We start from the raw sequence: 57057 nt of genomic DNA, 5'->3' as shown, positions 1-57057 counted from the left end.
CCCTCGCACAGCCGGCCGGCGAGGACGTCGCGGGTCTCGCCGAGGATGTCGGTGACCGCGGGATGGCTGCCGGCCGCGCCGCGGACCAGCGCGAGATGGATCTGCCGGTGTTCCAGGACGTAGTCGACGAAGCCGGTGATGAAGGCCCGCATCCAGGGGACCGGTTGGAGTGCCGGGTCGGGGTCGGTGGCGTCGGTGAAGTGGGCGCAGGCGGTGCGGACGACGGCGCGGTAGAAGTCGCGCTTGGAGTCGAAGTAGTGGAAGAGCAGGCCGCGGGAGATGCCGGCGCGGCGGGCCACTTCGTCGGTGGACAGTTCGTCCAGGGAGCGGTCGGCGAGCATCTCCAGACCGATGCCGACCAGTTGCTCGCGCCGCTGGTCGGGGGTGAGGCGGGTGACGCGCTTGCCGGACATGCCCGCAGTGTACGGCGGGCCGTGCGGGCCGGGGCGGGCGCGCCGTACCCCGGCCCGCGGCGGGTCAGTTGTAGCGGCCGAGATGCTCGACGATCGCCGGATTGACCTGGTCGGGGACCTCTTCGGGCAGCCAGTGGCTGACGCCTTCGAGCACCTCGAAGTGGTACGGCCCGTCCACCCACTCCCCCGTGGCCTCGGCGGCGGCACGGCCCAGCGCGATGTCCTCGCTGCCCCACATGTAGAGGGTGGGCACGGAGATCCGTCCGGCCGGCACCGCGAGGGTCTTGCCGGGCGCCCGGTACCAGTTGAGGGTGGCGGTCAGGGCGCCGGGCTCGGAGAGCCTGCGGATGTTGGCGTCGACCAGCGGGGCGGGCACCTTGCCGCCGTAGGCCGCGCGCAGCCAGGCGGCGCCGTCGGCGAGCAGGGTCTGTTCGGCCACGTCGCCGGGGGTGCGGAAGAGGCGGATGTACTCCTGCCGGTTGTACTGGTCGGTGCCCTTGGCCGCCTCGTGGCCGAGGGCTGCGGGGTGCGGGGTGGCCAGTACGGTCAGCGACTTCAGCCGGGCGGGGTGGGCGGCGGCCAGCGCCCAGGCGACCATGCCGCCCCAGTCGTGGGAGACGAGGTGGAAGCGGCCGGCGCCCTGGGAGTCGGCGAACGCGAGCGCGTCGGCGACGAGTTCGGGCACGGCGTAGTCGGTGACCTGTGCCGGGCGGGCGCCGGGCGAGTAGCCGCGCTGGTCGACGGCGACGGCGCGGTAGCCGGCCGCCGCCAGGGCGGGGAGTACCTCGGACCAGGAGTCGGCGAACTCCGGCCAGCCGTGCAGCAGCAGGACGAATTCACCGTCGGCGGGCCCGGCGGCCAGGGCGTCGTAGGTGTACGGGCCGACCCGGATCTCCAGGCGCTCGAAGGGGTGCGGCGACGTATCCGTGGCCATGGCGGCACTCTCCTCTTGTTGACAGCTGCTCAACAGGACCGTAACAAGGTGACGCCCGATGCTCAACGACCCCTGGCCGCAGGCCCGTCCGGCGCCTGCCGCACGGCGCGCCGCCCCGCAACGCCCGACGCCCGTGCCGCCGCTCCGGGGGTTCCGGAGGAGCGGCACGGGCGTCGGGCACGGCCGGGCGGCTCACAGGGCACGCAGGCCGTCGATCACCTCACGCAGGACCTTCTCGTCGGGCAGTTCGGCGGGCGGCACGGGACGGCTGACGTGCACCAGATCGCCGTCCAGCAGGTCACCGATGAGCACCCTGACGACCCCGACAGGCAGGTCGAGTTCGGCCGCCAGCTCGGCGACCGACAGCGGAGCCTGACGGCACAGCTCGACGATGTCGACGTGTTCGGGCGACAGGGTCTGGTCGCCGACCGAGCCGTCCGCCCGGCTCTCGGCGATCACCAGCGCGATCAGGTCGAGCCGCCCCTCGGCCGCCGTACGGGTGCGGCCGCGGGTCATCGCGTACGGGCGGACGACGGGCCCCGCCTCGTCGTCGAACCAACGGGCCGTTCCGCCACGGGGCACGGCCCGGTCGTCCTGGTCGCTCATGCGCTCACCGTCGTCACCCGCTGGTGGGCAGACCGCTCCGGGGCACCGTGCCCAGGTGCGTACCCACGCGCTTGACCAGCAGCGTCATCTCATAGGCGATCAGGCCGACATCGGACTCCGCGTCGGCCAGGACCGCCAGGCAGCTGCCGTCGCCCGCCGCGCTGACGAACAGGAACGCGTCGTCCAGCTCGACGAGGGTCTGCCGGACCCGGCCCGCGTCGAAGTGCCGTCCGACACCCTTGGCCAGGCTGTGGAAGCCGGAGGCCACGGCGGCCAGGTGCTCGCCGTCCTCGCGGGTGAGGTCCTTGGACGCGCCGGTGGCCAGTCCGTCGCTGGAGAGGATGAGTGCCTTGCGGATGCTGCCGACCCGTTCGACCAGCTCGTCGAGGAGCCAGTTCAGCTCCCCCGATGCCTGCGAGGCCGATGCGCTGGTGGCTGCTGCCTTCGGTGCGGTCATGGGCCGTCCCCTCCCGGTGTGGTTCCTGGTGCTGTGGTGCCCCCGCCGTCGCCTTCGCGTGCGGCACTGCCGTCCGCGCCGCCGTCCTGGGGGGCGTTGCCGTCCGCGCTGCCGTCACCGGCCTCGGACTCTTCGTTGTCACGGCGGCCGCGCTGCCAGCCGCGCTGGAGCGAGGCCATTCTGGCGCGCACCGCCTCGGCGTCCCGGTCGTCGTCGGCCTGCGCCGCCCGCCGTTCGTCCTCGGCCTGCTGTGCAGGGTCGGTCTTGAGCTGTGGGGCGAGGCTGGCCTGCCGCACCCGGCGGGGCAGCCCGCCCGGTGTGGTGGCCGGGGGCTGCTGCCGGGGCGGGGGCGGGCCCGCGGGCCCGCCCTGCACCGGCCCGTCCGATGTCCGCCCATCGCCGCTCTCGTCGGCCGCGCGCGGGGCGCTTTCGGGCTCGGGGTCCGGGCGCGCGGGGCCGCCCGCCCGCGCCCGGGTCTCGCCGTCCTCGACCGTTCGGCCGTGGTCGGAGACCAGCACCGGCGGGCGCGGGCGGCGGCGCGGCAGCGGGGCGGGGTCGCTGCCCGGCGTCCGGTCGCCGGCCTGCTGGTGCTGTTCGGCGGCGGCGAGCCTGGGTACCGGTGCGATGCCGGGCGAGTGCGTGGGCCCGGTGGGCGCCGACGCGCCGCGGCGGCCGCGTCCCCGTGCCCTGCCGCGGAAGAGGCCGTCCTCGTCGTCGAGCCGGTCCAGTTCGTCGGCGCCGAGCGGCGGCTCCAGTTCGACGGGCCCGTCCAGGGCGGCGGGGACGCGGCTCGCGCGCCGTCCCACCGCCTGTGACGGGCCGCCGAGCTGTCCCATGACCGGCTCCAGTGCGGGCAGTTCCGGGCCGTCCGCCGACTCCACGCGGGCCGCCTCGCGCTCCCCGCGGCCGCCCGCGGCGGACTCGGTGAGGATGGTGCCCGGGATGAAGACCACGGCGGTGGTGCCGCCGTACGGCGAGGGCTGGAGGGAGACGCGTACGGCCTGCCGCTGGGCGAGCCTGCTGACCACGAACAGGCCCAGCCGGTCGGTGTCGGACAGTTCGAACTCGGGGGTCTCGGCGAGCCGGAGGTTGGCGTCGAGCAGGAGGTCGGGAGCGATGCCGAGGCCGCGGTCGTGGATCTCCAGGGTGAAGCCGTTGGCGACCCGTTCGCCGACGACCTGGACGGCGGTGTGCGGCGGCGAGAACACCGTGGCGTTCTCCAGGAGTTCGGCGATCAGGTGGGTGAGGTCGGAGACCGCGGGCCCGTCGACCGCGAGCCGGGGCAGCCGGCGCACCTCGATCCGCTCGTAGTCCTCCACCTCGGCGACGGCCGCCCGCACCACGTCCATCAGCTGGACGGGCTTGCGCCACTGCCGGGAGGGCGCCGCTCCGGAGAGGATCACCAGGCCCTCCGCGTGCCGGCGCATGCGCGTGGTCATGTGGTCGAGGCGGAAGAGGTCGGCGAGTTCGTCGGTGTCCTCGGTGCGTCGCTCCATGGCGTCCAGGAGGGTGAGCTGGCGGTGCAGCAGCACCTGGCTGCGGCGGGCGAGGTTGACGAACACCTCGGAGACACCGCGGCGCATGTCGGCCTGCTTGACCGCGGCCTCGATGGCGGCCCGCTGGAGGGTGTTGAGGGCCTGACCGACCTGTCCCGTTTCGTCCTGGCCGAATTCCAGCCGGGGCGCCTCGGTCTCCACATCGACCTGTTCGCCGGCCGCGAGCCGCCGCATGACGCTGGGCAGCCGGACGCCGGAGACCTCGTGCGCGGCCTTGCGCAGCCGGGTGAGGTCCTTGACGTGCCGGCGGCCGATGCGGAAGGAGACGATGAGCGAGACGAGCAGGGCGACGAAGCCGAGCACGCCGGCGAGCACCGCCTTGGCCACGACGGCCAGCGCGACCGGCCTGACCCGGCCCTGGTAGCGCTCGCCTGCTTCCTCGCCCATCCGCTGGAGGTCGTCGAGCACCCTGCTCGCCCCGGTGTCCCACCGTTCGGCGTTGAGCGCGTGCGGCGCGGCGGCCGCGCCCGCGGCGACGGCGGCGTTCTCGAACCCTTCGAGTTCGCCCGCCGTGGCCGCGTGCCAGTAGTCCTCGTAGAGGCCGCGGTCGCGGGCGGGCAGGGTGGGCAGGCTGGTGCGGTACAGGACCCGGCGCTCGGCGACCTCGTCGGAGAAGGTGCGCAGGTCACTCTTGCTCATGCTGCCGGAGGCGAGGGCCGCCGACATCAGCGCGTCCTCACGGGAGAGCGACTCGCGGGCGCGGGTGAGGGTGACGAGGGCGCGGCCCTGCTTGTCCAGCTCGACGTTCTCCAGCGCGTGCAGCGCGACGATGAAGTCGTAGTGCGGGTCGACCATCGCGTTGTAGGCGGCGAACGCCTCGTCGCGCGAGACGGTGTTGTTCTCGATCTGCCCGCGCAGGGAGGGGAGTTCGGACAGCGCCCGGACGGCGGCGCGCAGGGTGGCGCCCGCGGCGCCGCCGAGATCGTCGCGTACGTCGGGGTCTTCGGCTCCGGCGCGCAGCCGGGCGATGGACTCGTCGGTGGCGCGGGTCTGCTGCCGCAGTTGCGGGAGCGCGTCCGCGTCGCGCCGGTCGGCGAGGTACATCAGACTCTGCCTGCGCTCGCGCTGGAGGTCCTGTACGACGTCTTCGGCCGGACTGCCCAGCCGGTGGATGACGTGGCCGACGGTGAGCAGCTGGTTGGCATCGCGGCCGGTGACATACGTCGCGAACGCCCACATGACCGTCAGGGACACCAGCGGCACGAGCAGCAACGCCACGATCTTCCGACGGATCGACTTCCCGCGAAAGCGCATGGCCTCCCCTAGTCAACCCCGGCTCCCGGGGGTGGTGTTCCGTCAACAAACGGCGTGAGCCTACTACTGCCGACCGGCCAACCCGAAGACTTGGCCGGAGGTCGGCCGCGGGCACCGGCGGGATCGTCACGGCTTGTCCGTCGATTCCCGGACAAGCCACCCGTGCATCGGACCACCGCAGGCCCACCACTATCCGGCCGACGGCCGGGCGGCTGGCCGGTTTTCCTCCACCCCGGGTAACACGGCGGCGCCCCCTTGGGCGACGATGGCGGCGGACCCCGGGGCGGCCGGCAGGACGAGGCGCGGCTCCGGGCGTGCGCCGGGCGCGAGCCGGGCGCGGACCCAGGGTCCTGACAGGCGCGACGGTACGGGGAGTGTGACGCGTTGAGGGAATCCGGCAACCACCCGCTGTGGCAGGAGGAACCGGCGGCCCGGCGCCGGATGGCCGATCCGGTGCGTACGGCCGCGGTGCGCGCGGTGATCATCGTGGCGCTCACCCTGATCCAGGCGATGGTGGCGTTCCTGAGTGCGCTGGCCGGTTCCTGGCTGGCGTTTCCCGCGGTGATCAGCACGGTCGCCAGCACGGTGGTCGCGACCTGGGGGGTGCTGGACGTCTGGGTGACCCGGCAGGTGTGGGTGCAGCGCTACGGCGTGCAGTCGCAGCCGAGCAGTACGGCACGGCAGTTGCGCCGCGAGCGCCGGCAGGCCCGGAAGGAGGCCCGCCGGCGGGCCCGCAGGGAGCCGGGGGACGGCCCGCCGCAGGTCGACCGCGCGGCCGCCTGACCGCTCGCCCTCTCAGGCCACCGCCTCTTCGCGCACCGCAGGCCGCACGTGGACCATGCCGTCCAGGACGGTGACGTCGTGCGTGCGCACCGGGCGGCGGGCCGGCAGGCAGCTCGGCGCCCCGGTGCGCAGGTCGAACAGGGCGGCGTGCAGCGGGCATTCGACGTAGCAGCCTTCCACGAAGCCGTCGGAGAGCGAGGCGTCCTGGTGGCTGCACAGGTCGTCGACGGCGTAGAAGCCGCCGTCCTCGGCGTGGAAGACGGCAATCGCCGGTGTGTGGTCGTCGACGGTGATCCGCAGGGACTCGCCCACGGGCAGATCTTCGATACGGCAGACGGGAATCATCTGGCCCCCCTCGCGCTGATCGGTATCATGGCGTTTTGAATAACGCATCGCAGAGCGCGATGCGCAACAGAATCCAAGCCGGGGAGCGGGCCGTCAAGAGCCTCCCGGCAGATGCCCTCAGACGTGCCCCTCAGGGGCCACCGGGTGGTGACACGAAGACCCATGTCGAACACGAGCGAAACCGCAGACGACCGGTCCGACGAGCGGCGCGGAGGGGCGGGATCCGTCCAGTCCGTGGACCGCGCGGTGAGCGTGCTGGAGATCCTCGCCCGCCTCGGCGAGGCCGGAGTGACCGAGCTGTCCGAGGAGTTGGGCGTCCACAAGTCGACGGCCTTCCGGATCCTGGGAGTGCTGGAGAACCGCGGCCTGGTGGAGCAGGAGAAGGAGCGCGGGAAGTACTTCCTGGGCGCCGGCGTACTGCGCCTGGCGGGCGCCGCGGCCATCCGGCTCGACATCTCCCAGGAGGGCCAGCCGGTGTGCCGGGCGCTCGCCGACGACACCGGGGAGACCGCCAACATCGCGGTCCTGGACGGCGATGCGGCGGTGAACATCATGCAGGCCAGGGGCGCGGCCGCGGTCACCGCGTACAACTGGCTGGGCCGGCGTACGCCGTTGCACGCCACCGCGAGCGGCAAGGTGCTGCTCGCGCATCTGCCGCGGGAGCGCAGGGAGAGCCTGGTGGCGCGCAAGCTGCCGCGGTTCACCGAGTACACGCTCACCACGGCGGCCGGTCTGCGCGAGCAGCTGACCGGTGCGTTCGATGACGGATTCGCCTGCTCCACCGAGGAGTTGGAGATCGGCCTCAACGCGGTGGCGGCGCCGGTGCGGGCGCACGACGGCGCGGTGATCGGCGCGATCGGCGTCTCGGGGCCCGCCTACCGGATGGAGCGGCCACTGCTGCCGGAGCTGGCGGAACGATCCGCCAAGGCGGCGGCCGATCTCTCCCGGCGGATGGGCTACGCGGGTTGACGGCGTGTCGGACCACGCCGGGAAAAGTCACCTCTTGACGGATCGGTGACGGACTTCCAGCATGTCTCCCATGGCGCAACATAACGCGTCATGGGCAACACCGAGGGTGGGCGGAGAGTCGCCCGCCGCTGCCCGTTCTCTTTGCAGCGCACCACTCCAACCCCTCACAGGCACCTGTGCCGACTCCACGCGCGCATCCGCCCTGCCCTGCCGCAGGCGCTGTTTAGGAGTGAGACATGCCGCACGAAGCCCGCGCCGTCATCGCCGTCAAAAAGGGCGCACCCGTCGAGGTGCTGCCGATCCTCGTGCCCGACCCCGGTCCCGGCGAAGTGCTCGTGGCCGTCCAGGCATGCGGGGTGTGCCACACCGACCTGCACTACCGCGACGGCGCGATCGGCGACGACTTCCCCTACCTGCTCGGCCACGAAGCGGCCGGCGTCATCGAGGCCGTCGGGCCCGGTGTCGCGGACCTCGCGCCCGGCGACTATGTGGTGCTCGCCTGGCGGGCGCCCTGCGGCCAGTGCCGCTCCTGCCGCCGCGGCCGCCCCTGGTACTGCTTCGACTCCCGCAACGCCACCCAGCCGATGACCCTGCTGGACGGCACCGAACTGACCCCCGCCCTGGGCATCGGGGCGTTCGCCGAGAAGACCCTGGTGGCCGCGGGGCAGGCCGTGAAGGTCGACCCGGCGGCGCGCCCCGAAGCCGCGGGCCTGATCGGCTGCGGGGTGATGGCCGGCTACGGCGCGGCCGTGCACACCGGGGGCGTCGGCAGCGGGGACACCGTCGCCGTGATCGGCTGCGGCGGGGTCGGCAACGCCGCCATCGCCGGCGCCTCACGGGCCGGCGCCCGCCGGGTGATCGCGGTCGACATCGACGGCGGGAAGCTGGACGCCGCCGAGCACTTCGGCGCCACCGACACCGTCAACTCCCGTGGCACCGACCCCGTCGAGGCGGTCCGCGCGCTCACCTCGGGGCACGGCGCGGACGTCGTGATCGACGCGGTCGGGCGGCCGGAGACCTACCGGCAGGCGTTCTACATGCGCGACCTGGCGGGCACCCTGGTCCAAGTAGGCGTCCCGGACCCGGACATGCGGGTCGAACTCCCGCTGATCGACCTCTTCGGGCGCGGCGGCGCCCTCAAGTCGTCCTGGTACGGCGACTGTCTGCCCAGCCGCGACTTCCCCGTCCTGATCGACCTGCACCTCAGCGGCAAGCTCAACCTGGAGCGGTTCGTCTCGGAGACCATCGGCCTCGCGGACCTCGAATCGGCCTTCGCCAAGATGCGCCGCGGCGAAGTGCTCCGCTCGGTCGTCGTCCTGTGAGACCTGCGGGCCGGGCGGCACCCACGGCGCGCACGTCCGTGGTGGCGGCCCGGCCTGGTCAGCGTCCGGCGTCCCCCCGGCCCGGGTCGGCGGCCGACGGATCCGGCTGCTCCTGCGGCTCTTCCGGGCGGCGGTACATCCGGGTCGCGGTGATCTGGCCGTGCACCGCCTCCTCGGCCGGATCCTGCTGCGGCAGGCCGGGCCGCAGGTGCTCCTCGACGCTGATGTACTTCAGGCCCGCCCGCAGGTCGGCGTCGTTGCGCAGCCGGATGACCAGCGGGAACTCGGCGAGCGCGGTGGTGTCGAAGAGGCCGGTGGTGTAGAGCAGCTGGACGCCGAGCGCGTCCGCGACGGCCCGCTGGAGCTCCAGCAGGTACGTGGCGTTGGCGCGGCCGATGGGGTTGTCGAGGAACAGGGTGCCGGCGTGCCGCTGCTTGTCGCGGCCCCGGTCGTTGCTGCGCAGCGCGGCCATCGTGCAGTACAGGGCGATGGCCGCGGTCAGCAGCTGCCCGCCGGAGAAGACGTCGCCCATCTGCCCGACCGGCACCCGCTCGGCGCGCAGCACCGCGTCCGGCTTGAGGATCTCCACTGCCACGCCGCGCGGCTGGAGCGCCGCGCCGACCCCGCGCAGCAGCAGGGACATGCCGTCCCTGCGCAGGTCACTGTTCTTCTTCACGGCCGCGCGGGTGGCCTCGTCGATGACCTCGCCGAGACGCTCGGTGAGCGTGGCCTGGTCCGGATCCTCGAAGCGGATCCGGAGGAACTCCTGGCCCGACCACTCGCCGAGGCCCTCGGGGAGCCGGGAGAGCCGCTGGGCGGAGCGCAGCGTCGTCAGCGAGGACTCCACCAGACCGCGCAGCCGGTCGACGATGCTGTCGCGGTTGCGCTCCAGCTGCTCCAGCTCGTCGGTGAGCACCCGCAGCCGGGGCGCGAACGCCTCCGCCCACTTGGCCGCGTGGTCGGGCAGCGCGGCCGCCGGCAGCTCGCGGATCTGCTGGCGCGCGGGGGTGCGGACCTGTTCGTAGCGGGTGGAGTTGGCGTGCCGTACGAGGATGTCGCTCGCCTCGCGGACCGCGGCGTCGGCGGACGAGAGGTCGGCGGCGCAGCCGCGCAGCGAGCGGCGGGACTCGGCGGCGGCGCGGCGGCCCTCCTCCAGCCGTCCGGCGTACGGCTCGGGTCGCTCGGCCGCCGGGTCGTCCGCGGCCTGCTGATCACGCAGCAGGTCGCGCAGCAGCGCCGCGGTCTCCTCGAAGCCGCCGGCCGCGTCCTCGGCGGCGCGGTGGCCGTGCAGCAGTTCGTCGTGCCGGGCGCGGGCGGCCTCCAACGCCTCGGTGGCGGTGGCCAGTTCGCCGCCCGCCGTGCGCAGCAGCTCCTTGGCGCGCTCCGCGTCGGCGGGGACCATGCCGTCGGGGAGTTCGGTGTGCGCCTCGCCGTCGGCGGGCGCCAGCCGCTCGGCCTCGCCGCGCAGCCTGCCCAGTTGCTCGCTGGCCGCGGACGCCCGGGTCTCCAGCATCTGGACGAGGGACTCGGCGCGGGCCGCGGCGGCCTGCCGGGACGGCCCGTCGGCCGCGTCCGGACTCTCCAGGAGCGTCTCGGCGCGGGTGCGGACCTTGTTGGTGAGGCGGTTCAGCTCGGCGAGTGCGGCGCTCTCGTCGCCCTCGGCGCGGGCCTGTTCGGCGCGCAGGTCGGCGCCGACCCCCACCTTTTCGTAGAGCTGGGACGCGGCGCGGTACGCCTCGCGCAGCGCCGGGAGCGACGCGCTCGCGCCCTCGGGTGCCTCGCCGAGATCGTCCGGCACTCCGGCGATCTCGGCGCGCTCGGAGCGCAGCGCGCGGGCGGTGCGGCGGGCGTCGTCGGCGGCGCGCTGGGCGGCCCTGCGGTCCTCGTCGGCGGCACGGGCGCGGTCCACGCACTCCTCGGCGCGGCCCTCGAACTCGGCCGCTTCGTCGGCGAGTTCGCGGAGCCTGGACTGCCATCCGGCGCGTTCGCGCAGCCGGTGGGCGAGGCCGGCCAGGATGTCGGCGGCACGGCGGGCGCGCTGCGCGGTCTCCTGGCGTGCGTCGCGGACCCGGACGGCCTCGGCTGCGGCCTCGTCGGCCACGGTGCGCGCGGCACGGGCCTCGGCCAGCTCGGCGGCCGCCTCGCCGGCCGCGGTACGGGTCCGTTCGGCGGCGGCGGCCAGTTCGGCGAGGTGGCCGGCCGGGCAGCCGCTGCGCCAGGAGCCGAGCCGGGCGGCCAGCGCGCGGTCCCCGGCCAGCCGCGCGGCGAGCGCGCGGATCTCGTCGTCCCGCTCGACGGCGCGGGCGCGCAGGGCCTGGCGTTCCTCGTCGGCCGCGGATTCGTCGTGCATCGCCGGGTTCGGCGGGACCAGGAAGACGCCGGTGTCCTGGCCGTCCGGTGCGGGGGTGGGGGCGAGCAGCGCCGCCGAGGTGCCGACGGCGACGGCGGAGCGGGGCAGCAGCGCGGCCTGGGCGAGGATCTCGCGGGCCCGTGCGTGGGTGGCGGGGTCGGTGATGATGACGCCGTCGACCAGTTCGGGGCGGGCGGCGAGCACCCTGGCGTGGTCGGCGGGGTCGACGGACTGGGCGAGGTAGCGCCAGCCGGGCAGCGCGGGGACGCCGTGCTCGCCGAGGTATTCCACGGCCGCCAGGACGTCGGGCCCCGGGGGCAGCAGGCCGCCGTCGCCGAGCGCGCCCAGGATCCGGGAGTCGTCGGCGGCCGCGGTGCGCAGGTCGAACAGCTGCCGCTCGGCGGCGCCGACGCCCCCTTCGAGGAGTTCGTGCAGCGCGTCGGCGTTGCGGTCCAGCTCCTCGGCGGTCAGCGGTCCGGTTCCGGCCTCCGAAGCGGGGGCGGACGCCGTACGGGCCGGGCCGCCGTCGTCGGCCGCCGGGGTGCGCGGGCCCGGTACACCCGCGCGGGCCTGCGGCAGGCCGAGGAGTTCGGCGAGGCGCGGTGCGGCGCCGATCGCCTCGGCGGCGGCCCGCTCGGCGTCGTGGGCACGGCCGGCGGCCTGGGCCGCGTCATCGGCGCGGGCGGCGGCGAGTTCGGCCGCGGCGTGCCGGGCGGCGGCCTCGCGGGCCCGGTCGGTGTTCTGCCGGGCCGTCTCGCGGGCGGTGTCCCAGGCGGCGACCGCGCTCTTCTCGGCGTCGGACGCGGCGAGCGCGGCACGGGCCGGGTCGGCGTCCGGCGCGCTGTCGTCCAGCCAGCCGGCCTGCACCGCCTCTGCGGTCTCCTGGGCGACCTCGGCGAGCCGCTGCTTGAGGTGGTCGGCCTCGCTGCGGGCGCGCTGGGCGTGGGTGGCGGCGGCGGTGGCGTCGCGGTGCGCGGCCTCGCCGGCCTCCTGGAGTGCGGCGGAGCGCTCCTCCTCTTCGTTGGCGAGCTGTTCGCCTGCTTCGGCCGCGGGGGGCAGCGCGCGGACGAGGTCGGCGGCGGCGGTGGCGCGGGCGGCCAGGGCCGGCGCGGCGTCCCGCTCGGCCTCGCGGATGGCGACGGCGACGCGGGCGGAGCGGTCGGCGGCCGCGCGGTGGCGCAGCGCGGTCTCGGCGGCCTGCCAGGCGCTGTGGAGGGTGCGGGCGTCGTTCAGTTCGCGGCGCTGGGCCGCCGCGCCCTTCTCGGCGGCCGCGAGCGCCAGCGAGGCGTGGCGGTAGGCGATTTCGGCGGAGACCAGGGAGCGGCGCTCGCGGGTGCGTTCGGCTTCGGTGACGCGGTGGGCGGCGGTGGCGACCTGCTCGGCCAGTTCGGCGGCGCGGCCGCGCTCCTCGGTGCCGCGGGCGTGCAGCTGCTGGGCGAGGGTACGGGTGCGCCGCTCGGCCCCGGCGTGCACCTGGCGGGCGTGCTCGCGCAGTTCGGCGGCTTCCGCGATCCTGGAGAGGAGGTCGAGGGAGCCCGCGGTGAACTCCCGCTCGGCGGTGAGCTCGGCGCGCCTGCCGAGCTTGTGCGCGAAGCCGTGGACGAGGTCGGCGAGGCCGTCGGTGTCCCGGGTGTCGGTGACGGCGCGCAGCAGCAGGTCGGTGAAGTCGGAGTCGTTCTTGACCGCGAAGAGTCCCGCGGCCTCGCCCTCGTCGGCGTTCATCTCCCGCTGGTAGCGGAAGAGTTCGGGGTCCAGGCCGAGGTCGCCGAGGTGTTCGTTCCAGCGTTCATGCACCTCTTCCCAGACGACGTCGAGGTTGGGGTAGTTCTTGCCGGCCTCGGTCAGGACGTCGCGGAAGCCCTTCATCGTGCGGCGGCGGCCCTGGGCGCCCGATGAGCCCTCGCCGTTCGCCTGCCGGGGCCGGACGACGGTGGCCTCGGCGACGGGCAGGGAGTCCAGGCTCATGCCGGGCCCCGGGCGGAAGCTGTACCAGGCTTCGGCGAACTTGCGCGGGTCGTTGGAGACCTGCCGGCCGCGCCACTCGCTGGCCTTGCCGACCACGACGCTCTCGCCGGTGAGGGTGTGCTGCCATTCCAGGGCGACGTGTCCGCAGTCGTCGGCGAGCAGGAATTTGCGCAGTACGCCGGAGCTGGCGCCGCCGAGGGTGTTGCGGTGGCCCGGCAGCATGACCGAGAAGATCAGCTTGAGCAGGACGGACTTGCCGCCGCCGTTCTCCAGGAAGAGGACGCCTGCCGGGGCCGGGCGGCGCGGCGGGCCGACCGGTTCGTCCTCGAAGAAGTCCGCCTGCGCCGGGGCTGGTTGCGGCACGGGCGCGCCGACGCCGCGCAGGTCGAGCACGGTGTCGGCGTAGCGCGCGCCGGCGGGTCCGATGGAGTAGAGGCGGACCCTGGACAGCTCGTACATGGCGGACTCTCGTTGTCGTGAGCGGGCGGGAAATCGGGCGGATGGTGACGGGCGGCGCCGGTCAGGGCGCGTGGAAGGGCAGTCCGGCGTCGGCCACCAGGTCGAGTGCGTCGGTGTCTTCGCCGGGCAGCAGGGAGGCGCTGCCGTCGGCCACGGGGACGACACCCAGCTCCAGGAGTTCGGTCATGGCGGCGCCGCCCGCCATGTCGCGGACCTGGAGTTGGTAGCGGGCGGTGGTGCGGTAGGCGCCGCCGGCGTCGTCGCCGGTGCGCTGGAGGAAGCCGGAGTCGACGAGGAACGCGACGGCCTTGGCGATGATGCCGGTGGTGGAACCCGCCAGCCGGCGGGCGTCCTTGGTGGCGCCGGTGGCGCTGCGCCGCGCGTAGATCCGCCAGGCGGCTTCGAGTCCTGGGGCATCGCTCGCCGGGTCGCTGTTCTCGCCGTCCTGCGCGGCGCGTTCCTCCAGGCGGCGGCATGCCTGGCGGACGAAGGCGTCGACGCCGTTGACGGTGATCCGGCCGATGTAGCCGTCGTCGGCGAGGTCTTCGGGGCGTGGGAAGGCGAGGGCGGCGACGGCGAGGTGGGCCAGGCCGTGCAGGAAGCGGTCGGCGGAGTCGGACGAGGCGCGGCGGGCGTAGTCGCCCATGCGGACGGCGAAGACGGAGTCCTCGGCAGCGGCGACGGCCATGCCGGCGCGGGTGGAGACCTCCAGGACGATCAGTCCGAGGCCGGCCGCGACGGCGTCGGCGAGCCGGGCGAAGGCGGGCTCGTCGCGGTGCCTGCGCAGCAGTTCGGCGTATCCGGCGTCCCGGGCAGGCACCAGTTTGGGCTGGAGGCCGAAGGCGACCAGTCGCGCGGCGTCCGCGGCGTCGGCCGGGGTGACGGGGGCGGGCGCGACCGCTTCGGTACCGGCGGCGGGCACGCTCCGGCCCGCCGCGCCGGCCGCGGACCCCAGGTCCTGCTGCGGCACCTCGTCGGCGTCGTACTGGGTCACGGCACAAGCTCCTTGCGGGGGACGGTCTCGGGGTACTTCTCCTGCGGCGTGAGGGCGCGCGGGCCGGTCCTGCGCCGCCGGGCGGGCGGGCCCTGCGGCCTGTCGTACGCGCCGGGCATCAGGCCACCTCCGAGCGGTCGGCCGCCATACCGGCCGCGTCCAGCAGGGCCGTGCCGACGATGAGGTCGGCGCCGCCGAACTCGGGGTCGGTCAGCTCCGTGCCGTCGTCGACGGCGAACAGCAGCTGCTGCTCGCCCTGGCGGTAGGCCGTACCGACCGGAGGGCTGGCGGCGTGCACGGCCAACAGGGCGACGAGGTAGGGGAGTTCGGGGTCGCTGCGGCGGGCGTCGGCGAGCAGTCCGGACAGGCGGCGCGGGGCGTCGGCCGGCAGGTCGAGCAGCGCCATGGCGGCGTCGAGCTGTTCCTCGCTGAAGCGGCTGTCGTCGGGCGTGGCCACCAGGTCGGGCTCGGGCATCTCGGCGCCGAGGTGCTCGCGCTCCAGGGGCGGGGTGAGCAGGACATCGACGAGGTCGCCGACGCGGACGGCCGTGGGGGTGCGCAGGCCCGTGCCGCGGGCGAAGAAGGCGTCGGTGACGCGGATGGCCTGCTCGACGGGGAGCGGCAGCAGCGGGGCGACCAGCTGGCCGTAGAGGTCGAGTCCGGAGCGGGCGGCGGGGGTGGCGAACGCCTGCCGGTCCTGTTCGGCGCGGAAGAGCGGGCCGGCCTCCAGGAGGCGGGACTGGAGCTGGGTGTGGCGGCGGATGCAGTCCTTGACGATGTCGACCAGTTCGGCGGCGCGGCGCTTGTGCTCGCCCCTCTTGTCGTCGGCGGCCTCGGTTTCGTCGCGGGCCTTGCGGATGTTGGTGAGGATGGCGTTTTCGTGGCGGTAGCGGTCGGCGACGTGGTCGAGGGCTTCGGCGATCATGTCGGGGACGGTCTGCAGCCAGTCGACGGCGCGGACGTTGCGCCGGGTGGCGTCGAGGGTCCTGCGCAGCGTCTCGGCGTACTGCACCGTGCGGTAGCGGGCCTGTTCGGCGGCGAGCTGGGCGTCGGCCAGGCGGCCGCGGTCGACCAGCACCTCCAGCTTGACCTCGGCGGCGATCTGGGCGCTGGTGACGTCGGTGTCGAGGGCACCGACCAGGACGTTGACGGCCTCGTCCGTGGCGCGCAGGAAGACGCTGCCGCCGGCGCCCGGCACCTCTTCGATGAGCTTGAAGTCGTAGTCGCGGCGTACGTACTCGCCCTCGGTGCTGAAGGTGCCGTAGACGGCGCGGAAGCCGCGGTCCACGCTGCCGACGTTGACGAGGTTCTCCAGCACCCAGCGGGCGACCCGCTCGTGCTCGCCCGAGGGGCGGTGCGGGGCCTGCGCGGCGATCCGGGGCAGCACCCTGGCCACTATCTCGTCGTGGTCGGCTCCGGTGTCGAAGTCCATGTGGAGGGTGACGAGGTCGATGACGGCGAGCGCCACCTCTGCCATGGCGTAGCCGCCGTACTCGCCCGCGAGATTGGCCTTGCGCACGTCGAGGTCGTGCAGCGGCGCGGTGCACGCGAGGGCGCGCAGCCTGCGGGCCAGGCCCTCGTCGGCGGCCGGTCCCGGTGCGGGCCGGTGCGGCCCGGCTGGCTGGGGCGCGGCGGCCCTCGGGGCAGGAAAAGTCACGTCGCACAGAGTAAGCGCTCGCACTGACAACGGACGAAACGGCTCGGATCAGGCCCTGCCTGACCTGCTCTTGTGCCGGTCGTCAGTCTACGGCGTGCCGCCCACCGTCCGTGACGGCGGGCCCGCCGCCCCCGGCGTCGTCAATGAGTCGCCCCGCCCGCAATGCGCAGATCCTCCCGGGTGCCGGCCGCGGCCACCGCGATCTCCCGCAGCGCCTGCGCGACGGAGGTGACCGGAAGCGAAGGCTGGGCGCGGCCGACGACCTGCTCCGGTGCGTACGGGACGTGCACGAAGCCGCCGCGTACGCCGGGGAGTTCGGTGGCGATGAGGTGGGCGAGCGCGTAGAAGACGTGGTTGCAGACGAAGGTGCCCGCGGTGTTGGAGACGGACGCGGGCAGCCCCGCGGCACGGACGGCCGCCACGCACGCCTTGACCGGCAGGGTGGAGAAGTACGCGGCGGGGCCGCCGGGCACGATCGCCTCGTCGATCGGTTCGGCGCCCGCGCCGTCGGGGATGCGGGCGTCGTCGACGTTGACGGCGACGCGTTCGACGGTGATGTCGGGCCGGCCGCCCGCCTGGCCGACGCAGATCACGAGGTCGGGCCCGCACTCCTGGACGGCGGCGCGCAGGGCGGTGCGCGATTCTCCGTAGACGCAGGGCAGTTCGGCGGTGAACAGCTCAAGACCTGCGGGCGGTTCGGCGGCCGCGGCGCGTACCGCCTGCCAGGAGGGGTTGGTGGATTCTCCGTCGAACGGTTCGAATCCGGTCAGCAGTACCCGGGTCATACGGTCATCCTCGACGGTGGTGGGGCGGCGGGCCGTCCGCTGCGGCAACGGGACGGCCCCGGGGGTCAGAAGGCGAACAGGGCCATGATCACGATGTTGCAGCCGAGCAGCACACCCGCGGTGGGCAGCTGCGCCTTGATGGGCCCGTACTGGTCCTTCAGTTCCAGCAGGGCGGCCGGAACGATGTTGAAGTTGGCGGCCATCGGGGTCACGAGGGTGCCGCAGAATCCGGCGAGCATGCCCAGGGCCAGCACGGCCGGTGCGTTGCCGTGGAAGTGACCGACGAGGACGGGCCAGCCGACGGCCGCCGTCATCACCGGGAAGGCGGCGAAGGCGTTGCCCATGACCAGGGTGAACAGGAACATGCCGACGCAGTAGACGACGATCGCGATGTAGAGGGAGTTGTCGGGCAGCACCGCGGTGGTGATCTTGCCGACCTGGGCGCCGACGCCGGAGACCTGGAAGATGGTGCCCAGCGTGGCCAGCATCTGCGGCAGCAGCATCGCCCAGCCCATGGATTCCAGCATCGAGCGGCCGGACTCCACGGGCACCGCTATCCGCTTCTCGCGCAGCATGACCATGGCGACGACGAGCGCCGCGATCGAGCCGATGCCGAGGCCCAGGATGGTCTCGCTGCCCTCCTGGAGCAGCGGTTCACCCCCGATGGACAGCTCCTTGACGCCGACGGCGCAGATCATGGCGACGACGGGGATGGTGAGCGCGGGGATGAACAGCCGGCTGCCGAACTTGGCGGCGCTGGCGGTGCGTTGCTCGGGTGTGCTGGTGCGCGGGGTGCCGCGGCCGGTGAAGCCGAAGCCGGCCAGCACCGCCATGACGAGCACCGCGACGCCCAGCGGCTCGGCGGGCGCCTGCTTGTTCACCACCCAGCTGCTGTAGATGAAGCCGGCGCCGATCAGGCCCCAGAAGGCGGCGGTGCCGAAGCGCTTGGGGTTGCTGCGGTCGGTGAACATCTGGGCGGCCATCACCAGGAAGCTGAGGCCGACCAGCCAGTAGAACCACTCTGCCTTGATCACTTGGCGGCCTCCGCTGCGGTGGTGTCGGGTGCGGCGTCGGCGGCGCGCAGTTCGCGCTCCAGTTGGCGGTCGAGACGCAGCAGCCGCCAGCCGTGGAAGACGAACGCGCACACGGCGGTGGGGATCGCCCAGAGCGCGAGGTGCAGCGGTTCGAGGTGGGTGCCGTACGTGGTGTTGACGAAGCCGGTGATCAGCAGGATCGAGCCGACCGCGAGGAAGACGTCCTCGCCGAAGAACCGGCCGACGTTGTCCGCACTGGCCGCGAGCGACCTGATGCGCTCGCGCGCCTTCTGCGGCAGCGCGCCGTACTTCCGCTCGGCTGCGCCCTCGGCCATGGGGGCGGCCAGCGGGCGGACGGTCTGGGCGTGCCCGAAGACGTCGGTCAGACCGAGTGCCGCGCCGATCTGGCGCATGCCGAGGTAGAGGGCGAGGAACCGCCCGGTGGTGAGCTTGCCGAATCGCGCGATCAGGTTGCGGGCCTGTTCCTGGAGGCCGTAGCGCTCCAGGAGGCCGATCACCGGGAGGGTGATGGCGAAGATCGTCACCGCCCGGCTGTCGGCGAAGCCCTGGCCGAAGGCGGCGAGCACCTTGCCGGGGCTCAGCCCGCCGAGGAGGCCGGTGGCGATGCCGGCCACCCCCACGACCAGGAGGGGATTGCGTTTCGTGGCGAAGCCGATCACGACCACGAGCACGCCGAGGAGCACGATCATGGGTCCGCCTTCCGCGTACAGGACCCCACGCGGACCGTGAGGACGATGAATGGATTGCAGCGGAGGTTAGGCGATTGTTCAACGATCCGACAAGGGGTCGTCACCAGTGACTCTTCTCCCGCCCCTCACCCGCCGATCGCCCACCGATCCACCGGGCTCCCACGACGGTCTCGCCGCTGCCCCCGCTACCCCTCCGCGATCCGCTGGGCGTACGCCCCCGACAGCTGGCTGCGCGAATCCTCCAGGTAGGACCGCAGCAGCCGTTCCGCGTCGGCCGTGTCCCCGGCCTGCAGCGCCTCGACGATCTGCCGGTTGCGGGTCAGATACGGCGCGTGGAAGCGCCGCGGATCGTCCATCACGTGGAAGACCAGCCGCAGTTCGGCCAGCACCCCGCGCATCAGCTCGTCGGTGCGCGGGCTGCCGGCAAGCGCCGCAATCGCCTGGTGGAAGCGGATGTTGGCGGTGGACAGGTCCTGCCAGGCGCGGCCGTCCGACGCCGTCTCGCCGGACCGCACCGCCGCCTCGATCAGGCCGATCGCCTCTTGCACCCCGGCGTCATGGGGCCCCTCCCCCAGGCCGCGGACGGCCGCGCATTCGACGATCAGGCGCACCCGGTAGATGTCGTCCAGATCCTCGACCGTCACGACCCGGACGAACACCCCGCGGTTGAGTTCGTGCACCAGCAGCCGCTCGTGCGTGAGCAGCCGGAACGCCTCGCGCAGGGTGTTGCGCGAGACGCCGAGCGCGCCGCCGATGCTCTCCTCCGAGAGCCGGGCGCCGGGCGGGAAATAGCCTTCCGTGATGCGGTCGCGGAGGATGTCCGCGACCCGTTCGGCCGTGCTGGAACGCCCCAGCAGGGCCCGGTCCGACTCCAGCCCCGCGACCTCCGCCAGCCGCCGCTGATCGCTCTTCGCCACTCCGCCGGCCATCCCGCTCCCCGCTCGTCGTCCGTGGTGGACGGCGCGCCGCCGGGCGCCGTCCGGGAGGTGTCCCGGCCGCAGTCAATCCCAGAAGCCGACTCCGAACAACACACCTCTTGTCGGATCGTTCAACGATCGCTTACCTTGGCCGCAACGCCGGTCGGCCCGAGTGCCCTCTGGGGAGAGTCACTACGGATACGGGCCGGCCGGCCCTGCTCTCCCCCCGCCCCGTCGGCCGACGGGCCACCGCGCGCCGCGCACACCGACCATCGAGCACCTCTGGAGCGGACACACATGAGCGACGCGGTGAGCCCTCCCGTCATCGACCTCAACGCCGACCTCGGGGAAGGCTTCGGACGCTGGCAGCTCACCGACGACGACGCCCTGCTGTCCGTCGTCACCAGCGCCAACGTCGCCTGCGGCTTCCACGCGGGCGACCCCGCCACGATGTGGCGGGTCTGCGAACTGGCCGCCGCGCACGGCGTCGTCATCGGCGCCCAGGTCTCCTACCGCGACCTGGCCGGCTTCGGCCGCCGCGCGATGGACGTGCCCCCGGACGAGCTGGCCGACGAAATCACCTACCAGATCGGCGCGTTGGACGTCTTCGCGCGCGCCGCCGGAGCCCGCGTCGGCTACGTCAAGCCGCACGGCGCGCTCTACAACCGCTGCGTCCACGACACCGAACAGGCCGCCGCCGTCATCGCCGGCATCCGTACCGCGGGCGGCGCCCTGCCGGTCCTTGGCCTGCCGGGATCCGCGCTGCACGCCGCGGCCCTGGAGGCGGAACTCCCGGTCGTCGGCGAGGCGTTCGCCGACCGCGCCTACACCGACGAGGGCACCCTGGTGTCGCGCCGGGAGGCGGGCGCAGTGATCCACGACGGCGACGAGGTCGTCACCCGCGCCCTGGGCATGGCCCGCGACCACACCGTCACCTCCCGCGACGGCCGCCCCGTCGCGGTCCCCGCCCGCTCCCTGTGCCTGCACGGCGACACCCCGGGCGCCGCCGAACTCGCCCGCCGCGTACGGTCCGAACTGACCGGCGCCGGCGTGCGGATACGGAGCTTCGTATGAGGCCGCTGCCGGTCGGTGCGCACGGCCTGCTGATCGAACTGGACACCGCCGACGAGGTGGAGGCGCTGCACGCGGAACTGCTGCGGCGCGTCGCCGACGGCACGCTGCCGCAGGTCACCGAGATCGTCCCGGCCGCCCGCACGGTGCTGCTCGACGGGCTCGCCGACCCCCCCGGCCTGATCGCCGAACTGGCCGGCCGGCACATCCCGCCGCTGGACGCGAGCGACCGGCCGAGCGTGGAGATCCCGGTCCGCTACGACGGGCCCGACCTCGCCGACGTGGCGGCCCTGTGGGGCGTCACCCCCGACGAGGTGGTGCGGATCCACTCCGGCACCGCATTCCACGTCGCCTTCTGCGGCTTCGCCCCGGGCTTCGGCTACCTCACCGGGCTGCCCGAACCCCTGCACGTACCGCGCCGGGCCACCCCGCGCACCCGCGTCCCGGTCGGCTCCCTCGCGCTGGCGGGGCCGTACACCGGTGTCTACCCACGCTCCTCCCCCGGCGGCTGGCAGCTGATCGGCACCACCGACACCGTGCTGTGGGATCCGCAGCGGGAACCGGCAGCCCTGCTCTCCCCCGGCACCCGGGTCCGCTTCGTCCCCCAGGACGGCCCCGGCCCGGCCGCCGCGCACATCCAGGAGGCCGCCCGATGACCGACCATGCCTTCTGCGTGGCGCGGGCCGGTGCGCTCACCACCGTCCAGGACCTCGGCAGGCCCGGCCACGCCCACCTCGGGGTGCCGCGCGCGGGCGCCGTCGACGCACCGGCGCACCGCCTGGCCAACCGCCTGGTGGGCAACCCGGAATCCGCCGCGACCCTGGAGACCACGCTCACCGGCTGCGCCGTACGGGTCCGCCGGGACACCGTCGCCGCGGTGACCGGCGCGCCCTGCCCGGTAACCGTCGACGGCCGCCCCGCCCCCTGGGGCGCCGCGGTCCGCGTCCCGGCCGGCGCGGTGCTCGACGCCGGGCCCGCCACCCACGGCCTGCGCAGCCACCTCGCGTTCGCCGGCGGCATCGACACCGAACCCCAACTCGGCAGCCGCGCCACCGACCTGCTCTCGGGACTGGGCACCGATCCGCTGACGGACGGCGCGGTGCTGCCGCTCGGGCGGCCGTACGGCCCCCCGCCGGCCGCGGACGCGGTGCCGCAGCCCGGCCCGCCGGGCGAACTCCTGCTGCCGTTCCTGCCGGGCCCGCGCGACGACTGGTTCACCGGCCGGGGACTGCACACCCTGGCCACCGGCAGGTTCCGGGTCTCGGCGGCGAGCAACCGCATCGGCCTGCGCACCGAAGGCCCGCCGCTGGAGCGCGCCCGCACCGGCGAACTGCCCAGCGAAGGCATGCCGTTGGGCGCCCTCCAGGTCCCGCCGGACGGCCTGCCGGTGCTGTTCCTGCACGACCACCCCACCACCGGCGGCTATCCGGTGATCGGCGTGGTCCCCGAACGCCATCTGGCCGCGGCGGCACAGGCGATACCGGGCACGCCGATCCGCTTCCTCCCGCTGCGGAGCGGCCCGGCCACCTCCTGACGGCGCGGCGGCTCAGCCCTTTTCCGGCTCGCCGTACCCGCCGCCGCCCGGCGTCCGGATCACCAGGACGTCGTCCACGCCGACCTCGGCCGCGTCGCAGCCCGCCAGCTGCTCCTCGCTGCCGTCGGCGCGCCGCAGGCTGTTGGCCCCCAGCGCTCCCGGTGCGCCGCCTGCCATCCCGTACGGCGGGATCCTGCGGTGCCCGGTGAGGAGGGCGATGGTCATCGGTTCCAGGAAGCGCAGCCGCCGCTCGACGCCGCAGCCGCCGGGCCAGCGGCCGGCCCCGCCGCTCCCGGACCGTACGGCGAAGGCGTCCACCCGCACCGGGTAGCGCCACTCCAGCACCTCGGGGTCGGTCAGCCGCGAGTTGGTCATGTGGGTCTGCACGGCGTCGGTGCCGGCGAAGCCGTCGCCCGCGCCCGAGCCGCTGGCCACCGTCTCGTAGTACTGCACCCGGTCGTTGCCGAAGGTGAGGTTGTTCATCGTGCCCGAGCCCTCGGCCTGGACGCCCAGCGCGGCGTAGAGCGCGCCGGTGACCGACTGGGACGTCTCGACGTTCCCCGCGACCGTCGCGGCCGGATGCACGGGCGCCAGCATGCAGCCGTCCGGTACGCGCACCTCGACGGGCTTGAGGCAGCCGCTGTTGAGCGGGATGTCCTCGGCGATCAGGGTGCGGAAGACGTAGAGCACCGCGGCCATCACCACCGAGCGGGGCGCGTTGGTGTTGCCCGGCTGCTGCGGCGAGGTGCCGGCGAAGTCCAGTACGGCGCTGCGGGCGGCGCGGTCGACGGTCAGCGCCACCTTGATGTGCGCCCCGCCGTCGGTCTCGTAGTCGCAGCTGCCGTCCGAGAGCCCGGCGATGATCCGGCGCACCGACTCCTCGGCGTTGTCCTGGACGTGCCGCATGTACGCGCGCACCACGTCCAGGCCGAACTGCCCCGTCATTCGGCGCAGTTCCTCGATGCCCTTCTCGTTGGCGGCGATCTGGGCGCGCAGGTCGGCGATGTTGACGTCCGGCGCGCGCGACGGATACGGGCCGGACCCGAGCAGCTCGCGGGTCTCGCGTTCGCGCAGCTCGCCGTCGCGGACCAGCAGCCAGTTGTCGAAGAGGATGCCCTCCTCGCCGATGGTGCGGCTGAAGGCCGGCATCGAGCCCGGGGTGATCCCGCCGATCTCCGCGTGGTGGCCGCGGGAGGCCACCACGAAGAGCAGTTCGCGGCCCGCGTCGTCGAAGACCGGCGTGACGACAGTGACGTCCGGCAGGTGGGTGCCACCGTGGTACGGGTCGTTGACCGCGTACACATCGCCGGGCCGCATCCCGTCCCCGCGGCGCCGCAGCACCTCCTTGATGGACTCGCCCATCGAGCCCAGGTGCACGGGAATGTGCGGGGCGTTGGCGATCAGATTGCCCTCGGCGTCGAAGAGGGCGCACGAGAAGTCGAGCCGCTCCTTGATGTTGACGGAGTGCGCGGTGTTCTCCAGGCGCACCCCCATCTGCTCGGCGATGGCCATGAAGAGGCTGTTGAAGACCTCCAGCATCACCGGGTCGGCGCCGGTGCCGACGGCGGCCGTGCCGGGGCGCGGTGCGCTGCGGCGCAGCAGGAGGTGCCCGCGGTCGCCGACGGTCGCCCGCCAGCCCGGTTCGACGACCGTGGTCGCGTCGTCCTCGGCGATCAGCGCGGGTCCGTCGAGGGTGTCCCCTGCGGCCAGTGCGGCACGCAAGTGGAGCGCGGTGTCCCGCCAGGCGCCCTGTGCGTACATCCGCACCGTCGCCGCAGGCCGTAGTTCCCCGGTGCGCGCGGCAGGGCGCACGTCACGCCGCTGCGCGCCCCCGGCGGCGCCGATCGCCTCGACCGACACCGCCTCGGCCACCAGCGGCTTGTCCATCGTGAAGGCGTAGCGGGCCCGGTGCGTGCGGACGAATTCCGCGGCCATCTCGGCGGCGCCTGCGAGCGGGACGCCGATGGCCGCGTCCGTGCCGGCGTAGCGGATGAGGACCCGGGCGCGGGTGGTGATGCTCTCCTCGGGCACGCCGTCGTCGAGGAGTTCGCGCCGGGTCTGCCGGGCGAGGTCGTCGCAGACCGCGCGCACCCGGCCGGCCGCCGCTTCGCCGGTGAGTTCCGTCTCGACGGCCCGCTCGCGCATCGCGGTGGCGTCCGCGACGCCGATGCCGTACGCGGAGAGCACACCGGCGAGCGGCGGGACGAGCACGGCGGAGATGCCGAGCGCGTCGGCGACCGCGCAGGCGTGCTGGCCGCCCGCGCCGCCGAAGCTGGTGAGCGTGTAGCGGGTGATGTCGTGGCCGCGCTGGACGGAGATCTTCTTGACCGCGTTGGCCATGTTGAGCACGGCGATGTCCAGGAAGCCGGCCGCGACGTCCTCGGGCCCGCGGTCGTCGCCCACGGCATCGGCGGCCCGCGCGGCCAGCTCGGCGAACCGGTCCCGTACGGCCTGGGCGTCCAGCGGCTGATCGCCCCCGGGTCCGAAGACCGCGGGGAAGTGGTCCGGCTGTACCCGGCCGAGCATGACGTTGGCGTCGGTGACGGTCAGCGGCCCGCCCCTGCGGTAACAGGCGGGCCCGGGGACCGCGCCCGCCGAGTCGGGGCCTACGCGGTAACGGCGGCCGTCGAAGTGCAGCACCGATCCGCCGCCGGCCGCGACGGTGTGGATGTTCATCATCGGCGCCCGCATCCGCACCCCGGCCACCTCGCTGCCGAAGACCCGCTCGAACTCGCCCGCGTAGTGCGAGACATCGGTCGACGTACCGCCCATGTCGAAGCCGATCACCCGGTCGTGGCCCGGCCCCGCCTCGGCGGCCGAGCGGACCATCCCGACCACGCCGCCGGCCGGTCCCGACAGCACCGCGTCCTTGCCGCGGAAGTGCTCCGCCTGCCGCAGCCCGCCGTTGGACTGCATGAACATCAGCCGGATGCCGGGCAGTTGGGCCGCCACCTCGTCGACGTAGCGTCCCAGGATCGGGGAGAGGTAGGCGTCGACGACGGTGGTGTCGCCACGGGGCACCAGCTTCATCAGCGGGCTGACCTCGTGCGAGCAGCTGACCTGCGTGAACCCGGCCCGCCTCGCGAGATCGGCGACGACCTTCTCATGAGCGGCGTAACGGTAGCCGTGCATCAGGACGACGGCCGCGCTGCGCAGCCCGTCGGCGCGGGCCCGCAGCAGCGCCGCGCGGACCGCCGCCACGTCCAGCGGCCGGACCAATCCGCCGTGTGCGTCCACCCGTTCGGGGACCTCGATGACCCGCTCGTACAGCGCGTCGGGCAGCACGATGTGCCGGTCGAAGATCCGCGGCCGGTTCTGGTAGGCGATGCGCAGCGCGTCCCGGAAGCCTTCGGTGGTGAGCAGGACGGTGGGCTCGCCGGTGCGCTCCAGAAGGGCGTTGGTGGCGACGGTGGTGCCCATCTTGACGACGGACACCTGCGCGGCGGGCACCGGTTCGTCCGGGCCGAGGCCCAGCATCATCCGGATACCGGCCACCGCGGCGTCGCGGTAGCGCTCCGGGTGGTGCGAGAGCAGTTTCCCGGTGACCAGCTGCCCGTCCGGCCGTCTGCCGACGACGTCCGTGAAGGTGCCACCGCGGTCGATCCAGAACTCCCAGCGTCCGGTCATCCGGCCATTGTGGCAGCGGACGCCGGACGCGCCAGGGGGCGCCGCCGTGCGCCCCCGCGTCGTACGCGGCTCAGACCGCCGAGGCGTCCGGGCCGAATCTGCTGCGGACCGCGGTCTGTACCTCGGCCTCCTCCGCCGGGTCGGCGGCGAGCCTGCGGAGCTGTTCGACGACCCGGTCGTCGCCGGTCGCGGCGTGCCGGGCGGCCAGCTCCCTGGTGGTCTCCTCGCAGTCCCAGAGGCATTCGACGGCGAAGCCCGCGGCGAAGCCGGGATCGGTGGCGGCGAGCGCCCCGGCCGCCCGCCCGCGCAGGTGGGATGAGGACGTCTCGCGGTAGACGTGCCGCAGGACGGGGGCGGCGCAGGCCACGCCGAGGCGGCCGACGCCGTCGACCAGTTCCCACAGCCCGTCCGCGTCCGGGCCCTCGGTGCACACCGTGCGGCGCAGCGCGGCCAGCACCGCATCGGCGTCCCGTGCGGCGCCCCGGCGGGCGAGCACGGCGGCGGCCGCTGCGCCGAGCCGGTCGTCACTCCGGGCCCAGACGCGGGCCCGTCCGACGGCGGCGGCACTGCGCATCCGCGCGAACGCGGCCAGGGCGGCGGCGACCAGCTGTGCACTCGCGGTGGGGTCGCAGGCCGCGGCCCCGATCAGGTCGAGGGCGTCGGGATCGCCGCGGTCGGCGAGGTGGTGGTGTACGGCGGCACGGGCCGCGTCGGGACCGCTGCGCGCGGCGGCCAGCAGCTGCGGGTGGTCGGCGGGGCCGACGACGGCGGCCAGGCAGCGGGCGGCGGCGATGTGCCGGCCCTCGTCCTGCCCCATCTCCAGGCCGTCCTGTGCCCACTGGAGCACTTCGGTCACGCTCCAGCCGGGCCGCGGGCCGCGCGGGCGCAGCTGCCGCTGCCAGCGGTCGAAGGAGCCCTGCTCGCCCGCGGCGGCCAGCCGGTCCGCGTAGCGGGGGTCCTGTGCCCACAGACGCCAGGGGCGGGGCTCGAAGGCGTCACGCACCGCCGCGGCCAGCTCGGCCTCGCCCTCGGGAGTGGCGGGGAAGCGGGCCAGGACGGCGGGGGCCAGGCCCGCGAGGCCGGCATCGTCGTCGCGCAGCGCCAGCTCGTCCAGGGCCCAGCGCCAGTTGCTGCCTGCCGCCGCGTAGCTGCGCAGCAGCAGGCGGGCGGCGTCCTTGCCGTAGGCGGCGAGGTGGCCCAGTACGGACAGGGCGAGGCCGGTGCGTTCCTCGCCGGTGTCGATGCGGTCGTCGGGGCGGAAGAGGTGCCGTTCGATCTCTTCGAGCCCGCCGTCGAGCTGCATGTAGAGGCGCGCGTAGTACAAGGAGCGGTTCTCGACCTGCCAGTCACGCCGGGGATCGCGCAGCACGCTGTCGTTGAGTGCCGCGAGCGCCTCGGCCCGCGGCGCCGCGAGGGCATGCAGTGTCCCGTCGCCGCGGCCTCGCTGAAGGAGGCCGAGCAGGGTGCCACTGGGCGCTATGTCTGGATCGAACATGAGGTCAGCATCCGGTGCGGGGGACAGGCTGGCAACGGGATTTCCGCTGACCGGCATTCTTGCCGGTGACCGCGGGCCGTATGCCTCGTTCCCACCGTGGATCGGCGGGCTCATCAGCGTGGCGGCGGCCGCAGCCTAGCCTGGAATCTGTCATTCCGCCGATTCGGCCCCGTGATGCACCATGAAGGCCGCTGGCATATGCCCCTAGCACCACCGTATCGGGTCATGCCAAAGCCCTTACGGTCCGTCGCAGGCTGTGCAACAGTCGTCACCCGGCCCTCATGCCAGCCCCAGGGCGCGTCCTGCGGACAGGGACAGGACACGCCGTGGCCCGGCGCCGCCTGATCACGGAGAACACATGCCGTCCCCCCGCTCCGCGGACCACCCAGCCGCCCAGCCACCCGAGCGTGACACCGTCGATGCGCTCATCACGCAGGCCCGCCGCCTGCGCGGCGGCCTCGACGCCGTACGCGAATCGTCGGCCACCGTCGATGTGACCGCCGATCCGCAGCTGCGCTGGCAGCGCGCGCTGTGCGATCTCGCCGTCCACCACCTCGACGATCTCGACGGCCATCTCGACCAGCTGAGAGAGGGCCTGCCCGCCGACGGCGCGGACGAGGGCGCGTACGCCGCACCGCCCGCGCCCGAGGAGCACCGGCGCGGCTCGCTGCTGAGCCGGGTCGGCAGCGCCGAGTGGAATCTGCTGACGGACGAGGCGAGCTGGTCGGACGAGCTGTTCACGATGTTCGGCAGGGAGCCCGCCGAAGGCCCGCTCACCCTCGACGAGCTGCCGTCGCTGGTCTTCTCCGATGACCAGGAAGGGCTCGCCACGATGGTGACCGACTGCCTGGTGGACGGGCGGCCGATCGACGGCGAATTCCGGATCGTGCGGCCCGACGCGAGCGTGCGCACCGTGCACATGGCGGGCGAGCCGGTGCTCGACGCCGACGGCGGCACGGCCTGCATGTGGGCGGTGCTGCGGGACGTCAGCGAGCTGCGCCGCAGCCAGCGGGCGGTGTGCGAGACCCGTGACTCGCTCCAGCGCCAGCGGCACGCCGCGCGGACCGAACACCGGCTCGCGGTCGAGCTCCAGGAGGCCGTGCTGCCTCCGTGGCGCGGCCCGCTCCGCTTCCCGCAGGGCGGCCCGGTCTCGCTCGACCTCGCCGGGCACTACCTCCCGGCCGCCACCAGCGCACTGATCGGCGGCGACTGGTACGACGCCCTGCAACTCCCGGACAGCACCACGCTGTTGAGCGTCGGCGACCTCACAGGGCACGGCGCCACCGCCACATCGGGCATGGCGATGGTGCTCGGCGCGCTCCGCGGCATGGCCGTGGCAGGCCACCGGCCCGGACCGCTGATGGGCTTCCTCAACCAGCTTCTGGACACCGCTGCCCAGCCCGCCCTGGGCAGCGCGGTGTGCTGCCGCTTCGACCCCGCCACCCGCCTGCTGGAGTGGGCCCAGGCCGGGCACCCCGCGCCGCTGCTGTTCCGCGGCGGCACGGGACGCGCGCTGGACCCGCCGGACGGCGTACTGCTCGGGGCCACGTCGAGCGCGGACTACGGCCAGCGCACCGAGCAGCTGGAGCCCGGCGATCTGCTCGTTCTGCACACCGACGGTCTGCTGCCGCGCCGCGTCCACGGCACGGACGCCGCCCACGAGGGCACGGAACAACTGCTCGCGCTGGCACCGCGGTTCACGGCCGCCCGCAGCGCGCAGGACTGCATCCGCATCGCCATCGAGGAATTCGGCGGAGCCGAGCGTGAGGACGACGCATGTGTGCTGGTCGCCAGGGTGAGCACCTGACCACCACGGGACGGATGCCGGCAGGAGGGGGCACACCGGACAGGCGGCAGGCGGCGGTAAGTGGCGGGGGTGTGCCGGTCGTACGGGCGCGGGGCGGTAAGTGAGCGGCCCGGGGCGCCCGGTGGCCGGCGCACACGGCGTCGGCGGCTGCGGTGTCCTTCATCGCGTCAGACCGTGAAGTTCCTGCCGAACCGCGCATCCAGATCCGGCGTGGGCGCCGGCACCTTCGCCTTGGGCTTCGCCTTCGGCAGGACGTGTTTGATCTCGGCGCGCAGGTCCTGGATCTTCGGGTAGCCGGCGTACTGCCCGGTGAGCCTGTACATCTCGCGCAGCCGGTCCCAGGTGCGATGCGAGGAGTTCTCCCCGATGGAGACCAGCGCCAACCGGGCGTATCGGTCGGCCTGTTCGGGGTCGTCGCCGATGAAGCAGGCCGACGCCAGCGAGATGTAGTCGAAGATCTGCGAACGCTGGCGGCCGCCCGCCCGCAGCTCCAGGGCCTGCTTGGCGTGGCTCTGGGCGATCTTCGCCGCCGACGGTTCGTGCTCGGCGAGGGTGCGGTACGCGAGCGCCTCCATGCCGTGCAGATCCGCCTCGTCGAACATCTGCATCCAACTCGGCGGCGGCACATCGCCGTTGTCGGAGACGAACAGCTCCTCGGCCTCACCCAGTGTGCGGCGCATCGCCTGGCCGTTCCCCTTGGACGCCTGCGCCCATGCCTCGATCGTGTGCAGCATGGCGCGGGTGCGCGGCAGAGTGGCCTCGCCCGAACCGGACTTGGCGAGGTTCATCAGGTCGAGTGCGTCGTCGGGCCGTCCCAGGTGCACCATCTGGCGGGCGGCGCGGGAGAGCGCTTCTCCCGCGCGCGGGCGGTCGCCGCCCTCCCGCGCCGCGTGCGCGGCGATGATGAAGTACTTCTGGGCGGTCGGCTCCAGGCCCACGTCATGGGACATCCAGCCGGCCAGCACCGCGAGGTTGGCCGCCACCCCCCAGAGCCTGCGCTGGAGATGGTCGGGGTGGTGGTAGGCGAGCATGCCGCCCACTTCGTTGAGCTGGCCGACCACGGCCTTGCGCTGGAGGCCGCCGCCCCGGGCCGCGTCCCAGGCGCGGAACACCTCGACGGAGCGCTCCAGGGCGTCGATTTCCTGCGACCCCACGGGGGCCGCCTCGTAGCGGTCGAAGCCGATCTGGTCGAAGGAGTCGGCGGCGTACGGATCGTGGGCGGGTGAGGAGTCGGCCGGCAGGGCCGGGTCGGTGTGGAGCCAGTCGTACATGGCGCCGGTGAGTGCGGAGCCCGCGGCGAGCGCAGCGCCCGCGCCCACCAAGCCGCGTCGGTTGAGCATGAGGTCCATTCCCGTGAATTCCGTGAGGACCGCTGCGGTCCGTTCGGGCGCCCACGGCAGACCGTCCGCGGCCTGCCGTCTCCCCGAGCGACCGGTTCGGGCGAACCCGAGGTCCTCGATGGTTACGACACGGCCGAGGCGCTCGGTGAACAGGGCTGCCAGTACCTTGGGGACCGGATCTCTGGGGGTCTCCCCCATGTCGATCCAGCGACGCACTCGCGAGGTGTCGGTCGCCAGCTGCGGATGGCCCATGGCCGCCGCCTGCCGGTTGACCATTCTCGCCAGCTCTCCCTTGGACCAGCCCGCCAGGCCGAAAAGGTCCGCAAGACGGGTGTTCGGCTCCCTGTCCACGTCAAGCCCCCAGGTTCCTCGACTGAGTTGACAGTAACGGCCCGCCACATGCGCGACAGCATTCGCCAGGGTTTCGCCAGGGTGCGCCAGATGGTCTGCCACCCGCTCCCGCATGTTCTGTAGACCTGCAGCCCCCGGCCCGGTGGCGGGACCGCATTCCCCAGGGTGCGAGCCCTGTACAGGGGCTCGTTGGACCGGCTCTCTGCATGGAGCCGGTCCAACGGGCTCCCGCCACCGGGGCGGGAGCGCACGCAACTCGTCGGCGCACGAAGGGATCTGTCTCACCCATGTACGCAGCATCGTCCGCCGTGACCGCCCCCACCCGGCCGTACCGCCCGCAGCCCAGCGGCAGCGGGCCGTATCTCGCCCCGGCCCCCGGAACGGGGACGGTGGCCGGCATCCCCGGCGGCCGTACCCGGCGGGCACAGGGGACGGGCACCCAACCGCTCAGCGGGAGGCTCGACCTGTCCGGCCCGCAGGGTGCTCAGCTGCGCGCCGCCGTCGCTTCGGTGCAGCGCATCTGTCCGGAGTTCCATCCGGTGCAGGTGCTGCGTCGGGGTGGCAGGTCCGTCCTTCTCGTGGGGACGGTGGGGCGGATGACGGCGGTCGCGAAGTGCTTAATGGACCACTCTCCCGCGTGGGCGGAAAGGTTCCAGCAGGAAATAGCGGCATACCGGGCGTTCGTCCGGCACCGGCCGCCGGTACGGGTGCCACGGCTGGTGGCTGCGGACCCCGACGACTGCACGCTGGTCGTGGAGCGCATGCCGGGCCGGGTCGCCGCCCTGCAACGCCATCCGTCCGAGGCGCCGGCCCGCGCGGACGTACGGGCGGCGCTCGGCGCGATCTGCCGGGTCAACCTGTGGCGTCCGCCGGCCGGGCTGTTCGACGCCCCGCTGGACTACGGACGGCGGATCGCCAGGTACCACGACCTGGGACTGCTCACCGACCGTGATCTGGGCGACCTGCAGAAGCTGATGCACGGCCTCTCGCACATCCAGGGCCAGTTCTCGCACGGCGACGCACTGCTGAACAACGTGCTGCTCTCGCCCGCAGGACCGGTGCTGCTGGACTGGGACAACGCCGGCTGGTACCTGCCCGGCTACGACCTGGCGACACTGTGGTCGGTGCTCGGCGAGGCGCCGGCCGCCCGCCGTCAGGTCAGCCAGCTCGCCCAGGCGGCGGGACCTGCGGCCCGGGACGCGTTCCTGGTGAACCTGATGCTGGTGCTGACCCGCGAGATCCGGCGGTACGAGACCGCGGTCCAGCGGTCGATGCGCGAACCCGCGCCGGCGGAGACGCCGGGCGCGATGGTGCCCGGCGCCATGGCGGCGGGCGAGGAGCAGCGGCTGCTGCTCCGACGGCTGCACGACGACTGCCAGATGGCGCGGCGTGCGGTGAGGGCGGCGGTCGGCACCCGCTGACCCATCACGGGGGACTGTGAGCGGCGCACCCGATACGGGGGAAGCGCCGCTCACCCATGTCTGCGCCCGCCCCCGGGCCGGCCGATAGCCCGTACGGGGGCTCTTCGGCGCGCGGACCGGTGCGTACGCGGTGCCCGGCGCGGCACAGGCCCCTCGTTCGGTGCGCCGCGGAGGGCGCCGCGGAGCCGAAAACCCGGCCGCGCACGGTGATTGACGGCCCATCGGACAGGCGGTAGCTCTAGGCGGTGTCAGGGACTCCCGTCGAGTCCCGCCCCGCACGGCCGTTCGCGCACCATCCGTCACACCATCCCGGCTGGGGCCGGCTTGAGGAGGCTGCTTTGCGAGGATCCGCCCCGGAAGACGAGAAGAGAACCGCCCGCCCGCTCCTGCGCAGGTCCGCCGTCGGTGTGGCGGCCGCCGGGCTGCTGCTCCCGCTGGTCTCGGCCGCGCCGTCGGCGGGCGCCGCCACGGCCGGGCCCGGCGATCTGGAGCGGGCCTTCACCGAGGCCGCCGCCCGCACCCACGTACCCCGCAGCGTGCTGCTCGGCGTCGCGTACCTGGAGAGCCGCTGGGACGGGCACGGCGGCGCGCCCAGCGTCTCCGGCGGATACGGGCCGATGCATCTGACGGACGCCCGCGCGGCGGTGTCCCGGGCGGCGGGGCAGCGCAGCGAGGGCGCCGGCGATCCCCGGGGCGACGCCGCCCGGCCGGCGGGCGCCGCCGGTCACCGGGCGCTGAGCGGCGCTCCCCGGCAGGCGCTGCCCGCCGAACTCCCCGGCCGTTTGCGGACGTTGCCGCGTGCGGCCCGGCTGGCCGGTCTTCCGGCCGGGAAGCTGCGCACGGACCCCGCGGCGAACGTGCTCGGCGGCGCGGCGCTGCTCGCGGCGGAACAGCGCGCGCTGGGCCTGGCGGACAGTGCGGACCCGGCCGACTGGTACGCGGCGGTGGCCCGCTACGGCGGTGGGGGCGACGGCGGGCGGGGCTTCGCCGACGAGGTGTACGAGGTGCTGCGCCGGGGCCGGGCGCGTACCACCGACGCGGGCCAGCGGGTGGCCCTGGCGGGACGGCCTTCGCTGCGGCCCGACAGCGCGCAGGCGAAACGTATCGCCTCCGCCACGGCGAAGGTCCGGACGGCCGCCCCTGTGGCGAAGCCGGAGTGTCCGTCCAGCGTCGCCTGTCTGTCGGTTCCCGCGGCGTACGCGGAGTTCGGGGACGGGGACTACGGCAACCACGACAAGGCGGACCGCCCCGAGGACCTGAAGATCAACACGATCGTCATCCACGACACCGAGGGCTACTGGGACAGCACGCTGGAGAGCGTCAAGGACCCCAAGAACGTCTCCTGGAACTACACGATCCGGTCGTCCGACGGGCTGATTGCGCAGCACGTGCCGACGAAGGACGTCGCCTGGCACGCGGGCAACTGGTACGTCAACGCGCACTCCGTCGGCATCGAGCACGAGGGCTTCCTGGCCGCGCCCGACGCCTGGTACACGGAGGCGATGTACCGCACGTCGGCCCGGCTGGTGACGTACCTGAGCCGCAAGTACGGCATCCCGCTCGACCGGCAGCACATCCTGGGCCACGACAACGTGCCCGGCACGACGACGGCCACGATCCCCGACATGCACACCGACCCGGGTCCTTACTGGGACTGGGCGCACTACTTCACGCTGCTCGGCAAGCCGTTCCCGCGGCCCGCCGGCCGGCCCGCCTCCGCCGGCGGCCTGGTCACCATCAACCCGGACTACCACACGAACGAGCCCCTCTACACCGGCTGCGAGAAGGCTGGTGAGCCCTGTGCCCCGCACGGCTCGGAGGCGGTGCGGCTGCACACCGCGCCCGACGAGAAGGCCCCGCTCGTCAAGGATGCCGGGCTGCGTCCGGACGGCGGCGACTCGACGACCGGGGTGAACGACACGGGCGCACGGGCAAGCACCGGGCAGCAGTTCGCGGTCGCCGGGCGGCAGGGCGACTGGACGGCGATCTGGTACCTCGGGCAGCGGGCGTGGTTCCACGACCCGGCGGCCGACCCGACGGCGGCCCGCTCCCGGGGCACGGTGGCGACGCCGAAGCCGGGCCGCGAGGAGATCCCGGTGTACGGCCGGGCCTACCCGGAGAAGGCGGCCTACCCGGCCGGCGTCCCCGTGCAGAGCGTCTCACCGCTGCCGTACAAGCTCCTCGCAGGCCAGCGGTACGCGGTCGGGCTCAGGGTCCACGGTGATTACCTCTATGCGCCGACCTTCGACGTCGGCAAACACGTCGTGGTCCGCGGCGAGGACGTCTACTACGAGATCCAGGTCGGGCACCGGGTCGGCTATGTGCGCGCCGCCGATGTCGACATCCGGCGGTCGGGCGGGTAGCGCGTACCGCCCCCGTGCACCGGAACGGGCCGGGAAGCTGCGGCTTCCCGGCCCGTTCCGGTGCACGGGGGCGGGCTCTCAGCCCTGCTGGAACAGCTCGGCGGGCAGCGGCTTGAGGAGGGCGTAGAGGTCGTCGGTGATCGGCCGGTCCCAGCTGGCGATGGTGACGAGCACGCCGTCGCTGCGGTCGAACTGGGCGCAGGAGATGCGGCTCTCGGAACACTTGATGCGCTTGACGATCAGCAGGTTGTCGTCGTGCATCACCGGGGTGTCCTCGCTCTCGACGACGACCACCGGCTCGTCGTTGTCGAGCGCTGCCAGCAGCTGGGCCACCTCGAAGGGGACCTCGCCGTCGTCCAGCTCACGGGCCGGTGAGCCCTCGGGAAGGTTCCCGATGATCATCGCGGGGCCGCGGCCGCCGAACAGGTCGTAGCGGAGGAAGACGCCCTGGCACGTCCCGTCGGGCGCGGGCAGCAGCCCGGCTCCGAGGTTGCCGGGCCAGTCGCCGGGATCCATGGCGAGGACGTCGAAGTCAGGCCCTGCGGGCGTGGCTGCGCTGCGGCGGCGGAGGAAGGACATGCCGCCATCGTACGTGGCCGCGGCGCGGCTGCCGCGGCGGATGGCGGCACGGGTGACGAGCGGTGCGGCCGGGCCGCGGGGAGCCTGCGGGACGGGGATCGCCCGAGGTCGGACGCCTTGCCGGCGGAGGCGCTGCGGGGTCAGGAGCGGGCCGCGAGGGTGTCCAGGATCCGCAGCGTACGGTCGGCCTGCGGGTGCGGGACGAAGAGGTGGTCGTGGTGGAAGCCGGCGACGACGTTGCAGCTGATCCCGGCATCGGCGAGCGCCCCGGCGACGGCGGCGGTCAGGCCGACGGCCTCCAGGGCGGAGTGCACCCGCAGCGTGATCCGGGCGGCGATGTAGTCGTAGCCGAGGCCCGCGCGGTCGGCGTCCTCCTGGCGCAGCACGAGGGTGGTGCCCTCGTCCTCGGTGACGGTGACGACCGGGGCCAGGTCCGGCGGGGCGGCGCCCGGCACGGTCGTGAAGACGTAGCGGCCCGGGTGCAGCTCGGGGCGCATGCCGCGCAGCAGTGTGCGGAGATCACGTTCGCCTGCCATGGCCGGCACTCTACGGTGCCGGGTTCCGCGGTCGCCCGGTCGCCAGGAAACGGGCGGTGACGGTCGCGACCGCGACGGCGACCGGCGGCCCCCGATACCCTCCGCCCCCGTCACACCGGCGGTTCCGCCCCCACCAGCCACATCGAGAAGAACTGGGCGCCGCCGCCGTAGGCGTGGCCCAACGCCCGCCGGGCACCGTCCACTTGGTGCGCTCCGGCCCGGCCGCGGACCTGAAGGGCGGCTTCGGCGAAACGGAGCATTCCGGAGGCGCCGATCGGGTTGGTGGACAGGACGCCGCCGGAGGGGTTGACGGGGAGGTCGCCGTCGAGTTCGGTGGCGCCGGATTCGGTGAGCTTCCAGCCCTCGCCCTCGGCGGCGAAGCCGAGGTTCTCCAGCCACATCGGCTCGTACCAGCTGAAGGGCACGTACATCTCCACCGCGTCGATCTCCCGCCGCGGGTCGGTGATGCCGGCCTGCCGGTAGACGTCGGCCGCGCAGTCCTTGCCGGCCTGGGGGGAGACGAAGTCCTTGCCGGCGAAGAGGGTGGGCTCGCTGCGCATCGCCCCGCCGTGGACCCAGGCGGGCGGGTGCGGTGACCGGGCGGCCCCGGCGCGGTCGGCGAGGATCATCGCGCAGGCGCCGTCGGACGAGGGGCAGGTCTCGGAGTAGCGGATGGGATCCCAGAGCATGGGCGAGGACTGCACCTTCTCCAGGGTGAGGTCCTGCTCGTGGAGGTGTGCGTACGGGTTCTTGAGGGCATTGCGGCGGTCTTTGTAGGCGACCAGGGAGCCGATGGTGCCGGGCGCGCCGGAGCGGCGCATGTAGGCGCGTATGTGCGGGGCGAAGAAGCCGCCGGCGCCGGCCAGCAGCGGCTGCTGGAAGGGGATGGGCAGGGACAGGCCCCACATGGCGTTGGACTCGGACTGTTTTTCGAAGGCGAGGGTCAGGACGGTGCGGTGGACGCGGGCGGCGACGAGGTTGGCGGCGACCAGCGCGGTGGAGCCGCCGACCGATCCCGCGGTGTGCACCCGCAGCATGGGCTTCCCGACGGCGCCCAGGGCGTCGGCGAGGTACAGCTCGGGCATCATCACGCCCTCGAAGAAGTCGGGGGCCTTGCCGAGCACCACGGCGTCGATGTCGGCCCAGGCCAACCCGGCGTCGTCCAGGGCACGTTGGGCGGCTTCGCGGACGAGCCCTGCGAGGGAGACGTCGCGGCGGGCGGCGACGTGCGCGGTCTGGCCGATACCTACGACGGCCACGGGTTCCTTGGTCATGACTCCCCCTCCAGGACGGCGACCAGGTTCTGTTGCAGGCAGGGGCCCGACGTGGCGTGTGCGAGCGCCCGGTCGGACGCGCCGCGCCGGATGCGGTCGGCGGCCTCGCCGATGCGGATCAGTCCGGCGGCCATGACGGGGTTGGCGGCCAGGGCGCCGCCCGAGGGGTTCACGACCACCTGCGTGTCGGCGCCGTCGAGGTCCAGGGCGCGGCGCAGGACGACCTCCTGGGAGGTGAAGGGGGCGTGCAACTCGGCGGTGTCCACGGGGTGTTCGAAGTATCCGGCGCGTTCGGCGGCGAGCCGGGTGGACGGGGATGCGGCCAGGTCGCGTACGCCGAGGCTGTGGGCTTCGATGCGGTGGTCGATGCCACGGATCCAGGCGGGGCGATCGGTCAGCCGGCGGGCGGTGTCGCCTGCGGCGAGGACGACGGCGGCGGCGCCGTCGCTGACGGGCGGGCAGTCGCCGGCCCGCAGCGGGGCAACGAGGTAGTCGCCTGCGGGGACGCTGCCGGTCAGCTGGGCGTGCGGGTTGTCCGCCGCGGCGGTGCGGCTGCGGGCGGCGATCCTGGCCAGTTCGCGCTCGTCGGTGTGCCCGGCGTCGATCAGGGCCTGCGCCTGGAGGGCGGCGAGCGCGACGGAGTCGGGCCAGAGCGGGGCGACGTAGTACGGGTCGAGCTGGCGGGTGAGGACCTCGCGGACGTCGCCGGGCGAGGACTTGCCGTACGCGTAGACCAGGGCGGTGTCGGCCTCACCGGTGAGGATCTTGACCCATGCCTCGTACAGCGCCCAGGCGCCGTCCGTCTCGACGTGCGATTCGGCGATCGGGGGCCAGGCGCCGACGCCGTCCAGGGCCATGGTGAAGGAGAAGGCGCGGCCGGCGAGGTAGTCGGACGAGCCCGAGCAGGTGAAGCCGATGTCGCGGGCCTTGAGCCCAGCCTGGCCGAGGACGTCGTGCAGGACCGGCATCAGCATCTCGACCTCGGAGGTCTCCGCACTGTCGCGGACGTGGTCGCTCTGCCCGAAGGCGACGACGGCGACCTCGCGCATCGGGTCGGGCATCAGATCAGCTCCTTGTAGCTGTCGTAGTCGGCATCGGGTTCGCCGGTGGGCCGGTAGTGGTCGGGGTAGCGCCCGTCCTCGGTCCAGACCGGTTCGACGCGCAGGCCCATCCGGACCTGGTCGTAGGGGATGCCTCCGATGCGTGCGTGCAGGGCCAGGTCGGCGCCGTCCAGGGCGATGTGGGCGTAGACGTAGGGGACTTCGATGTCGACGTTGCGGGCCTTGATGTTGACGATGCAGAAGGTGGTGACGGTGCCGCGCGGGCCGACCTCGACCTGGGTGTCGGTGGCGACACCGCAGGTGGGGCAGGCGCCACGGGGCGGTACGTAGACCTTGCGGCAGGAGGGGCAGCGTTCGCCGATGGTCTTGCGCCCGCCGAGCGCCTGGAGGTAGCGGGACTGGGCGCGGCCCGGCGCGTAGGTGTAGTCGAGGCGGGCGGGGGTGGTGATGCCGGTGACGGGGGCGGCGAAGTGGCCGTCGTGGGCCGCCGGTTGTCCCTCGTCCGGAGGCTGGTCGTGCGGTTCGAAGCAGGCGATGTCGGTGATGGCGCCGGTCCGTTCGGCGGCCCAGCGGATGCGGACCCGCATGCCGGTGCGTACGGCGTCCGGGCCGGGCGCGTCCAGCGCGTGCAGCAGGGCGGTGTCGGCGCCGTCGAGCCGGACCAGGACCCAGGCGAAGGGTGTGGCGAGCGGCTGCCCGCGGCGCGGGGCCGGATTCCAGGCCCAGGTGGTGACGGTGCCGGCCGGGGCGACCTCGACCAGCTCGCGGGTCTCTTCGGCGGTGACCGGGTCGTATTCGGTGGGTGGCACGACGATGCGGCCGTCGCCCGCCCGGACGCCGAGGACGGTGCCTTCGCGCAGTCCGGTGAGGAAGGCGCTCTGAACGGGGCCGAGCGAGCGGGTGAAGGGGAATTCCACGACGAGGGGCGCCGTGAGGACCTCTGACATGCGGACTCCTTGGGTGGGGCGCGGTGGCGTGGCGCCTGGGGCCGGACGCCGCGGAAGGGTGCGCTCCCCCGGGCCGTGAGGACCGGCGCTCCCGGTCAGGCGCGCCGGAAGACGGGCGGACGCTTCTCCGCGAAGGCCCGGGAGCCCTCCTTGGCGTCCGCGGTGTCGAAAACCGGCCAGCCGCGGGCGAGTTCGGCCGCGAGCCCGTCGGTCTCGGTCATCTCTGCGGTCTCGTAGACGGACGCCTTGACGGCCTCGACGGCGAGCGGGCCGCAGGAGTTGACCCGTTCGGCGATCTCCAGGGCCTTCTCCAGGGCGGTGCCGTCGGGGACGACGTGTCCGATCAGGCCGATCCGTGCGGCCTCGGGTGCCGGGTAGGGGCGGCCGGTGAGCAGCATTTCCAGGGCGTGGGTGCGCGGGATCTGGCGGGCGAGGCGGACGGTGGAGCCGCCGATGGGGAACAGTCCCCGTTTCACTTCGTAGAGGCCGAAGGTCGCGCTCTCGCCCGCGACCCGGATGTCGGTGCCCTGGAGGATTTCGGTGCCGCCCGCGACGCAGTGCCCCTCGACGGCGGCGATCACCGGCTTGCGGGGGCGGTGGTGGCGCAGCATCGCCTTCCAGTGCAGGTCGGGGTCGTCGCGCAGCCGGTCGCGGTAGTGCTGCCCGGCCATTCCGTCGCCCGCGAGGGCCTTGAGGTCCATGCCGGCGCAGAACGTTCCGCCGGCGCCGGTGAGGACGACCGAGCGGATCGCGTCGTCCTCGTCGGCGGCGATCCAGCCGTCGTACAGGCCCACCAGCATCGGCAGCGAGAGTGCGTTCTTCGCCTCCGGCCGGTTGAGGGTGAGCACCAGTGTCGCGCCGACGCGCCGCACGGTGAGATGTTCCGTCCCGCCCATTCCGTCCTCCCGTCTCCAGACGTAGAACAGGTTGCAGTAGGCGTACGGCGACTTCAAGAGTTTTCTGACAGGTAGTCAGTTTTCTTCGCCGTGCCCCTTCCCTGCCGCTGCGCACGGCGCTCTAATGGCCGCCGAGCCGACGCCCGGTACGGTCTGGAGGAGACGTGGAGTACAACCTTGCCGACCTCTTCGAATCGATCGCCGACACGGTCCCCGATCGCGAGGCGCTGGTGTACGCCGAGCACCCGGGCAGCGGAGCGGAACGCCGGCTGACCTACGCCGAGCTGGACCGCGCCGCCAACCGCCTCGCCCACCACCTCGCCGGACGCGGCATCGGCCCCGGTCAGCACGTCGGGCTGCACCTCTACAACGGCATCGAGTACCTCCAGGCCCTCTACGCCTGCCTGAAGATCCGTGCCGTCCCCGTGAACGTCAACTACCGGTATGTCGAAGAGGAGTTGGCCTACCTCTACCGGGACGCCGACCTGGCCGGGCTGGTCTTCGACGGGGAGTTCACCGCCCGGGTGGCCGCCGCCCTGCCCAGGGCCCCGAAGCTGCGCCACCTCGTACGGGTCGGCGCACCGCCGGCAGGCGCGCCGGAACCGGCCGTCGCGCCCGTGCCGCTGGCCGCCGCCGAGGCGGACGGGTCGCCGGAACGCGGATTCGGCCCGCGCTCCGCGGACGACCAGATCATCGTCTACACCGGCGGCACCACCGGGATGCCCAAGGGCGTGATGTGGCGCCACGAAGACCTGTTCTTCTCCGGGATGGGCGGCGGCGCGCCGACCGCAGAGCCGGTGAAACGGCCCGAAGAACTCGCCGAACGGGTCGCCGCGGGAGGCGAAGGGCTCGTCTTCTTCCCCGCCCCGCCGCTGATGCACGGCACGTCCACCCTCACCGCCTTCATCGCCTTCCACTTCGGCCAGAAGGTCGTCGTGCACCGCAAGTTCGTGCCGGAAGAGGTGCTGCGCACCATCGAACGGGAGAAGGTCACCAGCGTCTCGCTGGTCGGTGACGCGATGCTGCGTCCGCTGGCCGACGCGCTGGGCGGGCCGCTCAAGGGCACCGACTGCTCCTCCCTGTTCAGCGTGAGCAGTTCGGGCGCGATCCTCTCGGACACGGTGCGCGCGCAGTTCGCCGCACTGGTCCCGCAGGCCATGCTGCTCAACAACTTCGGCTCGTCCGAATCCGGCTTCAACGGCACGGCGACCGACGACTCCGGGCCCGAGAAGGGCTTCCGGCTGCGCGTCAACGCCCGTACGGCTGTGGTCGATCCGGCGACGCGCGAGCCGGTCGCGGCGGGCGAGGTGGGCCGGATCGCGCTGCGCGGCCATGTGCCGCTGGGCTACTACAACGACCCGGCCAAGAGCGCCGAGACGTTCTTCGAGGCGCACGGCGACCGGTGGGTACTGCTGGGCGACATGGCGACCGTTGACGAGGACGGCATCGTCACCGTGCTGGGCCGGGGCTCGCAGTGCATCAACTCCGGCGGCGAGAAGATCTACCCGGAAGAGGTCGAGCAGGCGCTCAAGGCCCATCCCGACGTCTACGACGCGCTGGTGGCCGGCGTACCGGACGAGCGGTGGGGCAGCCGGGTCGCCGCCGTTGTGCAACTGCGCGACGGTGCCGAGCGGTTGGGCCTCACGGACATTCAGGACCACTGCCGCACCCGGCTGGCCGGATACAAGATCCCGCGCGCCCTCGTGCTCACCCGCCGCATCCAGCGCTCCCCCAGCGGCAAGGCGGACTACCGCTGGGCGAAGGCGGTCGCGACGGGCGCGCGGGAGGGATGAGCGGGCGGGGGCATCCCCGCCACGTCTACGGCCGGTCAGCCGCCGCACACCGACCGCAGGGCACGGGCCAGCGCGGCGGTGTGCAGCGCGTCGAGCCGCTGCGCGTGCTGCACCTGTCCGGCTGCCGCGCCCAGCACCACCGGGCAGTACGGCGCGGAGCGCGCGGTGTCCGATGCGGCGATGGCCCGCACCAGGCCGGTGTTGATGCGGTTGATCTTCTCGCGGACCTCGTTCAGGTCCGGGCGCTCGGTCGGCACCTGCGCGGGATCGGCCGTCCACCGGCGGTGCAGCTCCCGCTGGATGACCTTGCTCGCCTCGATCTGGTCCCGGAAGATCCGCTTCGTGGCCGCGGGGTCCGCGCCCCACTGCCGCGCCTGCGCCGCCACCGCGTCCAGGACCTGCTGCTCACGGGCCGGATCGTCGATCGGCCCGCCGGTACCCCACTTGGCGGCGGCCACCAGATCGCCGACCGCGTCCCGCTCGGCCGACAGCGCGGCGAGCGGCCGCAGCGCGGCGTAGGAGGAGTGCGCGGCGGGTGCCCGGTGGGCCGCCGGGGCTGGTGACGCGGCCGCCGCGGTGCCGGTCGCGGCGCCCGTCACGGTGAACAGGACGGTGGCTGCGGCGCCGGCGGCCAGCAGGCGGCGCGGCAAAGTGGTCAGGTGCACGATCAGCCCTTCTCGAACCGGATTTCTCCGCCCGACCGTACCCGCAGAACCGGCCATGCGGCCCCGGGTCCACTCGCCCCGTGGCGCCAACCGCCTCTGGCACCATGGGAGATCAGCTACGAGAGGCAGGGCCCGCCGTGACCTGGGACGCGGAATCGTTCGACCGTTTCGAGCGGGCCGGCTGGAGCGGCCGTTCCGACGCCTACCGCGACGGATTCGGGCGCCTGGCCGCCCGCTTCGTCGAACCGCTGCTGGACGCCGCGGGGGTCGGCACGGGCACGCGTGTCCTGGACGTGGGCTGCGGGCCGGGAACGGTGTCCGCCGCGGCCCTGCGGCGGGGCGCGGAGGTGACCGCGGTGGACGCCTCGCCCGAAATGGCCGCCCTCGCGTCCCGCACCCATCCCGGCCTCGACGTCAGGACCGCCCTGCTCGACGAACTCCCCTTCCCCGACGGGCAGTTCACCGCACTGGTCGGCAATTTCGTCATCAACCACCTGGGCGATCCGGCCGCCGGGCTCGCGGAGATCCGCCGGGTCCTGGCCCCGGGCGGGCGGCTGGCGCTGACCTGCTGGGAGAAGGAGGCGATGCGGGCGCTGGCGCTGTTCGGCGAGTCCGTCGCCGAGTCCGGGGTGCCCTACCCGGACGGGGTGCCGCTGTCCGGCCCGTTCCTGGCCGACTCCACGGCCCCGGACCTGCCCACGGCCTTCTACCGGCTGCTGGCCGACGCCGGTTTCGCGTCGGCCGACGTGGATACCCTCCGCCTGCTGCACCGCGTCGACCCCGACCGGTGGTGGTCCGACGTCACCACCGGCACCCCGCTGACCGGTACCGTCGTCTCCCGGCTCGATCCCGCTTCCCTGGCGGCCGTACGCCGGACGTACGACCGCAAGGTGGCCGCCCACGCGGTCGGCGACGGCTTCGTGGCGCTCCCGGCCGTGGCCCTGCTCGGCAGCGCGACCCGGCCGGAGTGAGACCGGGCGGGCGGGTGCTCCTATCTTCCCGGGCCCAGGAACGGGACGACCGCGTCGAGGAATTCGTGCGGGCGCTCTGCGTGGACGAGGTGGCCCGCGCCCGCCACGGTCACCAGCCTGGCGTCGGGGATCCGTGCGGCCATGGCGGCCAGTTGGTGCTGCGGGATGTGGCTGGCCGGGCCGCCACCGATGACCAGTGTGGGAGCGGTGATCCGCGCCAGGCCCTCCCACCACAGCGGGTCGGGGGTGTTGCGCTCCGCCACCACCGCGGCCTTGGCGCGCCAGTCGAAGGACGCCGGTCCCGGCGGCGGCTCGGGAACGTCCTGCGGCGGATCGGCGGGCAGCGGGGGCGCGGCTTCCTCCAGGACGAGCCGTTCCACCAGTTCGGGCCGGCCGGAAGCCAGCAGCAGCGCGGCGACCGCGCCCAGCGAGTGGCCGATCAGCGTCACCCGCTCCAGGCCGAGCGCCGCCAGGAAGCCGATCGCGTCGTCCCGCCAGCGGGCGAAGCCGTACTCGCCCGGCCAGTCACTGTCGCCGTGGCCGCGCTGGTCGGGTGCGTAGACGCGGTGGGTGCCTGCCAGCCGCCCGACCACGCCGCGCCAGTCCTCGCCGTCCTCCCCCAGGCAGTGCAGCAGCACGGCCGGGGGCGCCGCTTCGTCGCCCCACACCCGGTATGCCAGCCGCACGTCGCCGACCTGCACCTTCCGTACGTCACTCATGGGCTCGGCGTACCCGTGAGCCGTCGGCGCCACGCCTCTGGCCCGTTCGCCGTGGGCTGATCCCCCGGCTCCTGTCCGCCGCGGAACGGCCGGTGGCCGCCGAGGCGCCGGCTCGTCCGGTCCCGCTCACGTCATGACGGCTCGCCCGTGATCAGGGAGAACGGGGCTCCCGCGGGGTCCTTGAGTGCGGCGAGCCGGCCGACGCCGGGGACATCGGTGGGCGGCATCAGGACGTCCGCGCCGTTCGCGGTGGCCACGGCGAAGACGGCGTCGCAGTCGGTGACGCCGAAGTACGGGTGCCACTCGGGTGTCGATCCTGCGTCCAGGTTCTCCTGGGGCAGCTGCATGATGCCGCCCTGACCGGTGTCCTCGCCCTTGCCGCCGCCGGGTGAGGACACGACGCTGTAGACGATGCCGCCGTCCATCGGCATGTCCTGGGCCTCCCAGGAGAACACCGAGCGGTAGAAGGACTTCGCCACGGCGGCGTCGGTGGTGTAAAGCTCCGTCCAGCACAGCGAGTTGGGCTCCGACACCGTCTCCAGGCCCGGGACGTCGCCGGGCTGCCAGACACCGAAGTCGGCGCCTGCGGGGTCCGTGAAGGCCGCCATCCGGCCGGCGGTGAAGACGTCTTGCGGCGGGACGCGGACCGAGCCGCCGGCCTGCTCGACGCGCTCGCGGGTGGCATCGGCGTCCGGGGTGTGGAAGTACACCGTCCAGGCGGCGGACGCACCGGTCTCCGTCAGCGGGCCGAGGCCACCGACCGTCCTGCCGCCCCGCTGGAAGAAGCCGTAGCCGCCGGCGTCCGGGCCCGCCGACCGGAAGGTCCAGCCGAGGACGGCGGAGTAGAAGGCGGCCGCGGCGTCGGTGTCGGGGGCGCCGAGGTCGAGCCAGTTCGGTGAGCCCGGTACGTAGTCGGTGGTCAGCATGGGTGGTCCTCCGGTGTCCTTCGTCCTGCGCGGGTGCGCGCGCTGCGTGATGCGCCGAGCCGTACGGGGCCGGGGTGGTGCCGGCCGGTCCCGCGAAGAGCTGTGAACGGTGGTGCGGCTGCGACTCGACTGACGGCGACGGAGAGTTATCGTCAGCACGGGTTCCGGCCATTTCTCAGCATGCCAGGGGGCACTGACAGTCGCTCTCCGTACATCCGGCACCCGCGGCTGTCCGGACGGCACGGCCCCGCACCGCCGGCCCCCGGGCTCCCCGGAGGCTCAGCCGTCGGCGAAGCGGGCGCGCAGCTCGCGCTTGAGAACCTTGCCGCTGGCGTTGCGCGGCAGTGCGTCCACGAACAGGACCCGTTTGGGTGTCTTGAAGGCCGCGAGCCGGGCCCGCACGGCGTCGATCAGCTCCCGCTCCCCCACCGGACCGCCCGCCTCCGGGCCGTCCCCCGCACCGTCCGCGGCCGGTGTGCGCCGTACGACGACGGCGGTCACCGCCTCGATCCAGCGGGAGTCGGGGAGCCCGATGACCGCGACCTCCGCCACCTCCGGGTGCGCGTACAGCACGTCCTCCACCTGGCGCGAGGCGACCAGCACGCCGCCGGAGTTGATGACGTCCTTGACCCGGTCGACGACGGTGAAATAGCCCTCGGCGTCGCGCACCGCCAGGTCGCCGGAGTGGAACCAGCCGTTCCGGAATGCCTCGGCGGTCTCCTGCGGCTTGTCCCAGTAGCCGGTGCACAGCTGGGGAGAGCGGTAGACGATCTCGCCGCGCTCGCCGTCGGGCACCTCGGCGCCCGTCTCGTCCACCACCCGCGCCTCCACGAACAGCACCGGGCGCCCGCAGGAATCCATCCGGCCCTCGTGCTCCGCGGGGCCCAGGACGGTGGCCAGCGGGCCGATCTCGCTCTGCCCGAAGCAGTTGCGGAAGGCGAGCTGCGGCAGGCGGGCCCGCAGCCGCTCCAGGACCGGCACCGGCATGATCGAGGCGCCGTAGTACGCCTTGCGCAGCGCGCCGAGGTCACGGGCGGGGAACTCCGGGTGGTTCGCCAGCGTGATCCATACGGTCGGCGGCGCGAAGAGGCTGTCGACCCGGCCCGCCTCCACCAGGTCGAAGATCTGCCGCGGGTCGGGCCCGGCCACGATGGTGTTCTCCGCGCCCACCGCCAGGTAGGGCAGCAGGAAGGCGTGCAGTTGCGCGGAGTGGTACAGGGGCAGGGCGTGCAGCGGCCGGTCGGTCTCCTTGAGGTCCAGGGCGACGACGGCGCTGGTGTACTCGTGGACCAGCGCGCGGTGCGTCATCATCGCGCCCTTGGGGAGTGCGGTGGTTCCCGAGGTGTAGAGGAGCTGGACGAGCGCGTCGTCGGGCACACCGGCGGGCTCGTCGGCGGGCTCGTCGGCCCGCGCCCCGTCCGCCGCCGGCTCCGCGCGGAGCCGTTCCAGCAGGCCGTCGGGCGCGTCGCGCAGCGGCATGGCGGGGCGGGACGGCGGCAGGCGGTGCGCCAGTTCCGGGTCGGTCAGGACCAGGGCGCTGCCGGACTGGTCGAGGAGATAGTGCAGGTCGTCGCCGGTGAGGGCGTGGTTGACCGGTACGTGGACCAGGCCGGCGCGGGCGCAGGCCAGGAAGCCGATGAGGTAGGCGTCGGAGTTGTGTCCGTAGGCGGCGACCCGGTCGCCCGTGGCGAGTCCGGCGCCGCGCAGTACCCGCGCCGCCGCGGTCACCGCGGCGTCCAGCTCCCGGTAGGTCCAGGCCCGCTCGGCGTAGCGCACCGCCGTCCGTCCCGGCACCCGTCGCGCGCTGCGCCGCAGCACTCCGTCGACCGTATTGCTCCGCGCTTGCGTCATGGCGCGATCCTCGGACGCGCCCCGTGCCGGGTCAAGGCACCGGCACGGAGCGGTCGGTGCGGAGCGGCCGGGGCGGCTACACCGCGCGCTCGCGGCCCTCCCAGTACGGTGCGCGCAGCCGTCGCTTGTAGAGCTTGCCGTTGGGGTCGCGGGGCATGGCGGCGATGAAGTCGACGGTTTTGGGGCGTTTGTAGCCGGCCAGCTGCTCGGCGCAGAACACGAGGAGTTCCGCGGCGAGTTCGGGGCCGGCGCGGTGTCCTTCGGCGGCCTCGACGACGGCCTTGACCTCCTCGCCCCAGTCGTCGTGCGGGATGCCGAAGACGGCGGCGTCGGCGACGGCGGGGTGGCCGAGCAGTGCGGACTCGATCTCGGCCGGGTAGATGTTGACCCCGCCTGAGATGATCATGTCGATCTTGCGGTCGCGGAGGAAGAGGTAGCCGTCCTCGTCGAGCAGGCCGAGGTCGCCGACGGTGAAGAAGTCGCCGATCCGGTTCCTGCGGGTCTTTCCCTCGTCCTTGTGGTAGCTGAAGCCGCCGGTGCTCATCTTCATGTAGACGGTGCCGAGTTCGCCCGCGGGCAGCCGGTTTCCTTCGTCGTCGAAGACGGCCAGTTCGCTGATCGGCCAGGCTCTGCCGACCGTGCCGGGCTTGCGGAGCCAGTCGGCTGCGGTCGCGAAGGCGCCGCCGCCCTCGCTCGCCGCGTAGTACTCCTCGACGCAGTCGCCCCACCAGTCGATCATGGCGCGCTTCACGTGGCCGGGGCAGGGCGCCGCCCCGTGGATGGCGTGCCGCATGGAGGTCACGTCGTAGCCCGCGCGGGTCTCCTGGGGGAGGGCGAGCAGCCGGTGGAACTGGGTGGGGACCATGTGGGTGTGGGTGCACCGGTGCGCGTCGATCAGGCGGAGCATCTCCTGGGGCGTCCAGCGGTCCATCAGGACCAGCCGGTGCCCGATGTGCAGGGAGGCGCCGGCGAATTGGAGCACGGCGGTGTGGTAGAGCGGCGAGCAGACCAGGTGGACGTTGCCGTCGAAGGGCCGAATGCCGAAGATCCCGAGGAAGCCGCCGAGGTGGGATTCCTCGGGCCGGATTCCGGGCAGCGGACGGCGGATGCCCCGGGGGCGTCCGGTGGTGCCGGATGTGTAGTTCATGACCCAGCCGAGGGTGCGCTCCTCCGGGGGCGCGGGCTGCTGTCCGTCCAGGAGTTGGCGGTACGGCCGGAATCCCTCGACGTGCCCGACGGCGTAACGGTGGGTGGTCGGCAGCTCGGCCTCGTCGGCGGCGAACCTGGCCGCTTCGGCGAACCGTTCGTGGGCGATCAGCACCTTGGCGCCGGAGTCGGCGACGATCCAGGCGATCTCCGGGCCGACGAGGTGGTGGTTGACGGGCACGAGGTAGAGGCCGGCTTGGGAGGCGGCGAGGTAGGCGGTGAAGAACTCGACGCCGTTGGGCAGGACGGCGGCGAAGGCGTCGCCGCGTTCCAGGCCCGCCGCGCGCAGTCCGTGGACCAGCTGGTTGCTCGCGGCGTGCAGCCGTCCCGCGGTCCACTCCTCGCCGTCCGGGGCGATCAGCACGGTGCGGTCCGGGTCGGCCGCGGCCTGCGCCCAGAAGCCGGGGGGCGGTGCGGAGTTGTCCGTCATGGTGCTTCCTCCTCCAGGGGTCAGGCGCGTCCCGCGATGCGGTTGATGCGGTCGATGGCCCGCTCGAAGCCGCGGGTGAGATCGTCGAAGACGGCCTGCACGCTGCGTTCGCTGTTCATCCGGCCGACGATCTGGCCGACCGGGGTACCCAGCAGCGGTTCGACCTCATGGCGCTGGATACGGGAGTTGGCCTCGGCGACCAGGAGGCCCTGGAGCGGCATCGGGAGGGTGCCGGGGCCGCTCGGGTCGTCCCAGGCGTCGGTCCATTCGGTGCGCAGCTGGCGGGCGGGTTTGCCGGTCAGGGCGCGGGAGCGGACGGTGTCGCCGGGGCCGGCCGCGAGGAGCTTGGCGGTGAGTCTGCGGGAGTGCAGTTCGGCCTCTTCGGTGGTCAGCCAGAGCGAGCCGAGCCAGACGCCCTGGGCGCCGAGCGCGAGCCCGGCCGCGATCTGTTCGCCGGTGCCGATCCCGCCGGCCGCCAGCACCGGCAGCGGGTCCACCGCCGCGACGACCTCGGGGGTGAGGACCATGGTGGCGATCTCGCCGGTGTGCCCGCCGGCCTCGTAGCCCTGGGCGACGACGATGTCGATGCCGGCGGCCTTGTGGTGGCGGGCGTGCCGAGGGCTGCCGGCCAGTGCGGCGACGCGGACGCCGTGGTCGTGGGCGCGGGCGATGACGTCGGGCGGCGGCGAGCCGAGCGCGTTGGCGAGGAGGGCGATCGGGTAGTCGAAGGCCACGTCGAGCTGGTTGCGGGCGACTTCCTCCATCCAGCCGGTGATCCGCCAGCCGGATGCCTCGCCCGCGGCGAGCGGCGGGACGTGGTGCTTGGCGAGGATCTCGGCGGCGTAGCGGCGGTGGCCCTCCGGGATCATCGCCTCGACGTCGGATTCGCTGACCCCTTCGACCTTCTTGGCGGGCATCACCACGTCGAGCCCGTACGGCAGCCCTTCGGTGTGCTGCTGCATCCAGTCCAGGTCGCGGGCGAGGTCGTCGGGGGCGGTGTAGCGGACCGCGCCCAGCACGCCGAAGCCGCCGGCCCGGGTGATCGCGGCGGCGACCGCGGGGAACGGGGTGAATCCGAAGACGGCGTGCTCGACGCCCAGCGTGGTGCTCAGCTCCGTCTGCATGGGCGCAGGATGCCGCAGCGCGCCGCATCAGGGAAGAGCTTTTCTGATGCAGCGTCAGTTTCTGGGAAGTGTGGGCGGACCCGCCCCTCCCGGCGCGCGGGTCACCCCTCCTCCAGCACCGCCATCGCCGCGTTGTGCCCGGGGATGCCGCTCACTCCCCCGCCGCGCACCGCGCCCGCCCCGCAGAGCAGGACGTTCGGATGCCCGGTCGCCACTCCCCAGCGCCCGGCGGCGGTGGCGGCCGCCCCGCTCTCCGGATCCGCATACGGGAAGGCCAGCTCGCGGTGGAAGATGTTGCCGCCGGGCAGGCCCAGTTCGCGGTCCAGGTCGAGCGGGCTGCGGGCCTCGATGCACGGGCGGCCTCCGGCGTCACGGGCGAGGCAGTCGGCGAGCGGCTCCGCCAGGTGACGGTCCAGCTCGGCGAGGGTGGCGGTGAGCAGCCGGTCCCGGGTGTCCGCACGCGCGGGAGTGTCGCCTGCGAACAGCCCGGCCGGGGTGTGCAGCCCGAAGAGGGTGAGTGTCTGGAAGCCCTTGCGGATCAGGCCGGCGCCGAGGATGGAGGGGTCGGTCAGCGAGTGGCAGTACAGCTCCGACGGCGGCGCTGCGGGCAGCCGGCCGGCCGCGGCCTGCCGGTGTGCGGCCTCCAACTGGCCGTATCCCTCGGCGACATGGAAGGTTCCGGAGAACGCCTCGCGCGGGTCGATGCGGGTGTCCCGCAGCCGCGGCAGCCGGGTCAGCAGCATGTTGACCTTGAGCTGGGCGCCTTCCGCCACGGGCGGCGGCCGCTCGCCCAGCAGCCGGGCCAGCTCCCGTGGCGCGGCGTTGACCAGCACCCGCCGGGCGCCGACCGTGCCCGTCTCGCAGGTCACCTCGGCGCCCTTGCCGTCCGCCGCCAGGGCCGTGACCGGGCAGCGGGTGACGATCTCCGCACCGGCCCGGCGGGCGGCGTCGGCCAGCGCGTCGGTGAGCGCACCCATCCCGCCGATCGGGACGTCCCAGCTGCCGGTGCCGCCGCCGATGACGTGGTAGAGGAAGCAGCGGTTCTGCCGCAGCGACGGGTCGTGGGCGGTGGCGAAGGTGCCGATCAGGGCATCGGTGAGGACCACGCCGCGCACCAGGTCGTCGGCGAAGGTCTCCTCGATCGCCTCCCCCAGTGGGCGCTCGAACAGCGCCTCCCACGCGGCGTCGTCATCGACGGCGGCACGCAGCGCGGCCCGGTCGGGCAGCGGCTGCGTGAGGGTCGGGAAGACCCGCTGTGCGACCCGTCCGGTGGCCGCGCGGAAGCGCTCCCATGCCGCGAACTCCGCGTCGGATCCGGTGAGTTCGGCGAAGGATCTGCGGGTGCGGTCCCGGCCGCCGCCGACCAGGAGGCCGGTCGGCCGTCCGTCGCGCAGCGTCGGGGTGTAGGAGGAGACGGGGCGTGTGCGGACCGCGAAGCGCAGCCCGAGGTCCCGCACGATCTTCGGCGGCAGCAGGCTCACGAGGTAGGAGTATCGGGACAGCCGGGCGTCCACCCCGGCGAACACCCGGGTCGACACGGCGGCACCACCGGTGTTCTCCAGCCGCTCCAGCACCAGCACGCTGCGTCCGGCGCGTGCGAGATAGGCGGCGGCCACCAGTCCGTTGTGCCCGCCGCCGACGATGACCACGTCATACGAAGTCCGTTCCGGCATCCCTCTTGGTAGCACGCGGTGTTCGCGGCTCGCCAGGCGCAGGAGGCTGAATCCTCGCCCCCCGACAGCGGGGCGTCTTGACCGGACGGGGGCGGCTGCTGGATGAGTGGGTCCGGAGCCGCGCCCGCCCGGCCCACCGGACGGGCGCGGTCCCGGACCCCACTCACCCAGGAGCCGCGCTCCGCCCACCCCCTTGAGGTGACCCGTGCCCCCTCTTCCGGTTTCCCGCATCGGCCGCACCCTCGCCGGACTGACCGCCGCAGCCGCCTGTACCGCGGGCCTGCTGGCGGCCTCGGAGCCGGCTTCCGCCACACCGGAACCCCCCGGCACGTCCGGCGCCCGGCAGACCGCAGGGCCCTATCCGAACCTGGCCCCGACCCCGCCGATGGGCTGGAACAACTGGTCGTACTACATGTGCGACATCAACGAGAAGACCGTCATCGACAACGCCAGAGCGCTGGTCCGCAGCGGCCTGGCGAAGAAGGGCTACGACACCGTCACCGTCGACGACTGCTGGATGGCCAAGCAGCGTGGCCCGCAGGGCGAACTGGTGGCCGACCCGGTGAAGTTCCCGCACGGCATGGCGTACATCGGCCGCCAACTGCACTCACTGGGCCTGCGGTTCGGCATCTACGAGGACGCGGGGACGGCCACCTGCGAGAAGTACCCGGGCAGCCTGGGCCACTACCGGCAGGACGCCCAGATGTTCGCCGGCTGGAAGGTCGACTACCTCAAGTTCGACGGCTGCAACCTGCCCACCCAGCAGGGGCTCACCAAGGAGCAGACCTACCGCGACGCCTACGGCCGGATGAGCCGGGAGCTGCGCGGCACCGGCCGCTCCATCACCTTCTCGGTGTCCGCTCCGGCCTACTTCCAGTACGACGACGAGCGGACCTGGCACCAGGTCATCGGCTGGTCGGCCGAGGTCGGCAACCTCTGGCGGGAGGGCCGGGACATCGCGCTGGAGAAGCACGCACCGGCCGCCAAGTGGTCCTCCATCCTCTACAACTTCGACTACAACGCCCGTCTGGCCCGCCTCCAGAAGCCCGGCCGCTGGAACGACCCCGACTACCTGCTGGCCGGCGACTCGGGTCTGACGGGAGCGGAGATCCACAGCCAGATGGCGCTCTGGGCGATGATGGCCGCCCCGCTGATCTCCAGCACCGACCTGACCCGGCTCTCGCCCACGGCGCTCGACGTGCTCGGCAACCGGGAGATCATCGCCGTCGACCAGGACCCGCTGGGCGTCCAGGGCACGCTGGTGCACCGCGACGCGGGATCGGCGGTGCTGTCGAAGGCGCTGAAGAACGGCGACCGCGCGGTGGCGCTCTTCAACTCCGGCGACAGCCCGCAAACGGTGTCCACCACCGCGGCCGCCGCCGGACTCCCGGCCGCCGGCTCCTACCGCCTGCGCGACCTGACCACCGGACGCACCACCCGCAGCCGCGGCGCCATCACCGCGAAGGACCTCCCGCCGCACGCCACGGTGCTGTACCGGATCAGTGCACGCTAGGGCGTGCCTTCACAGCGGGATTGCCGCGTGACCATCGACGTGCCGGCCCGCTACGAGGCCGCCGGTGGATCCCTGCGGGTGTCGTAGGCGGCGCGGGCATCGTCGATCCGGACGAGGTGCGCGACGCTCCATTCGAGCAGGGGCGCGGTGGCCTCGCGCAGGGTGATGCCCATCTCGGTGAGCTCATAGCTGACATGCGGCGGCATCACGTCACGAACGGTGCGTGTCAGGATTCCGTCACGCTCCAGGCTGCGCAGCGTCACGGTGAGCATGCGCTGGCTGATTCCGTCGATGGCCTTTTTGAGCTCGGTGAAACGGCGTGGTCCGTCCCTGAGATGGCGCACGACCAGCAGCGACCACTTGTCTCCGACGATGTCGAGCACCACCCGGGTCCGGCACGCGTCGCTGGGCCGCGCCGCCGGCCGTGGATCGCCTTGTGCCGCGTCCATGGTTACCTCCAGAGAACCGGGGCACCGAAAAGTGCCTTATTGCCTGTGGCGCGTCGTGTGCACCAGCATGCTCTTGGTACTCAAACAGTACCGAGGCACGAACGGTAACCATCAGCCGCGAACCGGCGGCATGCGCGTGGCCGTGCCCTTCTGCTGCTGCGAAGGAAGATTGATTCACTCATGTCCACATTCCTGCTGATACACGGCGCTTGGCACAACGGACGGTGCTGGGACCGGGTGGTGCCGCTGCTGGAGGCTGCCGGGCACCGGGTGTTCGCGCCGTCCCTGACCGGCCATGGCGACAAGGCACACCTGCTCGGTCCGGAGGTGGGGCTCGATACGCACGTCGACGACTTGGTCGGGCTGGTCGCCGAGGAGAACCTCAGCGACGTCGTACTCGTTGGCCACAGCTACGCGGGGCTGGTGATCTCCGCCGCGGCCAACCGGATTCCGGAACGCATCGCGCACCTGGTCTACCTCGACGCGATGGTTCCGGAGGACGGTGAGTCCGCAGTCGACGTCCAACCCGCGACACGGCAACTGATCGAACTCGCCGAGAAGTCCGAGAGCGGCTGGCGCGTGCCGCCGATGCCCGAACAGCCTGCGCCCTTCGGTCTGTTCGGCGTCACAGACCCGGCGGACGTTGCCTGGCTGCGCGGGATGCTCTCGGACCAGCCGGTGCGCTGTCTGCAGCAGCCGGTGCGACTGGACAACCCGGCCGTGCACGCGATCCCGCGCACGCACATCCACAATGTCGGCGCCATGCCGGCGGGCGTCACCCGCCGCCCTGTCCCTCCCCTGCAACCCAACGGCACTGCCGCGCAGGTCCGGGAGCTACCGACCGGCCACGACTGCATGATCACCATGCCGGGCGAACTCAGCGAACTGCTTCTCAAGCTCCCCTAGCCAGGGATCATCGCCCAGGTGTCACGCCCGCGTCAGGAGCGATACGGCCGCGTCGAGCACAGCGCGGTCGTCCGGCCGCCTCCGGCCCGCAATGACCCGGGCAGCAGCGCCCGGACGAACCACCGCTCCACGTCCGGCAGTTCATGGCGCCGGATCACCCCACCACGATCCACCGTGCAAGATCGCTTGAAGACGCGGTCCAGCGCCCGTCGGCGGCAGCGTGCAGCGCGCGGATCAGGCGGTGGTTCTCCGGGGCGGGGCCGTTGGGGACGGGGAACCGCCGGCGGCTGTAGCCGTAGGCCAGACCGTTGCGCGGATCGGCGAACGCCTGCTGGCCGCCCGCGCCGCTGTGCCCGAACGCGCCCTGTCCCAGCACCGGATACACCTCGGACGTGGCGTGGAAGCCGACCCCGAACGCCTTCTGCTCGCGGGTGACCAGGTCGTGACCGATGGAGTGGATCTGTGCGAACGCGGCGGCGGTGTCCGGCTTCAGCAGCGCCGCCGTGCCGTCCGGTGAGCCGATCGCGGCCGCGTACATCCGGGCCAGGCCGCGAGCCGACGCCACGCCGCCCAGCGAGGCCGGCCCCTGGGCCCGTACCGTCCGGTGGTTGGGCAGCGTCCACAGTTCCGGGTTCTGCGGGTGATTCCGGTTGAACGCGATGCCGGACAGGCTGTTCGCACCGCTCTCGGGCGCTGCCGGTCCGCCCGCCCGCCCGGGGGTCGCCACCGCCGGTTGTGCGCTCAGGAAACGGGATTCCTGGTCCTCCGGCAGCCCGAGGTGGACGTCCACCGCGCGGGCGTCCCGCACGCGGGCGGCGAAGTGTTCCTGGATGGTCCGTCCGGTGGCGCGGCGTACCACCTCGCCGCTCAGCGCCGAGATGACCAGCGCGTGGTAGCCGAACGCGCTGCCCGGCCGCCAGTACGGACGCTGCCTGCCGAGGCGTTCGGCGACGATCCGGTCATCGGCGAGTTCATCGAGCGTGAACCCCGTGTCCGCACCGACCAGTCCGGCCCGGTGCGACAGCAACTCGCGAAGGGTGATGTCCTGCTTGCCTTCCACGGCGAATTCCGGCCAGTAGTGGCTGACTTTTCGATCCAGGTCCAGCACACCGTCCTGGACGAGCAGGGCGACGACGAGATGCGCGGCGCCCTTGCTCGCGGAGAACGCGCCGAGCAGTGAATCGCCGGTGATCTCCGGGCCGGTCCACAGATCCACGACCCGCTCGCCGTGCCGATACGCCACCACCTGTGCGGCGAAGTCGCTGTCTTCAGCGGCCGCGACCGCGGCGAACTCGTCCCGTACCGGCTCGAACCCGTCGGCCACGGTGCCCCGTACCGCATGGCTCTCCGCCATCGCTTCCTCCCAAGGCCGTTATGGCGTCCGGAAGTTCCGGACACCACAGCACCCTAATTCAATTAATGACCGCTGGTTACAAATAACGGAGGCCAGCTGTCCTCACCTCGCGGCGGAGACCCCGCCGCCGATGGCCGCCGACGGCGGTTCCGTATAGTCGTGGCCATGGCTGATGCCGCGAACACCCGACAGCGCCCGGGGCGCCCCGCGCGGATCAGCCGCGAGCGGATCGTCGACGCCGCCCTCTCGGCCGGGAACCTCGACGCGCTGACCATGCGGGAACTCGCGGCCCGCCTGGGGGTCACCCACGGGGCCCTCTACCGTTGGGTCAGAAACCGCGACCAGCTGTTCGACCTGGTCAACGAGGTCATGGTCGAGCGCATCCTTCCCCCCGAAGGACCGCACGGCGGTCACTGGCGGCCCTGGCTCGCCCGCGTCGCCTGGGCCATGCACGACCAGTTCCTCGCCGTGCCCGGCTACGCCACCCGCACCTCACGGCCGCACCGCCACTCCCCCTCCTTCGGGCGGCTGCGGCAGGAGGTCGTCACCGCGTTCACGGACGCCGGAGTGGAGCCCGAGCCGGCCGAGCAGAGCTGGTACATCTTCATCACCTCCGTCGTCGGCTGGCTCGCCGTCCAGGAGAACCCTCTCGACCTCGGCCACGGCGCCCCGCGCTTCGAGCTGTTCCTCGGCACCCTCCTCCGGGGCCTGCCGGCGCGGGAACCGGGCGCCGAACGACGGTGAGCACAGGCCCAATCCCGTCGTCCGCCCGGCCTGCGGAGCCGCCTCACCGCCGCCGGTTCGCGGGTCACCTGCGGTCCGCGCGGTCCCTGCGGAGCGCGGCGGCCCGGCGGTAGAGGGCGGCGGCCTCGGCGGTGCGGCCCAGCCGCTCCAGGCACTGGGCCTCGTCGGCGCGGCTGGCGAGGGTGTCGGGATGGGCCGCGCCCAGCGCCCGTTCCCTGGCGTCCGCGACCTCGCGGTACAGGCTCTGCGCCTCGGCCCAGCGGTCCAGCCAGCCCAGCGCCACCGCCCGCTCGCGCAGGCTGACCAGGGTGTCGGGGTGGCCGGGGCCGAGCGTGGCGGCGCGCCGCGCGGCCACCGCCCCGGCCTCGGCGAGCGCCTCCTCCCAGCGGCCCAGGCGGCCGAGGCCGACACCGAGCCCGTGCCGGACCCGGAGCGTCACGGCCGCGTCGGGGCCGTGCGTCCGGGTGTGGGCCGCGACCAGCTCGCGGTGGACGTCGAGCGCCTCGGCCGCGCGGCCGAGCCTGCCCAGGGTGACGCCGACCTCGTAGCGGGCGGCGAGCGTGTCGGGATGGTCGGCGCCGCAGGCCGCCGCTCGCGCGTCGGCGATCCTGCGGTACTCCCCCAGCGCCTCGGTCCAGCGGCCCAACCGACCGGCCAGAGCGGCGACTTCACCGCGGGTGCACCACGTGTCGGGATGCCGGTCGCCGAGCACCGCGGCCCGCGCGCCTGCCACCTCGCGGGCCGTGCGGTACGCGTCCTCCAGGCGGCCGAGAAGGCCCAGGCCGACCGCGAGGTCGTGACGGCAGCTGAGGGTGCCGGGGTGGTCGTCGCCCCGCGCCCGGCGGAGTCCTGCCAGCACCGCCGCGAGGATCTGGTGGGCCTCGAAGTGCCGGCCGAGACGGGTCAGCGCCTCGGCCGTAC

General features: G+C 73.5%; 47 protein-coding genes (1 of these 47 only partly in view). 14 read left to right on the top strand and 33 right to left on the bottom strand.

The window, feature by feature from the left end:
* From LIU39_RS25150 to LIU39_RS25130, 5 genes are all read right to left on the bottom strand, one after another.
* On the bottom strand, positions 1–413 hold the 5' portion of the coding sequence (locus LIU39_RS25150) for a TetR/AcrR family transcriptional regulator (protein WP_227049157.1). Its footprint begins 205 nt before the window's first position; 413 of the gene's 618 nt are visible here — the first part of the coding sequence; its start codon is at positions 411–413; its stop codon lies beyond the left edge, outside the window.
* Positions 414–477: 64 nt separating this feature from the next.
* Positions 478–1347: an alpha/beta fold hydrolase gene (locus tag LIU39_RS25145; protein ID WP_227049156.1), complete on the bottom strand. Its 870-nt coding sequence runs from the start codon at positions 1345–1347 to the stop codon at positions 478–480.
* Positions 1348–1539: 192 nt separating this feature from the next.
* Positions 1540–1953: a DUF742 domain-containing protein gene (locus LIU39_RS25140; RefSeq protein WP_227049155.1), complete on the bottom strand. Its 414-nt coding sequence runs from the start codon at positions 1951–1953 to the stop codon at positions 1540–1542.
* A 13-nt stretch (positions 1954–1966) separates the two neighbouring features.
* The gene (locus LIU39_RS25135; protein ID WP_227049154.1) at positions 1967–2410 is read right to left on the bottom strand and encodes a roadblock/LC7 domain-containing protein; all 444 of its coding nucleotides are present in this window, start codon (positions 2408–2410) and stop codon (positions 1967–1969) included.
* A complete protein-coding gene (locus tag LIU39_RS25130; protein ID WP_227049153.1) occupies positions 2407–5220 on the bottom strand; it encodes a nitrate- and nitrite sensing domain-containing protein in 2814 nt (937 codons plus the stop codon). Before LIU39_RS25130 ends, LIU39_RS25135 begins: the two co-directional genes overlap by 4 nt.
* A gap of 441 nt (positions 5221–5661) precedes the next feature.
* Here LIU39_RS25130 and LIU39_RS25125 point away from each other — a divergent pair, with 441 nt between their 5' ends.
* Positions 5662–6003: a hypothetical protein gene (locus LIU39_RS25125; RefSeq protein ID WP_227049167.1), complete on the top strand. Its 342-nt coding sequence runs from the start codon at positions 5662–5664 to the stop codon at positions 6001–6003.
* 12 nt (positions 6004–6015) lie between these two features.
* On the opposite strand, the gene LIU39_RS25120 is transcribed toward LIU39_RS25125, so the two are convergent.
* Positions 6016–6348, bottom strand: a complete 333-nt coding sequence (locus LIU39_RS25120) for a bifunctional 3-phenylpropionate/cinnamic acid dioxygenase ferredoxin subunit (RefSeq protein WP_227049152.1) — start codon at positions 6346–6348, stop codon at positions 6016–6018.
* A gap of 162 nt (positions 6349–6510) precedes the next feature.
* Here LIU39_RS25120 and LIU39_RS25115 point away from each other — a divergent pair, with 162 nt between their 5' ends.
* Entirely contained in the window at positions 6511–7317 is an 807-nt protein-coding gene (locus tag LIU39_RS25115; protein ID WP_227049151.1) for an IclR family transcriptional regulator, read from the top strand.
* Positions 7318–7553: 236 nt separating this feature from the next.
* Positions 7554–8639 (top strand): S-(hydroxymethyl)mycothiol dehydrogenase, encoded by a 1086-nt coding sequence (locus tag LIU39_RS25110; protein ID WP_227049150.1) that lies wholly within the window; start codon positions 7554–7556, stop codon positions 8637–8639.
* Between the two features lie 58 nt (positions 8640–8697).
* On the opposite strand, the gene LIU39_RS25105 is transcribed toward LIU39_RS25110, so the two are convergent.
* The 8 genes from LIU39_RS25105 to LIU39_RS25075 form a co-directional block, all read right to left on the bottom strand.
* Positions 8698–13413: a coiled-coil domain-containing protein gene (locus tag LIU39_RS25105; RefSeq protein WP_227049149.1), complete on the bottom strand. Its 4716-nt coding sequence runs from the start codon at positions 13411–13413 to the stop codon at positions 8698–8700.
* 61 nt (positions 13414–13474) lie between these two features.
* Positions 13475–14368, bottom strand: a complete 894-nt coding sequence (locus tag LIU39_RS25100) for a hypothetical protein (protein ID WP_264483222.1) — start codon at positions 14366–14368, stop codon at positions 13475–13477.
* Positions 14369–14403: 35 nt separating this feature from the next.
* Entirely contained in the window at positions 14404–14526 is a 123-nt protein-coding gene (locus LIU39_RS35035) for a hypothetical protein (RefSeq protein ID WP_264483215.1), read from the bottom strand.
* Complete coding sequence (locus LIU39_RS25095; protein ID WP_227049148.1) at positions 14526–16064, bottom strand: hypothetical protein; 1539 nt, start codon at positions 16062–16064, stop codon at positions 14526–14528. Before LIU39_RS25095 ends, LIU39_RS35035 begins: the two co-directional genes overlap by 1 nt.
* A gap of 140 nt (positions 16065–16204) precedes the next feature.
* A complete protein-coding gene (gene pcp / locus LIU39_RS25090) occupies positions 16205–16849 on the bottom strand; it encodes a pyroglutamyl-peptidase I (protein ID WP_227049147.1) in 645 nt (214 codons plus the stop codon).
* A 65-nt stretch (positions 16850–16914) separates the two neighbouring features.
* Positions 16915–17883, bottom strand: a complete 969-nt coding sequence (locus LIU39_RS25085) for a DUF979 domain-containing protein (RefSeq protein ID WP_227049146.1) — start codon at positions 17881–17883, stop codon at positions 16915–16917.
* Complete coding sequence (locus LIU39_RS25080) at positions 17880–18593, bottom strand: DUF969 domain-containing protein (RefSeq protein WP_227049145.1); 714 nt, start codon at positions 18591–18593, stop codon at positions 17880–17882. The genes LIU39_RS25085 and LIU39_RS25080 overlap by 4 nt, the downstream gene beginning before the upstream one ends.
* A 185-nt stretch (positions 18594–18778) precedes the next feature.
* Positions 18779–19522 (bottom strand): GntR family transcriptional regulator, encoded by a 744-nt coding sequence (locus LIU39_RS25075; protein WP_227049144.1) that lies wholly within the window; start codon positions 19520–19522, stop codon positions 18779–18781.
* Positions 19523–19807: 285 nt separating this feature from the next.
* Between LIU39_RS25075 and LIU39_RS25070 the strand changes: the two genes are divergently transcribed.
* Genes LIU39_RS25070 through LIU39_RS25060 form a run of 3 tightly spaced genes read left to right on the top strand, consistent with a single transcriptional unit; the run spans position 19808 to position 22115 of the window.
* Positions 19808–20584 carry a LamB/YcsF family protein gene (locus tag LIU39_RS25070; RefSeq protein WP_227049143.1) on the top strand — a complete coding sequence of 259 codons (777 nt, stop codon included), beginning with the start codon at positions 19808–19810 and terminating at the stop codon, positions 20582–20584.
* A complete protein-coding gene (gene pxpB / locus LIU39_RS25065) occupies positions 20581–21237 on the top strand; it encodes a 5-oxoprolinase subunit PxpB (protein WP_227049142.1) in 657 nt (218 codons plus the stop codon). Before LIU39_RS25070 ends, pxpB begins: the two co-directional genes overlap by 4 nt.
* Complete coding sequence (locus LIU39_RS25060) at positions 21234–22115, top strand: 5-oxoprolinase subunit C family protein (RefSeq protein WP_227049141.1); 882 nt, start codon at positions 21234–21236, stop codon at positions 22113–22115. Before pxpB ends, LIU39_RS25060 begins: the two co-directional genes overlap by 4 nt.
* 12 nt (positions 22116–22127) lie before the next feature.
* On the opposite strand, the gene LIU39_RS25055 is transcribed toward LIU39_RS25060, so the two are convergent.
* Complete coding sequence (locus LIU39_RS25055; RefSeq protein WP_227049140.1) at positions 22128–25742, bottom strand: hydantoinase B/oxoprolinase family protein; 3615 nt, start codon at positions 25740–25742, stop codon at positions 22128–22130.
* A 70-nt stretch (positions 25743–25812) separates the two neighbouring features.
* Positions 25813–27237, bottom strand: coding sequence for a HEAT repeat domain-containing protein (locus tag LIU39_RS25050; RefSeq protein WP_227049139.1), 1425 nt, complete (start codon positions 27235–27237; stop codon positions 25813–25815).
* Between the two features lie 358 nt (positions 27238–27595).
* Here LIU39_RS25050 and LIU39_RS25045 point away from each other — a divergent pair, with 358 nt between their 5' ends.
* A complete protein-coding gene (locus tag LIU39_RS25045) occupies positions 27596–29044 on the top strand; it encodes a PP2C family protein-serine/threonine phosphatase (RefSeq protein WP_227049138.1) in 1449 nt (482 codons plus the stop codon).
* A 167-nt stretch (positions 29045–29211) separates the two neighbouring features.
* Here LIU39_RS25045 and LIU39_RS25040 read toward each other — a convergent pair whose 3' ends face one another.
* The gene (locus tag LIU39_RS25040; RefSeq protein WP_227049137.1) at positions 29212–30735 is read right to left on the bottom strand and encodes a DNA-binding protein NsdB; all 1524 of its coding nucleotides are present in this window, start codon (positions 30733–30735) and stop codon (positions 29212–29214) included.
* A 287-nt stretch (positions 30736–31022) separates the two neighbouring features.
* Between LIU39_RS25040 and LIU39_RS25035 the strand changes: the two genes are divergently transcribed.
* Both LIU39_RS25035 and LIU39_RS25030 read left to right on the top strand, forming a co-directional pair.
* Positions 31023–32156, top strand: coding sequence for an aminoglycoside phosphotransferase family protein (locus LIU39_RS25035; RefSeq protein ID WP_227049136.1), 1134 nt, complete (start codon positions 31023–31025; stop codon positions 32154–32156).
* Positions 32157–32494: 338 nt separating this feature from the next.
* Positions 32495–34519 carry an N-acetylmuramoyl-L-alanine amidase gene (locus LIU39_RS25030; protein WP_227049135.1) on the top strand — a complete coding sequence of 675 codons (2025 nt, stop codon included), beginning with the start codon at positions 32495–32497 and terminating at the stop codon, positions 34517–34519.
* A gap of 78 nt (positions 34520–34597) precedes the next feature.
* Here the strand turns inward: LIU39_RS25030 and LIU39_RS25025 are convergent, their stop codons facing one another.
* The 6 genes from LIU39_RS25025 to LIU39_RS25000 all read right to left on the bottom strand — a co-directional run bounded on the left by LIU39_RS25025 (position 34598) and on the right by LIU39_RS25000 (position 39812).
* Positions 34598–35098, bottom strand: coding sequence for a hypothetical protein (locus tag LIU39_RS25025; RefSeq protein WP_227049134.1), 501 nt, complete (start codon positions 35096–35098; stop codon positions 34598–34600).
* Between the two features lie 140 nt (positions 35099–35238).
* Positions 35239–35634, bottom strand: coding sequence for an ACT domain-containing protein (locus LIU39_RS25020; protein WP_227049133.1), 396 nt, complete (start codon positions 35632–35634; stop codon positions 35239–35241).
* Between the two features lie 110 nt (positions 35635–35744).
* Complete coding sequence (locus LIU39_RS25015; RefSeq protein ID WP_227049132.1) at positions 35745–36908, bottom strand: thiolase family protein; 1164 nt, start codon at positions 36906–36908, stop codon at positions 35745–35747.
* The gene (locus tag LIU39_RS25010) at positions 36905–37957 is read right to left on the bottom strand and encodes a thiolase family protein (RefSeq protein WP_227049165.1); all 1053 of its coding nucleotides are present in this window, start codon (positions 37955–37957) and stop codon (positions 36905–36907) included. The genes LIU39_RS25015 and LIU39_RS25010 overlap by 4 nt, the downstream gene beginning before the upstream one ends.
* Positions 37958–37968: 11 nt before the next feature.
* The gene (locus LIU39_RS25005; protein ID WP_227049131.1) at positions 37969–38916 is read right to left on the bottom strand and encodes a Zn-ribbon domain-containing OB-fold protein; all 948 of its coding nucleotides are present in this window, start codon (positions 38914–38916) and stop codon (positions 37969–37971) included.
* Between the two features lie 95 nt (positions 38917–39011).
* Entirely contained in the window at positions 39012–39812 is an 801-nt protein-coding gene (locus LIU39_RS25000; RefSeq protein ID WP_227049130.1) for a crotonase/enoyl-CoA hydratase family protein, read from the bottom strand.
* 164 nt (positions 39813–39976) lie between these two features.
* Between LIU39_RS25000 and LIU39_RS24995 the strand changes: the two genes are divergently transcribed.
* On the top strand, positions 39977–41605 hold the full coding sequence (locus tag LIU39_RS24995; protein ID WP_227049129.1) for an acyl-CoA synthetase: 1629 nt from the start codon (positions 39977–39979) through the stop codon (positions 41603–41605).
* A 35-nt stretch (positions 41606–41640) separates the two neighbouring features.
* Here LIU39_RS24995 and LIU39_RS24990 read toward each other — a convergent pair whose 3' ends face one another.
* Positions 41641–42270, bottom strand: coding sequence for a chorismate mutase (locus LIU39_RS24990; RefSeq protein WP_227049128.1), 630 nt, complete (start codon positions 42268–42270; stop codon positions 41641–41643).
* A 137-nt stretch (positions 42271–42407) separates the two neighbouring features.
* Here LIU39_RS24990 and LIU39_RS24985 point away from each other — a divergent pair, with 137 nt between their 5' ends.
* Entirely contained in the window at positions 42408–43241 is an 834-nt protein-coding gene (locus LIU39_RS24985; protein WP_227049127.1) for a class I SAM-dependent methyltransferase, read from the top strand.
* A 20-nt stretch (positions 43242–43261) separates the two neighbouring features.
* Here LIU39_RS24985 and LIU39_RS24980 read toward each other — a convergent pair whose 3' ends face one another.
* The 6 genes from LIU39_RS24980 to LIU39_RS24955 form a co-directional block, all read right to left on the bottom strand.
* Positions 43262–43960, bottom strand: a complete 699-nt coding sequence (locus tag LIU39_RS24980; RefSeq protein ID WP_227049126.1) for an alpha/beta fold hydrolase — start codon at positions 43958–43960, stop codon at positions 43262–43264.
* A 131-nt stretch (positions 43961–44091) separates the two neighbouring features.
* Positions 44092–44886, bottom strand: a complete 795-nt coding sequence (locus tag LIU39_RS24975; RefSeq protein WP_227049125.1) for a VOC family protein — start codon at positions 44884–44886, stop codon at positions 44092–44094.
* Positions 44887–45165: 279 nt separating this feature from the next.
* Entirely contained in the window at positions 45166–46737 is a 1572-nt protein-coding gene (locus LIU39_RS24970) for a fatty acyl-CoA synthetase (protein ID WP_227049124.1), read from the bottom strand.
* Positions 46738–46813: 76 nt separating this feature from the next.
* A complete protein-coding gene (locus LIU39_RS24965; protein ID WP_227049123.1) occupies positions 46814–48373 on the bottom strand; it encodes an acyl-CoA synthetase in 1560 nt (519 codons plus the stop codon).
* A 20-nt stretch (positions 48374–48393) separates the two neighbouring features.
* Positions 48394–49497: an NAD(P)H-dependent flavin oxidoreductase gene (locus LIU39_RS24960; protein ID WP_227049122.1), complete on the bottom strand. Its 1104-nt coding sequence runs from the start codon at positions 49495–49497 to the stop codon at positions 48394–48396.
* A gap of 101 nt (positions 49498–49598) precedes the next feature.
* Positions 49599–51170 carry a phytoene desaturase family protein gene (locus LIU39_RS24955; protein ID WP_227049121.1) on the bottom strand — a complete coding sequence of 524 codons (1572 nt, stop codon included), beginning with the start codon at positions 51168–51170 and terminating at the stop codon, positions 49599–49601.
* 205 nt (positions 51171–51375) lie between these two features.
* Here LIU39_RS24955 and LIU39_RS24950 point away from each other — a divergent pair, with 205 nt between their 5' ends.
* On the top strand, positions 51376–52683 hold the full coding sequence (locus LIU39_RS24950; protein WP_227049120.1) for a glycoside hydrolase family 27 protein: 1308 nt from the start codon (positions 51376–51378) through the stop codon (positions 52681–52683).
* 50 nt (positions 52684–52733) lie between these two features.
* Here the strand turns inward: LIU39_RS24950 and LIU39_RS24945 are convergent, their stop codons facing one another.
* Positions 52734–53132, bottom strand: coding sequence for a winged helix-turn-helix transcriptional regulator (locus LIU39_RS24945; RefSeq protein ID WP_227049119.1), 399 nt, complete (start codon positions 53130–53132; stop codon positions 52734–52736).
* 180 nt (positions 53133–53312) lie between these two features.
* On the opposite strand from LIU39_RS24945, the gene LIU39_RS24940 reads away from it, so the two are divergent.
* Positions 53313–54038, top strand: coding sequence for an alpha/beta fold hydrolase (locus tag LIU39_RS24940; protein ID WP_227049118.1), 726 nt, complete (start codon positions 53313–53315; stop codon positions 54036–54038).
* Positions 54039–54192: 154 nt separating this feature from the next.
* Here the strand turns inward: LIU39_RS24940 and LIU39_RS24935 are convergent, their stop codons facing one another.
* The gene (locus tag LIU39_RS24935; protein WP_227049117.1) at positions 54193–55392 is read right to left on the bottom strand and encodes a serine hydrolase domain-containing protein; all 1200 of its coding nucleotides are present in this window, start codon (positions 55390–55392) and stop codon (positions 54193–54195) included.
* A 165-nt stretch (positions 55393–55557) separates the two neighbouring features.
* On the opposite strand from LIU39_RS24935, the gene LIU39_RS24930 reads away from it, so the two are divergent.
* A complete protein-coding gene (locus tag LIU39_RS24930; protein WP_227049116.1) occupies positions 55558–56136 on the top strand; it encodes a TetR/AcrR family transcriptional regulator in 579 nt (192 codons plus the stop codon).
* 64 nt (positions 56137–56200) lie between these two features.
* Here the strand turns inward: LIU39_RS24930 and LIU39_RS24925 are convergent.
* Positions 56201–57057, bottom strand: an 857-nt coding sequence (locus tag LIU39_RS24925) for a tetratricopeptide repeat protein (protein WP_227049115.1), incomplete at its 5' end; no start/stop codon positions are given.

This window comes from Streptomyces pinistramenti, from assembly GCF_020564935.1.
Taxonomy (GTDB): domain Bacteria; phylum Actinomycetota; class Actinomycetes; order Streptomycetales; family Streptomycetaceae; genus Streptomyces; species Streptomyces pinistramenti.
This window is presented reverse-complemented; position numbering and strand designations above follow the sequence as displayed.

What these genes read in the sequence shown, in the direction of transcription:
- LIU39_RS25045 (WP_227049138.1), top strand. Translation starts at nt 27,596, where the DNA reads ATGCCGTCCCCCCGCTCCGCGGACCACCCAGCCGCCCAGCCACCCGAG.
- LIU39_RS24960 (WP_227049122.1), bottom strand. Translation starts at nt 49,497, where the DNA reads ATGCAGACGGAGCTGAGCACCACGCTGGGCGTCGAGCACGCCGTCTTC.
- LIU39_RS24940 (WP_227049118.1), top strand. Translation starts at nt 53,313, where the DNA reads ATGTCCACATTCCTGCTGATACACGGCGCTTGGCACAACGGACGGTGC.
- pxpB (WP_227049142.1), top strand. Translation starts at nt 20,581, where the DNA reads ATGAGGCCGCTGCCGGTCGGTGCGCACGGCCTGCTGATCGAACTGGAC.
- LIU39_RS25115 (WP_227049151.1), top strand. Translation starts at nt 6,511, where the DNA reads ATGTCGAACACGAGCGAAACCGCAGACGACCGGTCCGACGAGCGGCGC.
- LIU39_RS25080 (WP_227049145.1), bottom strand. Translation starts at nt 18,593, where the DNA reads ATGATCGTGCTCCTCGGCGTGCTCGTGGTCGTGATCGGCTTCGCCACG.
- LIU39_RS25025 (WP_227049134.1), bottom strand. Translation starts at nt 35,098, where the DNA reads ATGTCCTTCCTCCGCCGCCGCAGCGCAGCCACGCCCGCAGGGCCTGAC.
- LIU39_RS25120 (WP_227049152.1), bottom strand. Translation starts at nt 6,348, where the DNA reads ATGATTCCCGTCTGCCGTATCGAAGATCTGCCCGTGGGCGAGTCCCTG.
- LIU39_RS25020 (WP_227049133.1), bottom strand. Translation starts at nt 35,634, where the DNA reads ATGGCAGGCGAACGTGATCTCCGCACACTGCTGCGCGGCATGCGCCCC.
- LIU39_RS25135 (WP_227049154.1), bottom strand. Translation starts at nt 2,410, where the DNA reads ATGACCGCACCGAAGGCAGCAGCCACCAGCGCATCGGCCTCGCAGGCA.
- LIU39_RS24945 (WP_227049119.1), bottom strand. Translation starts at nt 53,132, where the DNA reads ATGGACGCGGCACAAGGCGATCCACGGCCGGCGGCGCGGCCCAGCGAC.
- LIU39_RS25070 (WP_227049143.1), top strand. Translation starts at nt 19,808, where the DNA reads ATGAGCGACGCGGTGAGCCCTCCCGTCATCGACCTCAACGCCGACCTC.
- LIU39_RS24930 (WP_227049116.1), top strand. Translation starts at nt 55,558, where the DNA reads ATGGCTGATGCCGCGAACACCCGACAGCGCCCGGGGCGCCCCGCGCGG.
- LIU39_RS25105 (WP_227049149.1), bottom strand. Translation starts at nt 13,413, where the DNA reads ATGTACGAGCTGTCCAGGGTCCGCCTCTACTCCATCGGACCCGCCGGC.
- LIU39_RS25055 (WP_227049140.1), bottom strand. Translation starts at nt 25,742, where the DNA reads ATGACCGGACGCTGGGAGTTCTGGATCGACCGCGGTGGCACCTTCACG.
- LIU39_RS24975 (WP_227049125.1), bottom strand. Translation starts at nt 44,886, where the DNA reads ATGCTGACCACCGACTACGTACCGGGCTCACCGAACTGGCTCGACCTC.
- LIU39_RS35035 (WP_264483215.1), bottom strand. Translation starts at nt 14,526, where the DNA reads ATGCCCGGCGCGTACGACAGGCCGCAGGGCCCGCCCGCCCGGCGGCGC.
- LIU39_RS25060 (WP_227049141.1), top strand. Translation starts at nt 21,234, where the DNA reads ATGACCGACCATGCCTTCTGCGTGGCGCGGGCCGGTGCGCTCACCACC.
- LIU39_RS24970 (WP_227049124.1), bottom strand. Translation starts at nt 46,737, where the DNA reads ATGACGCAAGCGCGGAGCAATACGGTCGACGGAGTGCTGCGGCGCAGC.
- LIU39_RS24955 (WP_227049121.1), bottom strand. Translation starts at nt 51,170, where the DNA reads ATGCCGGAACGGACTTCGTATGACGTGGTCATCGTCGGCGGCGGGCAC.
- LIU39_RS25125 (WP_227049167.1), top strand. Translation starts at nt 5,662, where the DNA reads ATGGCCGATCCGGTGCGTACGGCCGCGGTGCGCGCGGTGATCATCGTG.
- LIU39_RS25005 (WP_227049131.1), bottom strand. Translation starts at nt 38,916, where the DNA reads ATGTCAGAGGTCCTCACGGCGCCCCTCGTCGTGGAATTCCCCTTCACC.
- pcp (WP_227049147.1), bottom strand. Translation starts at nt 16,849, where the DNA reads ATGACCCGGGTACTGCTGACCGGATTCGAACCGTTCGACGGAGAATCC.
- LIU39_RS24980 (WP_227049126.1), bottom strand. Translation starts at nt 43,960, where the DNA reads ATGAGTGACGTACGGAAGGTGCAGGTCGGCGACGTGCGGCTGGCATAC.
- LIU39_RS24935 (WP_227049117.1), bottom strand. Translation starts at nt 55,392, where the DNA reads ATGGCGGAGAGCCATGCGGTACGGGGCACCGTGGCCGACGGGTTCGAG.
- LIU39_RS25035 (WP_227049136.1), top strand. Translation starts at nt 31,023, where the DNA reads ATGTACGCAGCATCGTCCGCCGTGACCGCCCCCACCCGGCCGTACCGC.
- LIU39_RS25130 (WP_227049153.1), bottom strand. Translation starts at nt 5,220, where the DNA reads ATGCGCTTTCGCGGGAAGTCGATCCGTCGGAAGATCGTGGCGTTGCTG.
- LIU39_RS24965 (WP_227049123.1), bottom strand. Translation starts at nt 48,373, where the DNA reads ATGACGGACAACTCCGCACCGCCCCCCGGCTTCTGGGCGCAGGCCGCG.
- LIU39_RS25145 (WP_227049156.1), bottom strand. Translation starts at nt 1,347, where the DNA reads ATGGCCACGGATACGTCGCCGCACCCCTTCGAGCGCCTGGAGATCCGG.
- LIU39_RS25000 (WP_227049130.1), bottom strand. Translation starts at nt 39,812, where the DNA reads ATGGGCGGGACGGAACATCTCACCGTGCGGCGCGTCGGCGCGACACTG.
- LIU39_RS25140 (WP_227049155.1), bottom strand. Translation starts at nt 1,953, where the DNA reads ATGAGCGACCAGGACGACCGGGCCGTGCCCCGTGGCGGAACGGCCCGT.
- LIU39_RS25110 (WP_227049150.1), top strand. Translation starts at nt 7,554, where the DNA reads ATGCCGCACGAAGCCCGCGCCGTCATCGCCGTCAAAAAGGGCGCACCC.
- LIU39_RS25010 (WP_227049165.1), bottom strand. Translation starts at nt 37,957, where the DNA reads ATGCGCGAGGTCGCCGTCGTCGCCTTCGGGCAGAGCGACCACGTCCGC.
- LIU39_RS25015 (WP_227049132.1), bottom strand. Translation starts at nt 36,908, where the DNA reads ATGACCAAGGAACCCGTGGCCGTCGTAGGTATCGGCCAGACCGCGCAC.
- LIU39_RS25050 (WP_227049139.1), bottom strand. Translation starts at nt 27,237, where the DNA reads ATGTTCGATCCAGACATAGCGCCCAGTGGCACCCTGCTCGGCCTCCTT.
- LIU39_RS25075 (WP_227049144.1), bottom strand. Translation starts at nt 19,522, where the DNA reads ATGGCCGGCGGAGTGGCGAAGAGCGATCAGCGGCGGCTGGCGGAGGTC.